Annotated in this window: 44 protein-coding genes and 1 pseudogene (1 of these 45 running past the window's edge); 21 read left to right on the top strand and 24 right to left on the bottom strand. The window is 70.9% G+C overall.

The genetic code is table 11. The features are described 5' to 3' along the window. Positions 1-1,269, bottom strand: the 5' portion of a protein-coding gene (locus tag P3T35_RS24110; RefSeq protein ID WP_101384246.1) for an MMPL family transporter. The gene continues 924 nt to the left of window position 1, outside the view; 1,269 of the gene's 2,193 nt are visible here — the first part of the coding sequence; its start codon is at positions 1,267-1,269; the stop codon falls past the left edge of the window. 202 nt (positions 1,270-1,471) lie between these two features. Between P3T35_RS24110 and P3T35_RS24105 the strand changes: the two genes are divergently transcribed. The 3 genes from P3T35_RS24105 (at position 1,472) to P3T35_RS24095 (ending at position 5,625) form a co-directional block, all read left to right on the top strand. After that, positions 1,472-1,855, top strand: a complete 384-nt coding sequence (locus P3T35_RS24105; RefSeq protein ID WP_101385539.1) for an MmcQ/YjbR family DNA-binding protein — start codon at positions 1,472-1,474, stop codon at positions 1,853-1,855. A 107-nt stretch (positions 1,856-1,962) separates the two neighbouring features. Next, positions 1,963-2,922 (top strand): LysR family transcriptional regulator, encoded by a 960-nt coding sequence (locus P3T35_RS24100; protein WP_101384247.1) that lies wholly within the window; start codon positions 1,963-1,965, stop codon positions 2,920-2,922. 153 nt (positions 2,923-3,075) lie between these two features. After that, positions 3,076-5,625 carry a collagenase gene (locus tag P3T35_RS24095; protein WP_101384248.1) on the top strand — a complete coding sequence of 850 codons (2,550 nt, stop codon included), beginning with the start codon at positions 3,076-3,078 and terminating at the stop codon, positions 5,623-5,625. A 232-nt stretch (positions 5,626-5,857) separates the two neighbouring features. Here P3T35_RS24095 and P3T35_RS24090 read toward each other — a convergent pair whose 3' ends face one another. Beyond that, positions 5,858-7,501: a multicopper oxidase family protein gene (locus tag P3T35_RS24090; RefSeq protein ID WP_218976746.1), complete on the bottom strand. Its 1,644-nt coding sequence runs from the start codon at positions 7,499-7,501 to the stop codon at positions 5,858-5,860. A 236-nt stretch (positions 7,502-7,737) separates the two neighbouring features. Between P3T35_RS24090 and P3T35_RS24085 the strand changes: the two genes are divergently transcribed. Continuing rightward, complete coding sequence (locus tag P3T35_RS24085) at positions 7,738-9,357, top strand: PQQ-binding-like beta-propeller repeat protein (RefSeq protein ID WP_180356794.1); 1,620 nt, start codon at positions 7,738-7,740, stop codon at positions 9,355-9,357. Positions 9,358-9,419: 62 nt separating this feature from the next. Here P3T35_RS24085 and pqqE read toward each other — a convergent pair whose 3' ends face one another. From pqqE to pqqA, 3 genes are read right to left on the bottom strand one after another with little or no spacing between them, the layout of a single operon-like run. Next, a complete protein-coding gene (gene pqqE / locus P3T35_RS24080) occupies positions 9,420-10,811 on the bottom strand; it encodes a pyrroloquinoline quinone biosynthesis protein PqqE (protein WP_101384250.1) in 1,392 nt (463 codons plus the stop codon). Beyond that, positions 10,808-11,497: a pyrroloquinoline-quinone synthase PqqC gene (pqqC, locus tag P3T35_RS24075; protein WP_101384251.1), complete on the bottom strand. Its 690-nt coding sequence runs from the start codon at positions 11,495-11,497 to the stop codon at positions 10,808-10,810. Before pqqC ends, pqqE begins: the two co-directional genes overlap by 4 nt. Further along, entirely contained in the window at positions 11,482-11,643 is a 162-nt protein-coding gene (pqqA, locus tag P3T35_RS24070; RefSeq protein WP_101384252.1) for a pyrroloquinoline quinone precursor peptide PqqA, read from the bottom strand. Before pqqA ends, pqqC begins: the two co-directional genes overlap by 16 nt. A gap of 331 nt (positions 11,644-11,974) precedes the next feature. Here pqqA and P3T35_RS24065 point away from each other — a divergent pair, with 331 nt between their 5' ends. Next, positions 11,975-14,143, top strand: a complete 2,169-nt coding sequence (locus tag P3T35_RS24065; RefSeq protein ID WP_180356795.1) for an FAD/NAD(P)-binding protein — start codon at positions 11,975-11,977, stop codon at positions 14,141-14,143. Positions 14,144-14,189: 46 nt separating this feature from the next. Here the strand turns inward: P3T35_RS24065 and P3T35_RS24060 are convergent, their stop codons facing one another. From P3T35_RS24060 to P3T35_RS24050, 3 genes are all read right to left on the bottom strand, one after another. Beyond that, positions 14,190-15,341: a hypothetical protein gene (locus P3T35_RS24060; protein WP_101384254.1), complete on the bottom strand. Its 1,152-nt coding sequence runs from the start codon at positions 15,339-15,341 to the stop codon at positions 14,190-14,192. After that, complete coding sequence (locus P3T35_RS24055; RefSeq protein WP_101384255.1) at positions 15,338-16,768, bottom strand: hypothetical protein; 1,431 nt, start codon at positions 16,766-16,768, stop codon at positions 15,338-15,340. Before P3T35_RS24055 ends, P3T35_RS24060 begins: the two co-directional genes overlap by 4 nt. A gap of 200 nt (positions 16,769-16,968) precedes the next feature. Next, the gene (locus P3T35_RS24050; protein ID WP_101384256.1) at positions 16,969-18,120 is read right to left on the bottom strand and encodes a serine hydrolase domain-containing protein; all 1,152 of its coding nucleotides are present in this window, start codon (positions 18,118-18,120) and stop codon (positions 16,969-16,971) included. Between the two features lie 347 nt (positions 18,121-18,467). Between P3T35_RS24050 and P3T35_RS24045 the strand changes: the two genes are divergently transcribed. Continuing rightward, a complete protein-coding gene (locus P3T35_RS24045) occupies positions 18,468-19,763 on the top strand; it encodes a hypothetical protein (RefSeq protein ID WP_101384257.1) in 1,296 nt (431 codons plus the stop codon). Positions 19,764-19,852: 89 nt separating this feature from the next. On the opposite strand, the gene P3T35_RS24040 is transcribed toward P3T35_RS24045, so the two are convergent. Beyond that, entirely contained in the window at positions 19,853-20,824 is a 972-nt protein-coding gene (locus P3T35_RS24040; protein ID WP_101384258.1) for a helix-turn-helix domain-containing protein, read from the bottom strand. A gap of 200 nt (positions 20,825-21,024) precedes the next feature. Between P3T35_RS24040 and P3T35_RS24035 the strand changes: the two genes are divergently transcribed. The 3 genes from P3T35_RS24035 (at position 21,025) to P3T35_RS24025 (ending at position 23,952) form a co-directional block, all read left to right on the top strand. Next, positions 21,025-22,035 (top strand): NADP-dependent oxidoreductase, encoded by a 1,011-nt coding sequence (locus P3T35_RS24035; RefSeq protein ID WP_180356796.1) that lies wholly within the window; start codon positions 21,025-21,027, stop codon positions 22,033-22,035. A 204-nt stretch (positions 22,036-22,239) separates the two neighbouring features. Further along, positions 22,240-22,842, top strand: coding sequence for an ATP-dependent Clp protease proteolytic subunit (locus tag P3T35_RS24030; RefSeq protein WP_101384259.1), 603 nt, complete (start codon positions 22,240-22,242; stop codon positions 22,840-22,842). Between the two features lie 192 nt (positions 22,843-23,034). Next, positions 23,035-23,952, top strand: a complete 918-nt coding sequence (locus P3T35_RS24025) for a slipin family protein (RefSeq protein ID WP_101384260.1) — start codon at positions 23,035-23,037, stop codon at positions 23,950-23,952. A 16-nt stretch (positions 23,953-23,968) separates the two neighbouring features. Here P3T35_RS24025 and P3T35_RS24020 read toward each other — a convergent pair whose 3' ends face one another. Next, a complete protein-coding gene (locus P3T35_RS24020) occupies positions 23,969-24,634 on the bottom strand; it encodes a macro domain-containing protein (RefSeq protein WP_101384261.1) in 666 nt (221 codons plus the stop codon). A 185-nt stretch (positions 24,635-24,819) separates the two neighbouring features. On the opposite strand from P3T35_RS24020, the gene P3T35_RS24015 reads away from it, so the two are divergent. The 6 genes from P3T35_RS24015 (at position 24,820) to P3T35_RS23990 (ending at position 33,702) form a co-directional block, all read left to right on the top strand. After that, on the top strand, positions 24,820-26,439 hold the full coding sequence (locus tag P3T35_RS24015) for an ADP-ribosyltransferase domain-containing protein (protein WP_101384262.1): 1,620 nt from the start codon (positions 24,820-24,822) through the stop codon (positions 26,437-26,439). 53 nt (positions 26,440-26,492) lie between these two features. Next, the gene (locus tag P3T35_RS24010; RefSeq protein ID WP_180356797.1) at positions 26,493-27,608 is read left to right on the top strand and encodes an RNA ligase family protein; all 1,116 of its coding nucleotides are present in this window, start codon (positions 26,493-26,495) and stop codon (positions 27,606-27,608) included. A gap of 50 nt (positions 27,609-27,658) precedes the next feature. Continuing rightward, the gene (locus tag P3T35_RS24005) at positions 27,659-28,873 is read left to right on the top strand and encodes an FAD-dependent oxidoreductase (RefSeq protein WP_101384264.1); all 1,215 of its coding nucleotides are present in this window, start codon (positions 27,659-27,661) and stop codon (positions 28,871-28,873) included. Between the two features lie 45 nt (positions 28,874-28,918). Next, positions 28,919-29,644: a ribonuclease H gene (locus tag P3T35_RS24000; protein WP_101384265.1), complete on the top strand. Its 726-nt coding sequence runs from the start codon at positions 28,919-28,921 to the stop codon at positions 29,642-29,644. A 62-nt stretch (positions 29,645-29,706) separates the two neighbouring features. Next, positions 29,707-31,557 (top strand): serine/threonine protein kinase, encoded by a 1,851-nt coding sequence (locus tag P3T35_RS23995; protein WP_101384266.1) that lies wholly within the window; start codon positions 29,707-29,709, stop codon positions 31,555-31,557. A 186-nt stretch (positions 31,558-31,743) separates the two neighbouring features. Further along, positions 31,744-33,702 (top strand): APC family permease, encoded by a 1,959-nt coding sequence (locus P3T35_RS23990; RefSeq protein WP_180356798.1) that lies wholly within the window; start codon positions 31,744-31,746, stop codon positions 33,700-33,702. Positions 33,703-33,742: 40 nt separating this feature from the next. On the opposite strand, the gene P3T35_RS23985 is transcribed toward P3T35_RS23990, so the two are convergent. The 6 genes from P3T35_RS23985 to P3T35_RS23960 form a co-directional block, all read right to left on the bottom strand. Then, on the bottom strand, positions 33,743-34,483 hold the full coding sequence (locus P3T35_RS23985) for a VOC family protein (RefSeq protein ID WP_101384268.1): 741 nt from the start codon (positions 34,481-34,483) through the stop codon (positions 33,743-33,745). A gap of 51 nt (positions 34,484-34,534) precedes the next feature. Further along, on the bottom strand, positions 34,535-34,984 hold the full coding sequence (locus tag P3T35_RS23980; RefSeq protein ID WP_280707667.1) for a DUF3237 domain-containing protein: 450 nt from the start codon (positions 34,982-34,984) through the stop codon (positions 34,535-34,537). Further along, a complete protein-coding gene (locus P3T35_RS23975; protein WP_101384270.1) occupies positions 34,981-36,147 on the bottom strand; it encodes a flavin-dependent oxidoreductase in 1,167 nt (388 codons plus the stop codon). The genes P3T35_RS23980 and P3T35_RS23975 overlap by 4 nt, the downstream gene beginning before the upstream one ends. Positions 36,148-36,159: 12 nt before the next feature. Then, positions 36,160-36,510: a cupin domain-containing protein gene (locus P3T35_RS23970; RefSeq protein ID WP_101384271.1), complete on the bottom strand. Its 351-nt coding sequence runs from the start codon at positions 36,508-36,510 to the stop codon at positions 36,160-36,162. A 32-nt stretch (positions 36,511-36,542) separates the two neighbouring features. Beyond that, complete coding sequence (locus P3T35_RS23965; protein ID WP_101384272.1) at positions 36,543-37,940, bottom strand: FAD-dependent oxidoreductase; 1,398 nt, start codon at positions 37,938-37,940, stop codon at positions 36,543-36,545. A 93-nt stretch (positions 37,941-38,033) separates the two neighbouring features. Continuing rightward, a complete protein-coding gene (locus P3T35_RS23960; protein WP_101384273.1) occupies positions 38,034-38,762 on the bottom strand; it encodes a TetR/AcrR family transcriptional regulator in 729 nt (242 codons plus the stop codon). A 238-nt stretch (positions 38,763-39,000) separates the two neighbouring features. Between P3T35_RS23960 and P3T35_RS23955 the strand changes: the two genes are divergently transcribed. Both P3T35_RS23955 and P3T35_RS23950 read left to right on the top strand, forming a co-directional pair. Beyond that, a complete protein-coding gene (locus P3T35_RS23955; protein ID WP_101384275.1) occupies positions 39,001-40,449 on the top strand; it encodes an APC family permease in 1,449 nt (482 codons plus the stop codon). Between the two features lie 76 nt (positions 40,450-40,525). Further along, complete coding sequence (locus tag P3T35_RS23950) at positions 40,526-42,163, top strand: amidohydrolase (RefSeq protein ID WP_101384276.1); 1,638 nt, start codon at positions 40,526-40,528, stop codon at positions 42,161-42,163. An 892-nt stretch (positions 42,164-43,055) separates the two neighbouring features. Here the strand turns inward: P3T35_RS23950 and P3T35_RS23945 are convergent. Then, positions 43,056-44,144 carry a serine/threonine-protein kinase gene (locus tag P3T35_RS23945; RefSeq protein WP_143677022.1) on the bottom strand — a complete coding sequence of 363 codons (1,089 nt, stop codon included), beginning with the start codon at positions 44,142-44,144 and terminating at the stop codon, positions 43,056-43,058. A gap of 1,070 nt (positions 44,145-45,214) precedes the next feature. After that, entirely contained in the window at positions 45,215-45,799 is a 585-nt protein-coding gene (locus P3T35_RS23940; protein WP_101384278.1) for a TetR/AcrR family transcriptional regulator, read from the bottom strand. 126 nt (positions 45,800-45,925) lie between these two features. On the opposite strand from P3T35_RS23940, the gene P3T35_RS23935 reads away from it, so the two are divergent. Beyond that, entirely contained in the window at positions 45,926-46,876 is a 951-nt protein-coding gene (locus P3T35_RS23935; protein ID WP_101384279.1) for an NADP-dependent oxidoreductase, read from the top strand. A 445-nt stretch (positions 46,877-47,321) separates the two neighbouring features. Here the strand turns inward: P3T35_RS23935 and P3T35_RS23930 are convergent, their stop codons facing one another. The 6 genes from P3T35_RS23930 to P3T35_RS23905 all read right to left on the bottom strand — a co-directional run bounded on the left by P3T35_RS23930 (position 47,322) and on the right by P3T35_RS23905 (position 52,443). Beyond that, positions 47,322-48,887, bottom strand: a complete 1,566-nt coding sequence (locus tag P3T35_RS23930; RefSeq protein ID WP_101384280.1) for a serine/threonine-protein kinase — start codon at positions 48,885-48,887, stop codon at positions 47,322-47,324. 265 nt (positions 48,888-49,152) lie between these two features. After that, entirely contained in the window at positions 49,153-50,022 is an 870-nt protein-coding gene (locus tag P3T35_RS23925; protein ID WP_101384281.1) for an NRDE family protein, read from the bottom strand. A 2-nt stretch (positions 50,023-50,024) separates the two neighbouring features. Continuing rightward, positions 50,025-50,576, bottom strand: a complete 552-nt coding sequence (locus tag P3T35_RS23920; RefSeq protein WP_101384282.1) for an NUDIX hydrolase — start codon at positions 50,574-50,576, stop codon at positions 50,025-50,027. Further along, complete coding sequence (locus P3T35_RS23915; RefSeq protein WP_101384283.1) at positions 50,573-51,088, bottom strand: NUDIX hydrolase; 516 nt, start codon at positions 51,086-51,088, stop codon at positions 50,573-50,575. Before P3T35_RS23915 ends, P3T35_RS23920 begins: the two co-directional genes overlap by 4 nt. 15 nt (positions 51,089-51,103) lie before the next feature. Further along, positions 51,104-51,844: an aldo/keto reductase gene (locus P3T35_RS23910; RefSeq protein WP_101384284.1), complete on the bottom strand. Its 741-nt coding sequence runs from the start codon at positions 51,842-51,844 to the stop codon at positions 51,104-51,106. Next, positions 51,841-52,443: an AAA family ATPase gene (locus P3T35_RS23905; RefSeq protein ID WP_101385542.1), complete on the bottom strand. Its 603-nt coding sequence runs from the start codon at positions 52,441-52,443 to the stop codon at positions 51,841-51,843. The genes P3T35_RS23910 and P3T35_RS23905 overlap by 4 nt, the downstream gene beginning before the upstream one ends. Positions 52,444-53,192: 749 nt before the next feature. Here P3T35_RS23905 and P3T35_RS23900 point away from each other — a divergent pair. The 3 genes and pseudogenes from P3T35_RS23900 to P3T35_RS23890 all read left to right on the top strand — a co-directional run bounded on the left by P3T35_RS23900 (position 53,193) and on the right by P3T35_RS23890 (position 57,361). Then, positions 53,193-53,801, top strand: coding sequence for a S1 RNA-binding domain-containing protein (locus tag P3T35_RS23900; protein WP_348533432.1), 609 nt, complete (start codon positions 53,193-53,195; stop codon positions 53,799-53,801). A gap of 718 nt (positions 53,802-54,519) precedes the next feature. Continuing rightward, positions 54,520-55,523: pseudogene (locus tag P3T35_RS23895) on the top strand (IS5 family transposase). Between the two features lie 281 nt (positions 55,524-55,804). Beyond that, positions 55,805-57,361: a serine/threonine-protein kinase gene (locus tag P3T35_RS23890; protein WP_180356799.1), complete on the top strand. Its 1,557-nt coding sequence runs from the start codon at positions 55,805-55,807 to the stop codon at positions 57,359-57,361. Positions 57,362-57,671: the final 310 nt, after the last annotated feature.

Here is a 57,671-nt window from a genome sequence, read left to right as displayed (position 1 = left end):
CAGCAGCAGCGGCCCGTTGGAGCCCGGCCCGAAGCCCTGCGCCATCAGGTCGTAGGCCTGCCGGGTGGTGCTGGTCTTCGGGTTGTTGCCCGCGTCCGAGCTGCCCAGCCGCAGTGACAGGACCGGCAGCGCCACCGCCACCAGCAGCACCAGGGCGACCAGGGCCTTGCCCAGCGGCCGCGCCTCCACCTTCGCGGCCCAGCGGCCGAACGCCCCGGTGGCGGCCTGGTCCTGCCGCACCCCGTCCGCCAGCTGACGGCGCTGACGGCGGCTCAGCACCCGCAGCTTCAGCAGGCCGAGCAGTGCGGGCAGCAACGTGATGGCGGCCAGCACGGTCAGCGCCACGGTGACCGCGGCCCCGATCGCCATGCCGTTCAGGAAGCTGATGCCCAGCACCAGCATGCCGAGCAGCGCAACCATCACGGTGGCACCGGCGAACACCACGGCGCGGCCGGAGGTGTTCAGCGCCCGGACCACCGACTCCTCCACGCTGAGGCCCGACATCAGGCCCTTGCGGTGCCGGTTGACCACGAAGAGCGCGTAGTCGATCCCGACGCCGAGACCGACCAGCGAGGCCAGCGTGGGCGCGGTGTCGGCCAGCGAGAGGCTGTGGCTCAGCAGCCCGATGCCGAGCACTCCGGCGCCGACCCCGGCCGCCCCGGTGAGCACCGGCAGCACGGCAGCCCAGGCGGACCGGAAGATCAGCAGCAGGATGGCCAACGCGGCCAGGATGCCGACCAGTTCAGTGGTGCCGCCGATGTTCTGCTCGGTCTTGGCGATCGCCCCGCCGCCCGACTGCACGTCCAGCGATGAGCTGCGGGCCTGCTCGGCGAGCTTGACCACCTGCTCGGCGTCGCCCTTGGCCACGTGCATGGCGTCCTGGTCGAAGAGCACCTGGGCGTAGGCGGTGCGGCCGTCCGGGCTCACCTGCGCTGCGCCGTGCGGCGTGTACGGGCTGGAGACCGAGGCGACCCCGGGGCTGTGGGCGATCGCGTCCAGCGTCTGCGTCATCCGGTCCTTGACCGCCGGATCGGTCACCGACCCGTCGTTGACGTGCCAGACCACGGTGTCCTGGTCACCCGCAGCCGCCGGCATGTTCGCCTTCAGCAGGTCCATCGCCTTGCTGGATTCGGTGGACGGCAGCGACAGGCTGTTGCTGTACGCGGTGCCCACCTTGCCGGACACCACACCCAGGCCCACCAGAAGCCCCAGCCAGAGCAGTACGGTGACGAGCCGGTGCCGATGGCACCAGCGGGCAAGGACGGACATCGAACCTCCTGGATCTTGGAACGATTCCAGACTCCGCGATCCGGGCCGTTCCGTCGTCCGGCACGCGCAGACACCTGGCCTGCTGCGTTCGCGGTACGCGGGCACCGGTCTACTGCGAACGCGGGCCCAGGGAGGTGTCCGGGCCAGGGCCGGGGCGGCCGCGCCCGGTGTCGGCGGTGATCGGCAGACTGTGACCATGGTGATGAAGCCCGAGGAACTCAAAGCAGCCTGCCTGGCCTTCAAGGGTGCCGAGGAGACCTTCCCGTTCGGCCCGGAGACGTCGGTCTTCAAGGTCGGCGGGAAGATGTTCGCGATCAGCGCGCTGGACGGGGAACCGCCGTTGCGGGTGAGCCTCAAGTGCGATCCCGAGTTGGCGGTCCGGCTGCGCGCCGAGTACCCCGCGATCACCGGTGGCTGGCACCTCAACAAGCGGCACTGGAACACCGTGGTGCTGGACGGCTCGGTGCCGCGGCGGCTGGTCGACGAGATGATCGAGGACTCCTACGACCTGATCGTCGCCCAGCTGCCGCGCCGTCAGCGGCTGGCCCTCGACTGGCCGGGGGAGTGCCGCCCCGAGGCGCAGTGACGGGTCCTGCCGAGGGCTTGACGCGGCATGTCAGGGGCGGGATGGTGAGTACTTGGATCATCTGACATGTAACGTGTGCAATTGCACAACTGGAGAGGGGCGCCCCGGTGGAGCTTGAGCTTCGGCATCTGCGGGTGCTGTGCGCCATCGCCGACACCGGCAGCGTGGGCCGGGCTGCCGCGCAGCTTGGCTCCTCGCAGCCCGCCACCAGCACCCAACTGCGCCGGATCGAGCGGCACCTGGGCGCGCCGCTCTTCGAGCGCACCACCTCCGGGGTGGCGCCGACCGGATTCGGGGCCGAGGTGCTGGCGGCCGCCCGCGAGGTGCTGGCCCGGGCCGACTGCCTGGGGCGCCGTTCGATCGACGAGACCGCGGCCGGCCGCCGGGAGCTGCGGCTGGCCGCCACCAACTCGCCGGTGCTGCCCGGGATGCTGTCCCGGCTCCGCAGCCAGCTGCCGGAGCTCCAGGTGACGGTCAGCAGTGTCTACCGCTCCTCCGACATCGTCGACCTGCTGGAGCAGGGGGTGCTGGACGCGGCGATCGCCGTCGACTACCCGGGCATGGAGCTGAGGCATTCCGACGCGGTGGCGTACCGGGGCATCGTCACCGAGCCGACCTTCGTGGCGCTGGCCGCCGGGCACCGGCTGCGGCACCGCACCGAGGTGGCGCTCGCCGACCTCGCCGAGGAGCCCTGGTTCGTCACCCCCGATGACGGCGCCGGCTGGCCCGGGGTCTTCTTCTCCGCCTGCGGCGCCGCCGGATTCAGCCCCGCGGCGGTGCACGAGTTCCTCGGCGACCGGCTGGAGCTCCAGGACATGATCGCGGCCGGGCTCGGCGTCTCCACCGTGCAAGCGACCACCAAGCCGCAGTCCGCCGTGGTGATCAAGGCGCTGGCCGGCACCCCGCTGTGGACCCGGTACCTGCTGGCCTGGCGGTCCGCGACGGTCGGTGGCGAGCTGGTCGAGACGCTGTTCGGCGCCGCGACCGCCGCCTACCGCGAACTGATCGCCGGCTCACCGCACTTCCAGGCCTGGGCCGCCCGCACCTACCGCGGCGCCCGCCTGTAAGTCGCCCCGCTGTTATGGCGGCCGGCCGCAAGATCATATGACCTGTCACATTGCACAGTACTTCGTCGACTGACAAGCTTCACGTCAATTCCCCCCAGGCCCCGCCTGATTGCTCAGCAGTGAGTCGACCCCCACTCAGGAGAAGGACCAGCAGTGCGACTGCGCATACCCCTCCCCACCCTCATGTCCGGCCTCGTCGCCGGCTGTGCCACCGCGGCCTGTCTGCTGCCGGCGCCGGCGGCCTTCGCCGCCCCCGGCCCGGCCACCGCCAAGCAGGCCGCCAACACCTCGCCCGCTGCCCCCAAGCCGCTCGGTGCCACCCTCCCCGCAGCCGGCGCCAGCGCCTCGGAGGAGTTCGCCCCCGCGGCACTTCCGCTGTCGCGGGACCAACTGGCCCAGCCGCAGCAGACCCTGGCGACCGGCGCCGTGGCGGCGCAGTCCGCCCAGCCGCCGGCCCCGAAGCCGAACGCCGGCCGTGCCACGGCGAATTGCTCCCCGTCCGACTTCGGCAGCCGCAGCGGCAGCGCACTGGTCTCCTTCATCGAGGGCTCGACCTCCGACTGCGTCAACACGCTGTTCAACACCACCGGTACCGACGCGGGCAACATCTTCAAGGAATCGCAGATGATGACCGTCGCCAACGCCTACCAGGCGCTGGCGGCCCACTACACCGGTGACGACTCCACCGGCATCTGGCAGTTGGAGATCTTCCTCCGCGCCGGCTGGTACGTGCAGTCCAACAACGCGGCCGCCGTGGGCGGTTACGACGCGGCGCTGACGGCCGCCAACAAGGCGGCGCTGGACGCCTTCTTCGGCAGCGCGCACTGGAAGGACGTCACCGCGGCCAACGCGCCGGTGCTCTACGACGCGCTGGTGATGACCGACAGCGCCAACCTGCAGGCGTCCTACCTGAACACCTACAAGCAGGTGCTGAGCGGCTACAACAGCTCCTACGACGCCGTCGCCGGCATGGACAAGGCCGTCAACTCGGTGCTGTTCGCGCCGCTGTGGCGCGGCAACTGGAACCCGGACTTCGTCAACGCCGTCGCCGCGGACCCGAGCGTCTTCAGCGCCATGTCGAGCTTCGCGACCACCAACAAGGGCATGGCCGGCGGTCCGAACGGCAATCTCGTGGTGAACGCCGGCAACGACCTCGGCCGGGCCGCCGGTGACGGCGGCGCCGCCGGGGCGGCCGCCGGGCAGCAGGTGAAGGCGGTGCTCGACGCCACCCCGATCACCGGCGCGACCGGCCCGCTCTACGTGCACACGGCCTACGACGCCAACCTGTACGACGCGTCGCACTGCTCGGCCTACGGCACCTGCGACCTGCCGGCCAAGCTGACCGCCGCGGTGCTGCCGAACCAGTTGGTCTGCGACAACCGCACCCTGCAGACCGAGAACCTCACCGCCGACGAGCTCAACACGGTCTGCACCAGTCTGCGGGGCGAGGACGGCTTCTTCCACAACCTGGTCAAGGACAGCGGCCCGGTCAACCCGTACGGCAAGACCATCACCTTCGGGATCTTCGCCAACCAGGCCGACTACCTGACCTACTCCTGGGCGATCTTCGGGAACTCCACCGACAACGGCGGCCAGACCGTCATGGACCCGACCGACCCGAACAACCAGGCCGTCACGGTGATGTACCGCAAGTCGTGGAACGACGGCTTCCCCGCCAACGTGTGGAACCTCAACCACGAGTACACCCACTACCTCGACAACATCTACGACACCAAGGGCAACTTCGGCAGCTTCACCTCCGTGCCGGACATCTGGTGGATCGAGGGCGTCGCCGAGTACGAGTCCTACAGCTACCGCGGCACCACGGACACCCAGGCGATGGCCGAGGCGGCCAAGCACACCTACAAGCTCAGCACGATCTTCCAGAACACCTACGCCAACTCGGACTCGGTGCGCACCTACCCCTGGGGCTACCTGGCCGTCCGCTACATGTTCGAGAAGCACCCCGCCGACGTCGCGAACATGCTGGGCCACTTCCGCACCGGCGACTACCAGGGCGCCTACGCGGTCTACAACAACCTGGGCACCTCCTACGACGCCGACTTCGACAGCTGGCTGACCAACTGCGCCGCCGGCGCCTGCTACGCCAACGGCCCGACGGCCCTGTTCGGCTCGGCCGTCAGCGGCGCCACGGTCAGCCTGACCGACAAGTCCGTGCAGACCGGCGGCGGCACCATCACCGCCTGGCACTGGACCTTCGGTGACGGCAGCACCTCGGACCAGCAGAACCCGGTCCACACCTACACGGCGGCCGGCACCTACACCGTCGCCCTCACCGTCACCGACAACACCGGCCGGACCGCCAGCACCCCGGCCTCGGTGACCGTGACCACCGCCGGCCCGGCCACCCTGCCGAGCTGCACCGACCCGCGCACCGACGCGATGGGCCAGAACTGCTCCCGGTCCAACCGCGCCGAGGCCGCCGGCGGCAACGACTACCTGTACGTCTACCTGCCGGCCGGCACCACCAGCCTGAAGGTCTCCACCTCCGGCGGCACCGGCACCGCGGCCCTCTACTACAACGACAGCACCTGGGCCACCCCGGCCGCCTTCACGGCCTCCTCCACCAACCCCGGCACCACCCAGACCCTCACCGTCACCAACCCGACGGCCGGCTACCACTACCTCACCCTGCACGCCGTCACCGACTTCAGCGGAGTCACCGTCAGCACCCAGTTCTGACGCTCTCGCCAGGACGCCCGGCCGGGCCCCGCCGACCGCGGGCCCGACCGGGCGCCTTGGTGCCTGCTCTGCAGCGGCAGCCGGCCTAAGAGGGTCCGCCAGTAGGCCGGCGGCGTCGCGACGGCCGGACTCTCTCCCCCAGCCTTCGGCCGGGAGGTGCCCCCATCGTCGGCGCCGCCCAGACTCGGCCCGGACGCCGCTCCTCTACCCACCCTCCTACTGGCGGACCCACTCAGCGGACCACCGGGATGAAGCTCATCATGCCCTTGTCCTCGTGGGCTGCGATGTGGCAGTGGAACAGCCAGTCGCCCGGATAGTCGGTGAAGGCGATCCGGATCACCACCTGGCCGTTCTCGCCGCCCACCGCGCGGTCGACGACCACCGTGTCCTGGCGATGGCTGTACGGCTGCGCGGTGCCGTTGACGGACATCACCTGGAAGGTGCCGGTGTGCAGATGGAACGGGTGGTTGATCTCGGTGTAGTTGACGATGGTCCACTCCTCGACGGTGCCCAGCTTGGCGGGCGTGTCGAAGACGGACGAGCCCATCGCGTACTGCTTGGCGTTGAGGTAGTAGGCGCTGCCGTCCGCGGCCTGGGACAGGTTCACGGTCCGGCGCTGGGCGATCGGGGCGGTCGACAGGTCGGCTGGGGCGGTGCGGATGCCTCCGGTGACCGCGGGCAGCTTGGCCGCCGGGGTGCCGGCGATTTTGACGGTGGCCAGCGCGGTGTCCGGGTACTGGTCGCCCGCCGGGCCGGTGCTGTAGGCGGTGGTGCGCAGCGTCGCCGCGCCCGCCTTGGCACCCGCGGTGACCAGCACGTCGTAGCGCTTGCCGGGCGGTAGCAGCAGGGTGTCGGGGGTGCTCACCCGGGCGACCGGGGTGCCGTCCTCGCCGATCACGGTGAACCGGTACCCGTCCAGCCGCAGTTGGTAGAAGATGTCGGCTCCGGCGTTGACCAGCCGCCACAGCTGGGTCTCGTCGGGCCGCATGGTCAGCACCGGCCGCAGCTGGCCGTTGACCAGGCGGACCGTCGGATTGTTGGAGACGATGCCGCCCTGCGCGATGTGGTTGTCGGCGTCGAGTTGGACGTCCTTCAGCACCATGGTGTGCGCGGTGACGGACTGGAGGCCCTTGGGCAGCAGGGTGCGGTCGTCGCCGACGATCAGGGCGCCCGACAGGCCCGCGAAGATCTGGTTCTCCACGTCGCCGGGGACGAAGCCGGCACCGTCCGCCGCCGTGTCCGCCATGTCCGCCATCTTCGTCATGTCCGCCGTGCTCCCCGGGTCCGCCAGGTCGGCCGACTTGCTGGGACAGGCGGTGCCCATCGCATGGCTGTGGTACCAGAAGGTGCCGAGCGGATGGTCGGCCGGGATCGCCAGCTTGTAGTCGGTCGTGCCGCCCGGCGCCACGCAGCTGGCCGGGTTGTCCGAGTCGCCGGCGGGGGAGATGTGCAGGCCGTGGAAGTGCAGGCTGGTCGCCACCGGCAGGTGGTTGACCAGCCGGACGGTGACGGTGGAGCCCGGCTTCACCAGCAGGGTCGGGGCCACGAAGGTGCCGGCGTAGGACTCGCCGTAGACCGACTTGCCGCCCACCTGGAAGTTGGTGCGGGCCGCGCCCAGCGTGATGGTCAGGGCCCGCTTGGTGTCGGCGGTGACCGGGTCGGCCAGCGGCAGCCCGCTGGTCATCCCCTTCTCCTGGTCCGCGGTGGACGGCGGCGGGGAGTCCGCCACGCTGTCCGTCGGGCTGTCGGCCATCGCCGCCGTCCCGACCGCCGCCGACAGCGCCAGCGCCAGCGCGGTGAGGGCGTGCAGCATGCGCTGGGTGCGTCGTGCGGACCGTCGGCGGGCGGCTGCCGAGCGGGTGGTGTCCTCGGCCATCGGGCCTCCGGTGTGTGAGGGTTGCTACATCGGTCTGTACTCAAACCTCATCGATCGATCGGTGGCGGACAACAGGTGACGGCGAGTCGGGCCGCCATTTGAGTGGCACGCCGCCGTGTCCGACCGCATTGAGCGGATAACCTGACTTTCGGTCAGCACACTGGCGATCGGCCGGACCTCAGCGTCCACGGACATCGAACACCAGGGCGGATCACATGGCGGAACTCATGTCAGCAATGCACCGACAAGTCGGCGAAGCGAGCGGCCGACCAGGGCTGCTGCGACTGAGAACGGGGGCGGCGGCAGCAGCGAGCCTGCTGCTGTTAGGGCTCCCTAACCCGGCGCACGCCGTCGAGACCACCATCTCGGGGAACAACCTGCGGACCGGCTGGGACGCGGCGGAGCCCAACCTGTCGCCGAGTCAGGTGGCCGCGTCGACCTTCGGCCAGCGCTTCTCCACCGCGGTCAACGGCGCGGTGCTGGCGCAGCCGCTGGTCACGGCCAAGAACGTGATCGTCGCCACCGAGAACAACTACGTCTACGGCCTCGATCCCGCCAGCGGCAAGGTCAACTGGACCCGCCAGCTCGGCCCGGCCTGGCCCACCTCCGCGGTCAACTGCAACGACCCCGCCAAGCAGACCGGCATCACCAGCACGCCCGTCTACGACCCGGCGTCCAACACCGTCTACGCGGTCGACAAGGCCAACGACGGTTCGGACGTGCAGCATCCGCACTGGTACATGCACGCGATGGACGCCGGAACCGGCGCCGAGCGCGCGGGCTGGCCGGTGACCATCCAGGGCACGCCGACCAACAGTCCCGGCCAGCCGTTCGAACCGTTCCGCTCGGCGCAGCGGCCCGGGCTGCTGCTGATGGGCGGCGCGGTCTACGCCGGGTTCGCCTCGTACTGCGACAACGGTCCGTTCGTCGGCTCGGTGGCCGGGGTGAACACCACCAGCCGCAAGCTCACCCTGTGGTCGACCGAGGTGGGGTCCAGCACCCAGGAGGCCGGGGTCTGGCAGAGCGGTGGCGGGCTGGTCTCGGACGGCGCCGGCCGGATCATCCTCACCACCGGCAATGGCGCAGGCACCGGTGCTTCGCCCACCAAGGGCCCGGGCAACCAGCCGTCGGGGCACCTCGGCGAGTCGGTGGTGCGGCTCGCGGTGAACGCCGACGGCAGCTTGACCGCCAAGGACTTCTTCAGCCCGGTCGACAACCGGTCGCTGGACAGCCACGACTCCGACTTCGACTCGGGCGGTCCGGTCGCCCTGCCGGCGGGCTTCGGCACCAAGACGCACCCGAACCTGCTGGTCCAGGTCGGCAAGGACGGCCGGGTCTTCGTGCTGGACCGGAACAACCTGGGCGGCATGGGGCAGGGCCCGAACGGCGGCGACAACCCGGTCAGCATGGCCGGGCCGTTCGAGGGCATCTGGGGCCACCCCGGCGTCTGGGGCGGTGACGGCGGCTACATCTACACCGTGGCCACCGACACCGGGAACGGCCACGCGCCGCTGCGGGCGCTGAAGTACTCGGTGAACGGCGCCGGCGTGCCGGTCTTCAGTAGCGCGGCGACCAGCAGCGAGGGCTTCGGCTACGGCTCCGGCTCGCCCGTGGTCACCTCCAACGGCAGCAACTCCGGCTCCGCGCTGGTCTGGGCCGTCTGGTCGGGCTCCGGCGTCGGCGGGGTCGGCGGCGAGCTGCGGGTCTACAACGCGCTGCCGGTCAACGGGAGCATGCACCTGATCCGGTCGTTCCCGATCGGCACGGCCGCCAAGTTCGTCTCTCCCGCCACCGACGGCGGCCGGGTCTACGTCGGGACCAGGGACGGCCACCTGGTGGCGTTCGGCAGCCAGTGACCCGACCCGCCTCGGTGCCCGGCCCGCTCGACGAGCAGGCCGGGCACCGCTGTCGGCGGACCTCAGCGGAAGCGCCGGGGCACCGGGCCCGAACTCTCCGCCGGGGCCGGTGCGGTGACCAGGTGGTGGTGCGGCGAGAGCCGGCAGGCCGGGTCGGTGGCGGCCGGATCGCCGGTGAACTGGAAGGCCTGGCAGCGGCAGCCGCCGTGGTCCAGCTCGCGCAACTCGCAGCTGCGGCACGGCTCCGGCATCCAGTCGGTACCCCGGAACCGGTTGAACGCGGGCGAGTCGTGCCAGATCGCCGCCAGCGGCTCGGCGGCCGCGCTGGGTACCGGCAGGCCGGGCAACTGGGCGGCGGCCAGGCAGGGCAGCACGGCGCCATCGGGGTTGACCACCAGTTGGCGCTCGCCCCAGCCGTCCATGCAGGGCTTGACGGTGCCGCTGTGGTGGTCCGCGGCGACCAGGGTGATCTCGATCCGGTCGGCGTGCCGCTCCCGGGCCGCGGCGACGTCCGACTCCGCCTGCCGGACCTGCTCCTCGGTGGGGGCGAGGTGGGCGCGGTTGTGCCAGGCCCAGCCGTAGTACTGGGTGTGCGCGAGCTCGACCCGGTCCGCGCCCAGCGCCACCGCCTGGTCGGCGAGGGCGCCGAGCCGGGCCAGATTGCCCCGGTGCAGCACGGCGTTGACGGTCAGAGGCAGGCCGGCCTCGGTGAACTGCCGTGCCGCGGCCAGCTTCCGGTCATGGGCGGCCAACCCGGCCACGGCATCGGCGCTGCGCGCGTCGGCGTCCTGCAGCGAGAGCTGCACATGGTCCAGGCCCGCGTCGGCGAGCGCCGCGGCCCGCCCGGCGGTCAGGGGGATGCCGCTGGTCACCAGGTTGGTGTACAAGCCCAGTTGACGGGCATGGGCGACCAGGTCGACCAGGTCGCGGCGCAACAGCGGTTCGCCGCCGGTGAGATGGATTTGGAGCACGCCCAGCTCGCGGGCCTGGTCGAGGATCCGGAGCCACTGCTCGGTTTGCAACTCCTCGCGGTACTTGGCGAGTTCGAGCGGATTGGCGCAGTAGGTGCACTGCAGGGGGCAGCGGTAGGTGAGCTCGGCGATCAGCCCGAGCGGGGCCGGCCGGCGAAGGGGGCCGCCGCCCGGTCCGGCCGCGGTGTGCGGCCGGACAGGCGCGCCGGTGCCGTCCAGGGTGAGCAGGCGGCGCTCGGCGAGGTCGGCGAGCAGGGCGACCACCTCGGCGCCGTCCACCCCGTCGTACTCCTCGCCGAGCCGGGTGGTCAGCCGGGCCGCGTCCTGCCGCCCGTCGCAGTGCCGGAGCACGGCGGCGGCGGTGTCGTTGAGCAGCAGCACGCCCTCGGGGTAGAGCAGCGCGGACTGCTCGCGGAGCGGGTCGTGCACCAGCCGAACGCCCGTGCGCAGCCCGGGAAGTACGGCAGCCGGCGCGGCGGTCACCGATCGGCCCCGTACTCGACCGCGTCCAGCATGGCGCGCAGCACCTCGCACTTGAAGGCCAGGGCCTCGATCGCGGCCTGCTGGTCGGCGGCGGTGGTGCAGTGGTCCAGGACGAGTTCCAGGGTCTGGGCACTGTCCTTGCGGGCGACCGGGATCCGGTGCTCGAAGTAGGCGTATCCGCCCTCGTCGATCCACGGGTAGTGCACGCGCCAGGCGGTGACCCGCTCGGCCATGTGGTCGGGCGAGAACATCTCGGTGAGCGCCGCCGCGACGCCGTCGGTCCACGGCCGGGTCTGGCAGAAGTGCAGGTAGGCGTTGACGGCGAACCGGGTGCCCCGGGCGACGTGCCGCTCGTCGAGCACCTCGGCGCGGTCGAGGCCGACCGCCTCGGCGAGCACCAGCCAGTCGGCCAGACCGCCTTCGTCCCCGCTCGGCCCGTCCTGGTAGGCGAGGCGCTGGGACCAGATCCGACGGACCTCAGGCAGCGGGCAGTTGGCGATGATCGCGGCGTTCTTGCGGGTCAGGACGAGCTGGTAGTACCACCGGTTCGCCACCCAGCGCCGCAACTCCGGTGGCGTGCAGCCACCGGAGTGCAGGCGCAGATGGAACGGGTGGGTGTCCCAGTACCGTTCGCGCAGGTCGAACAGCTTCGCCGCGAACCGCTCGCGGGTCAGCGGTTGCGCCACGGGGTGACCCGGCCGGCGTAGGCGGTGACCTCGGCGCCGGTGCGGTGGCACTCCACCGCCGGGGCCGACCAGCTGGGCTTGGCGCCGGCCGGCTGGGCCGGGGGCGCGGCGGGGGCGGCGGTTTGCGGGGTACGGGTGGCATGCATGGGTGCCTCCTCGATCAGAGTGGTGTTCAAGAGCCTACGAGCCCTCTGGAACAGGACGCTACGATTCGCGGAAGCCCGCCGCCGGTCCAACCCGCGTGGCGCGATCAGAAACGCCCTCGAACGGGTGATGAGCGGCCCCGGATTTGACGGATGGGCAGGGGCATGGCAAGGCGGGCGCCCCCGCCGGCAACCCCCGCCGGCCTCCGGAAACGAGTGGCTCCGCACCTGCCCGAGTGCCGCCCGACGTGTACGAAGCCATTGACGCGAGCCGACGCCGTCGGGAAGGGTTGTTCGATGTGGTGCGGCGGTGGCAGTTTTGATGGAGGGTCAGATGTCCGACGATTCCCAGGAGTTCAGTCTCGCCCTGGTGGGCGGTGGGCCCCGGGCGACCTATGCGCTGGAACGGCTCGCCGCCACCATCGACCGGCTGGACGGCCGCCGACTCGCCGTCCACGTGTACGAGCTCGGTGGTGAGTTCGGCGCCGGACAGGTGCACAGCACCGAGCAGCCGCACACCAGCTACCTCAACCGGTCCGGCTCCCAGATCGCCTTCGCCGCCGACCACACGGTGGCCGGCGCCGCCCCGGTCCGGCCCCCCGAGGAGCGCCCGACCCTGCACGAGTGGTGCCGGCAGCGCTTCCAGGCCAACGGTGACGCGGCCTTCGACCTGGAGCCCGGCGAGTTCCCGAGGCGGCGTCAACACGGCCAGGCGCTCCGGGAGATGTTCGACCGCTATGTCGCCGAGCTGGCCAGGGTGCCCGGGGTCACGGTGACCCTGCACGCCGAGGAGGTCACCGACCTGCCCGCCACCGATGACGGGCGGCTGGACGTGGTCTCCACCTCCGGAGTGCACTGCACCGCCGACCGGGTGCTGCTGGTCACCGGACACTCCAGCAACGACTGCGCGGGCGAGCCCGGCCCGGAGGCCTACCGCGCCTTCGCGCAGCGCACCGGCGCCGGCTATGTGCCGAGCGCCTACCCGCTGCAGCCGCAGCTGTCCGCGGAGAGCCTCGCGGCCGGCAGCACGGTCGGCTGCGCGGGCCTCGGACTGACCGCGATCGACCAGATCCTCTATCTGACCGAGGGCCGCGGCGGGCGCTTCGAAAGCGAGGGCGGCCGGCTCCGCTACCAGGCCGGCGGCTCCGAGCCGGCCACGGTGTACGCATTCAGCTGGACCGGCTTCCTCCCGCACACCCGTCCGCTGAACCGCAAGGAGCAGCCGCACCCGGGGCGGTTCCTGACCACCGAGGCGATCGACCGGCTGCGCGCGGCCGGCGGCCGGCCGGCCGAGGACGGCGGGCGCCCGCAACTCGACTTCGAGTCGCAGGTGATGCCGCTGATCGTGCTGGAGATGGCCGTCGTGCACTACGGCACGCTCTTCGGGCCGGCAGCCGTCGACCTGATCGCCGCCGAAGTCGACGACGCCTACCGGCAGTTCCTCGACGGGACGGCCGGTGCCGGCCAGGTCACCCGGCTGCTGCCCGGCGTGGAGCGGGTGGCCGCCCTGCTCGGCGGCAAACTGCGGGACGTGCTGGCCGGCCGCCTGTCGCTCACCGAGGCGGCCAAGGCCGTGCCCGGCTGGGATCCGGCCGAGTCACTGACCCGCTGGCTGACCGTGGTGTTCGGCGCGGACCTGGCCGACACCGTCGAGGTGGACCCCGAGCAGCGGGCCAGGGTGCCGCTGCCGTCCACCTCCCCGTGGCGGCTGTCCACCGAGCCGAGCGCCAACCGGTTCGACTGGGCGACGCTGCTGCACCCGGTCCGGCTGCGGCCCGGCTCCACCCAGCACGAGTTCAAGGCCGCCTACCTGGACTTCCTGGACCGCGACCTGCTCTGGGCCAACCAGGGCAACGCCGACAACCCGTACAAGGCGAGCATCGACAGCGTGTGGCGCGACCTGCGGTCCGTCATCAGCCACGCGGTGGACGGGGGCGGGCTGACCGCCGACTCGCACCGGCAGTTCCAGGACCAGCACCGGCGCCTGCAGAACAAGCTCTCCGGCGGCACCGCGCCCGAGGTGATGGCCAAGATCCGTGCGCTCATCGAGCACGGCGTGCTGGACGTCTCGGCCGGGCCGCGCGCCGTCGTCCTGTTCGACGAGGAGAACGGGCGCTTCACGCTGCACGGCGACGAGACCGCGCTGCGGGCGCCGCTGGACGTACTGCTCGACAGCAGGGTGCACTCGTTCGACGCCACCCGCGACATCCGGCCGCTCTACCGCAACCTCATCGACCGCGGGCTGGTCCGGCTCTGGCAGCACCGCACGCCCGGCCAGCAGACCTTCACACCCGGCTACATCGACCTCGACGAGCGGTCCCGGCCGATCGGGCTGGACGGCCGGCCCGTCGACGCCGTCACCGTGCTCGGCCCGCCCGCCGCCGCCCGCCGCACCTACCACTTCGCGGCGCTGCGACCGAACCTCGACGACGTGCTGATGCGCGAGATCGTCGAGTGGCTGGACGGGGTCTGGGCCGCGCTCGACGCCGCGGAGCGGCCCTGAGAGTCACCGTTCCTCAGCGGGTCAACCGTCCGAGGAGTTCGGACCGCTACCCCTGGCGGGCGGCCTTGCGGTAGCCGTCCAGGATGTCCTGGCGGAGCAGCAGGCCGAAGCCCGCCGACTCCAGGCGCAGGCCCAGTTGGGCCGGCGTCAGGCCGAGGTCGGCGGCGGTGCGCTCCAGGTGCCAGTCGTGCGCGGCCAGGCGGCTGAGCAGATGAGCGCGGCGGACCAGCTTCTCGGAGAGGCGGAAGGTCTTCAGGTAGGCGAGCCGGCCATCGCCGTCGGTGATGGTCTCGCCGATGTGGTTCTCCTGCTTGGGCAGCAGGGGCGGGAGCAGGCGGCTGAGGGTGAACGGGCCCATCCGGTAGACCCGGTGGGCGGTGTACTCGGCATCCAGCAGGCCGGCGGCGAGCAGGGCGTCGTGTGCGGTGCGCCAGTGCTGCGCCTGCTGCTCGGCGGCGGCCCGCAGATCGGCCAGGCCGGTGATGCCCGGGCCCGGGATGCGGGCCCGGAACTCCGTGACCGGGGGCATCAAAGTGGCGTAGTGGTGGACGAGTTCGCCGTAGAGGTCCTGCAGCAGGCTGGGGTGCAGAGCACGGTAGTCGGCCGGGTGCGGCACGACGAAGGCGGCGGCGAGCGCGTCGGCCAGGTAGAGCAGCATTCCGCACTGGCCCGGGTGGATCTCGAAGACCCGCAGGGCGTCGGCCAGTCCGCGGACCTCGCTGCCCAGGTAGGCCTCCTCGGCGCGGGGCGACAGGCCGCCCCGCATCGCCCGCTGGGACCACTCGGTCCAGGCGATCGTGGGGCCGCCGAAGTGCAGCGCCAAGTAGCCCTCCAGCGCGAGGTGCTGGGGCAGGAACCGCAGGCGGCCCGGGCCCTCGCGCCGGGCGAGCCGGCGGTGCATCCGCAGCCGCATGGCCGCCAGGGACGGCAAGTCGGGCTTGGGTGGGGTCAGTTGGGTGCCGTAGGCGGCGGCTGAACTGCCGTCGTTGGTCCAGTCGGCGACGAAGGCGTGCGGCACGTAGGAGAAGTACTCGGACCGGCCGCCCAGTTGGGCCACGCCGAGCTCCTGGCCGGGGAAGAGGCGGCGGTGCAGTCGCAGATCGGTGATGGGCTGCTCGCGCAGCAGCGGGACCAGGCGTACCGCGCCCCAGACCTGGGCGGGGCCGGGGGTGAGGCCGGTGAGGGTGAGGCGGGTCATGCGGGGTTCCCGTCGGTGAGGAAGGCCGCGACCCGGTCGGCCAGGTGGGCGCGCAGTTCGGGCAGGCCGGTGCGGCCCTCGGCGAAGCGGGCCAGCTCGACCAGGGCGGGCAGGTCCTCGGCGTCGCGCAGGCCGGCGGTGGGGACGCCGGGGGCCAGCCGGCGGACCTCGAAGTCCTCGGCGTCGTACACCGGGTTGAGGTGGACCACGGCGGTGCGGCCGTGCGGGTCCAGGCGGGTGCGCCAGATCCGCAGGACCTCGGCGGCCAGGCCGGGCGGGGCGTTGTCCCACCCGTCCGAGACGATCAGCAGCCGGTCCGGGGCGGCGTCCAGCGCGTCCAGGATCCGCAGGCCGAGCGGGGTCGGGCCGCTCGGGTGCAGCAGCAGCGCGTCGGTGCGGCCGGAGGTCCAGTGTGCGCGGTACTCGGTGGCCAGCGCCGCGAGCAGGTGGTGGCAGGCCAGCGCGGCGGCCAGCGGGCGGCGGCGCTTCCGGCCGGATCCGTAGCTGGAGAAGCTGTCGTCCAGCACCGCCGCCACCCGCCCCCAACTGCCGCGCAGCGGACCGGCCGTACGCTCGGCGGCGGCGGTCAGCGCGGCGGTGAGCTCGGCGCGGCGGGCGGTGCGCTCCTCCAGCGGCAGGCCGAGCACATAGGAGGCGAGCCGGGTCAGGGGCATCCGGTCCAGCTCGGCCGACACCGCACCGGCGCCCAGCGCGCGGGCCGACTCCTGGAGCCGCAGCCGCTCCAGCCGGGTGAGGTTCGGTGCGATCCGCTCCAGGAACGCGCCGCGCGCGATGCCGTGCTTGGCGGCGAAGCCCTCCGCCACGGTGAAGGGCAGCTCGTAGATCGCCGCCTGCTCGAAGTGGGCGCGGCGCCAGGCGTCGAGCAGCGGCTCCCGGTAGCTCGCCGGCTGCTTGGCGCGGAACAGAAAGGGGCCCAACTCCTGGTGCGGGGGCGGCAGATGGGCGTGCTTCAAGGCGCCCTTCAAGCCGCTGCGGTACTTGACGGCGTCCAGCGCCGGGTCGGGGCGGGCGGCCAGCCAGTCGCGCGTGATGGCGCGGGTGCGGCGGTTGTTGACCCGGGCCCGGCGGAGGGCGGCGAACAGGCGGTAGACCCGCTGCGGGGGCAGCAGGGCGAGGCGCCGGGCGATCAGCCTGCCCTCGGTGCGGCGCTGCTCGGCGGTGGCCTCGGCGGCGGTGGTCAGCAGATTGCGGACGATCAGCGCCGCGTTGTGATCGTTGATGTCCAGGGCAAGGGTGGCCGCGTACAGCTCGCGGTAGTTGCCGAGCAGATAGGCGTGCAGGAACTCCAGCGAGAGGCGCTGCTCGGCGTCACCGGAGTGGAACTCGCGCTGTCCGGTGGCGGTGATCGCGGCGTTGACGAAGAGCAGCACGTCGTCGGCGGCGATCAGATCCTCGTGAGTCTCCATCACTGTTTCCTGTGCACGGTCTTGGCGTGTTCCGTTCCCGGGGTGGCCGGCCGGGGTGGTGGAGGCACGAACTGCGAATCATTGCGGTAAGGGCAGGTTCCGGAAGTCGCACCGGAGTCCCGCGGCCGGCCGCCTCGACCGTAACAGAGCGATTGGTCAGTCCGCCGCCGGGTTTCGGCTCCCGCCGCCCGGTCAGCGGTTCACCGGCACAGTGCGGTGTCCACCGCGGTGTCCACGTGCTGGACGGTCGCGGCATCCGGGATGGTGGTGACGGTGACACTGACGGCCTGGCCGTCGTCGGTGACTCCGCCGCGCGTGTGGTAGCCGGGGATGTCGCCGCCGTGGCCCCAGAAGACGCCGCCGCAGGACAGCGGCTGGCTCATCAGGCCGAGCCCGTAGCGGGTGCCGGGGCCGAGCTTGTCGGCGGGGACGGTCGTGCGCATCTGGGCGAGTTCGGCCGGGGCCAGGAGCTTCCCCGAGAGGAGCGCGGTGAAGAAGTGGTTGATGTCGCTGTTGGTGGAGACGAGCTCGCCCGCGGCCCAGGCGACGGACGGGTCGAGCTCGGTGACGTCACGCCAGGGGCCGTCGCTCGCCTCCCGCTGGTAGCCCTCGGGGTGGGGCCCACGCAGCGTCAGCTCCCCGGGGGCGGGCACGTAGGTGTGGCGCAGGCCGAGGCGGTCGATGATCCGCGTGGTGATCTCCTCGCCCAGCGGCCGGCCGGTGACCTTCTCGATGAGCAGGCCCGCGACGATGTAGTTGGTGTTGGAGTACTCCCACTTCGTGCCCGGGGCGAAGTCGGCCTTCCGTGTGAGGGCGAGGTCAAGGAGGTCACGGGGTTCGTAGAAGCGGTGCGGGTCGGCGAGGATGTTGCCGATGGCCGTCAGGTACTCGGGCAATCCGCTGGTGTGCTGGAGGAGTTGGCGGACCGTGATGCGGCGGCCGTCGATCCCGTCGCCGCGGAGCAGGCCCGGCAGGTAGGTGTCGACCGGCTGGTCGAGGCCGACCTTCCCCTCGCCCACGAGCTGGAGCATCACGGTGGCGGTGAACGCCTTGGTGGTGCTGCCGATCCGCACCTGGCCGTCGCGCGGCACCCGTGCCCCGGTGGCCAGATCGCCGACGCCGGCGGTGTAGTCGCGGCTGCGGCCGTCGCGGCCGGTGACGGCCGCCAGCGCGGCGGGCACGCCGTCGTCGCGGACCAGCCCGTTGACGCTCCGCTGGACGGGGTCGGGGGCGGCCGCCAGTGCCGCGGGAGCTTGCAGCCCGGCGGCGGCCAGGGCGATGCCGGCCAGGACCGTCGCGCGTCGACGGGCGGCACGGGGCTTCTGGTTCGACAGCTTCGACACCTCGAACATGAACAACGACTCCTCCTGGTACTCGGGTTGTCGATGTCCACCTCACCACCGCAGGCGGCGCGGATCGTCGGAGCGAGGAACGAGAACGGGCCTGGGAGCAGGGGAGCAGAATGGCGGCCGACCAGGACCGTGCTCCCAGAGCCGGCCCGGCGACGCCAGGACCCGCCGCGCCCGGGTGGCACGAACGGTAACGGATCTGCCGTCTTCGGAGCTTCCTCGCCGCCGCGCCCGACCCGTAGCTTCCTTCAGGGCCGCAGCACGCGGCCTCCAGGGCCCAGAAGCCCGGCGACCCCCGCCGGACCGCAGCCGACGGGACGTCAACTCACCGAAGAACAAAGGAGATCGGTATGCCCAAGAAGAGGGCCGCCTTCGCCGTCACGCTCTGCGCGGCGTTAGGCCTGCTCGCCGCCGCGCCCGGGTCGGCCGAGGCGGCGGGCACGGTGACGTCGCATCACAACCCGCACCAGCTCAAGCCGAAGACGCAGAACGCGGCTCCGGCCGTCATCACCGGCGCGATGTCCAACCACGGCGGCCCGGTGCAGTCCGCGCCGAAGATCTACGTGGACTACTGGGGCTGGGGAGCCGACCCGAGCGGTGAGCAGGCCTATCTGAACCGGTTCCTGTCGTCGATCGGCGGCAACCCGTGGCTGGCCACCGTCAACCAGTACGGCGGCGGCTCGTCGCCGGTGCTGGCCGGCACCTGGTCGGACCCGGCCGCGATCCCGGCCAGCCCGAGCGACGCCCAGATCCAGGCCGAGGCGGGGGCCGCGGCTCTCCACTTCGCCACCGGCAACTCGGTGAACGTCGAGATCGTGGTGGCCACCCCGACCGGCCACTCGACCCCTGGCTTCGGCACCCAGTACTGCGCGTACCACGGCGCCATCGCCGGGCTGCCGAACGTGACCTACACCGACCTGCCGTACATGTCCGACGCCGGCTCGAACTGCGGCGCGGGCTCGGTCACCGGCTCGGCCCTGGACGGCGTCAGCATCGTCGAGGGCCACGAGATGGCCGAGACCATCACCGACCCGCTGCTCAACGCCTGGTACGACGCGGGCAACAACGAGATCGGCGACAAGTGCGCCTGGACCGGCCTCGGCACCGTCACCACCTCGGCGGGAACCTTCGCGATGCAGCCGCTGTGGAGCAACAGCGCCAACAACTGCGTGATGAGCGCGCCCAACATGCTGACCGCAGGGTCGTTCGAGCAGAACACCACCGGCTGGCAGCGACTGGTGCCGCCCGGCGGGATCGTGAACTGGGCCAACTACAACACGGCCGCCGGCGCTCCGGCACCCGCCCATGACGGCACCGGCTACCTGGCGTTCAACACCAACATCGGTGGCGGCTCGGTCTACCAGGACATCCCGGTCAACGTCGGGGCCGGCGCGTCGTACACGGCGTCGGTGTGGCTGTCCTCGCAGTCCGGGGGCGCGAGCGGGTCGTTCTGCCTCTGGGGACTGGGTGCCACCAACACCAACACCTGCGTCCCCTACAACGTGAACTCCGCCTCCGGCTACCAGTACTTCCAGATCTCGTACACCGCGCCGCAGCCGGTCTCCACGCTGCGCTTCCAGGTCTACCCGGCCGTCAACGGCGGGACCACGGACATGGACACCGCCGGCGTGGTCCGGATCGGGTGACCTCAGGGGTGAGGTGACACCGATCGGTGAGGAGGGTGGTCGCGGGATGCCGCGGCCACCCTCGACCGGTGCGGCCGCCGCGGGTCGGCTCAGCCGGCGTGCCGCCGGCCGCGGAGCTGACCCGCCGTCCGGCCGGTGCGGGTGCGCAGCAGCATCCGCAGGGTGCTGGCGGTCTCGTAGCCGACCCGGCGGGCGATGACGTCGATGGGCTCGTCGGTGCTGCGGAGCAGGTGGGTGGCCTGCTCGATCCGCAGGTCCTGGATGAAGCGCACCGGTGAGATGCCGAGGACGGACCGGGTGCGGCGCTGCAGGGTCCGCTTGCTGACACCGATGGCGTGGGCGGCGTCCGTGAGGGTCACCGGCCGGTTGAGGTGGCAGCGGACCCAGGCCTCGAACGCGGCGGTGGTGGCGTCCCGGTCCGCGAGGGCGGTGGGCATGGAGTGGGTGGCCTGGGTGGGGCGCTCCTCGATGATGAGCCGCCCGGCGACGAGGTCACTCAGGCTCGGGCTGCTGCGGCGGACCAGGGAGAGGGCGAGGTCCACGGCGCTGAAGGCCGCGCCGGCCGTCGTGATGCCGTCGCTGTGGGTGACCATGCGCTGTTCGTCGAGTGCCACCTTCGGGTAGCGCTCGCGGAACAGGGGGGCCAACTGCCAGGCGGTGGTGGCCCGCAGGCCGTCCAGGACGCCGCTGTCGGCGAGCAGGAAGGTACTGGTGCAGGCGCCGGCGAGCTGGGCGCCACGGACCCGGGTCCGAGCCACCAGCTCACGCGCCCGGGCGGTGCCCTCGCTCTCCAGCCACGGCGCCAGACCGTGCGGGAAAGGCGTGGAGACGGCCGGGACCAGCAGCAGGTCGCAGTCGGCCGCCCGGGCGACCGGCTCCGTGCCGACCAGGAGTCCGCAGGAGGTGCGCACCGTGCTGGTGAAGCCGACCCTGGTGAGATCCCAGGGCGGCGGGGGCTGGGGAATGCAGCCGCGGAGATTGTTGGCGGTCTTGAACACGTCCAGGACGGCCGTCAGTCCGGAGTCAAACACATCGTCAAGAACGAGCACGGCGATCCGCATGCGCGAACGGTATCGGAATCGCCGCTCCCCGTAACCGTTCCGTCTCGGACAGTTGAACACCGGCGCCCGCCGCCGACGGCCGGGCTGGTGGGTCGCGACGGTTCCGCGGGTGGCCCGTGGCGCACTGACTAAGCGCTTGCTTAGAATCGGGCCCGCAGGGACCCGCCGAGGTCCCACCGCCCAGTCGCCCAGGAGGCGCCATGTCGTCCACCGTGAACCGCCAGATCCGCCTCGCCCGCCGCCCCGTGGGCGACGTCGGCCCCGAGGACTGGGAGCACGCCACCGAGGCGGCCGCGGCCCCCGGCGCAGGTCAGTTCGCCGGCCGCACCCGCTACATCTCCCTGGACCCGGCGATGCGCGGCTGGCTCGACGACCGTCCCTCCTACCTGCCGCCCGTCGGCATCGGCGAGGTGATGCGGGCGGCCTCGATCATCGAGGTCACCGAGTCCGAGCACCCGGACTTCCAGGTCGGCGACCTGGCCACCGGCGCCTTCGGCGTGCAGGAGCGGGTGGTCTCCGACGGTCGGGGCGCCCTGAAGATCGACCCGGCCGCCGCCTCGCCCTCGACCTACCTGGGTGCCCTCGGCATGCCGGGCCTGACGGCCTACTTCGGGCTGCTGGACGTCGGGGCGCTCAAGGACGGCGACACGGTGGTGGTCTCCGGGGCCGCCGGGGCGGTCGGCAGCATGGCCGGCCAGATCGCCAAGGCCAAGGGCTGCCGGGTGATCGGCATCGCCGGCGGCGCCGAGAAGTGCGCCCTGCTGACCGGCGAACTCGGCTTCGACGCCGCGATCGACTACCGCACGGAGAACGTCCGCAAGGCCCTGCGCACCCACGCGCCGGACGGCATCGACGTGTACTTCGACAACGTCGGCGGCGAGATCCTGGACGCGGCCCTGGCCAACCTGGCCAGGCACGCCCGGGTGGTGATCTGCGGCGCCATCAGCCAGTACAACACCACCACCGGCGTCCAGGGCCCTGCCAACTACCTCGCCCTGCTGGTCGCGCGCGCCAGGATGGAGGGCTTCGTGATCTTCGACTACGCGCCGCGCTTCACCGAGGCCGCCCGGGAGATCGGCGGCTGGATCGCCGCCGGTCGCATCAAGGTGCTGGAGCACGTGGTCAAGGGGACCGTGGACGACTTCCCGGCGACCCTGCAGATGCTGTTCCGGGGCGAGAACACCGGGAAGCTCGTCCTCGAACTCGACTGACGGGCCGTCCCGACCGCTGTCGGCGCCGGCCGCTGTGCTCAATGCTCACAGCGAACAGGCCTCGCCGACAGCGAATTCCCCCTGAGCCGGACGGAAACCGGAGCGGTCGGCGGCTACTGTCGGGCGAGTGGCGGGGCGGCTCCGGTGCGGACCGCACGGGCCGCCACCCCATCGACCAACTCGCCTTGACGAACAGGTGGATTCATGACGACCGCACATGACGGAGCCGGCGACCTCATCTTCAACCGCCTCCTCGGAGACCGCATCATCTTCCTCGGCCAGGAGGTCGACGACGACATCGCCAACCGCATCGTCGCCCAACTGCTGCTCCTGGCCGCGGAGTCGGACAAGGACATCTACCTGTACATCAACTCGCCGGGCGGCTCGGTCACCGCGGGCATGGCGGTCTACGACACCATGCAGTACATCAAGAACGACGTGGTGACGATCGTCAACGGCATGGCCGCGTCGATGGGCCAGTTCATACTCACGGCGGGTGCCAAGGGCAAGCGGTACGCGCTGCCCAACGCCGAGGTGCTGATGCACCAGCCGTCCGCCGGCCTGGGCGGCTCCGAGAGCGACATCCGGGTCCAGGCCGAGCGGCTGCTCCGCAACAAGCAGCTGCTGGCCGAGCTGATCGCCAGGCACAGCGGTCAGAGCGTGGCGCAGATCAACGCGGACTCCGATCGGGACCGCTGGTTCACCGCTGCTCAGGCGGTGGACTACGGCCTGGTCGACCGGGTCATCCACAGCCCCGCGGACGTCCTCGGCGACAGCAGCACCCACCGACAGGCGCCCGGGTTCTGACGCCCGCGGCCACGGCGGGAGTGCGGCCGCGACGAGAAACGATAACGATCCGTCAAGACCGCCTCCCCGGGCTGTCGGCGCCCGCTGCGCAGGCGCATACTGTCCGGCGCGGCCGCCCTCGTGCGGCCGGGCCACTCCGGGCCCGGCCGGGTGGCGAGCCGCCAACGGGCAAGAACGGGGAAGGTCGAGCACGTGGGCGCTGTCGTCATCATCGTGGTGTTGCTGGTTCTCTGGCTGGTCCTGGGCGTGCGGGTGGTCCAGCAGTACGAGCGCGGTGTGGTGTTCCGCCTCGGCCGGGTGCGCGGCAACGTGCGTCAGCCGGGCGTCGCCCTGCTGATTCCCATCCTGGACCGGATGCGCAAGGTCAACGTCCAGGTGGTCACCATGCCGGTGCCCGCCCAGGAGGGCATCACCAAGGACAACGTCTCGGTCCGCGTGGACGCCGTCCTGTACTTCCGGGTGGTCGAGCCGATCAGGGCCACCGTCGACGTGCAGAACTACACCTTCGCCATGCTCCAGGTCGCGCAGACCTCCTTGCGTTCCATCATCGGCAAGAGCGAGCTCGACGACCTGCTCTCCGGCCGGGAGAACCTGCACCGCGGCCTGGAGTTGATGCTGGAGTCCCCGGCGACCGGGTGGGGCGTGCACATCGACCGGGTGGAGATCAAGGACGTCACGCTGCCCGACTCGATGAAGCGCTCGATGGCCCGGCAGGCCGAGGCCGACCGGGAGCGCCGGGCCCGGATCATCACCGCCGACGGTGAGTTCCAGGCCGCCGCCAAGCTCGCCGAGGCCGCCGGCAAGATGGCCGAGACCCCGGCGGCGATGCAGCTGCGCCTGCTCCAGACCGTGGTCGAGGTCGCGGCCGAGAAGAACTCCACCCTGGTGCTCCCGTTCCCGGTGGAACTCCTCCGCTTCTTCGAGGCCGCCGCGGCCCGCAGCGCCGACCCGGCCGCTGCCCCGGTCACCCCAGCAGCTCCGGCCGCGCCAGCTGCCCCAGTTGCCCCAGTTGCTCCAGCTGTCCCGGCGGCCCCGGACGCTCCGGCTGTCCCGGCTGTCCCGGCTGTCCCGGCTGTCCCGGCACAGGACAGCGCGCCCGCCGCCGGCTGAGAGCCGAACGCGCGGCTCAGCGACGCGCGGGCGGTGCTATTCGGACCCGCTGCTCGACCGGCGCGCTCTCGATGTCGTTCAGCTGCGCGACGATGGTGCCGCGCAGCTCGTCGTAGTCCTCGAAGTCGAAGTCGTTGAAGAGCGTGTAGCCCGTCCACATCAGGTTGGCGCACACCCGCGCCGGCACCTTGCCGGTCTGGGCGCCCATGCCGACCAGCGCCACCGACCGGATGCTGCCGGGCTTCGCGCGGTTCTGCTGGTGGATCGCCTGGAACGCGGCGGCGCAGGCCAGCGCCACATTGAGGGTCTCACTGACGTTCTGTGAAGAAGTCGCCATGGTCGGCGCCGAGATCAGGAACTTCGGGTTGACGGCGCCGGACGGGACGCACACCGCGCTCCCCACCGGCAGCGTGCCCGCGAACCTGTCGCGGATCGCCTTCTGCACCCGCAGCTGGATGCCCGCGCCGAGGTGACGCTTGATCACCGCGTCGACCCCGCCGTCCATCCGGCCCTTGGAGTTGGTGGGGCTGACCCAGGCGTCGACCTCCTCGGTGAGGATCGAGCCGCTGCGGATCTCGATCCCGGGGGTGTCGGCGAACGCCGCCCGCCAGGCCTCCACCACCGCCGAGTTGAGGTCGGTCAGCACCACCTTGAGCGGCAACACCACGCGATCCACGGTCATACGTCACTCCTTGTCGGAATGTGGTTCCTCCACTGCCCACGAAACTACCGGTCCGCACTGACAACGCAGCTCAAGGGGCGGGGCCGGGCCCTCGATTGTCAGTCCCGGGCGATATGACTGTGAGGTCCCGTCAGCGAACTGACGGGGCCTCACGAGTCACCGTCCGACATTCCGGAGCCACCGCCATGAGCGACGACAACGCCGTCCCCGCCACGTCCGACCCGAACGACCCGCTGGCCCTGGCGGAGCTGTTCAAGGGCGGCGGTGAACCGTGGCTGCCGCTGCTGAAGCCGGTCCTCGAAGCGCAGCCGGGCGCGGCCGCGTTCATAGGCCCCGGCCGCGGCCCGGACGTCGTGCCGGTGCGCGAACTGACCTTCCAGGCGCTCAAGCCCCATGCGCCGCACAAGTGGAAGGTCGTCGTCTTCGGCCAGAACCCGTACCCGCGGCCGGAGAGCGCCACCGGCATCGCCATGTTCGACAACACCTTCCACGACTGGAAGGACAGCCAGTTCGGCCGGGTCGTCAGCATCCGCTGCATCATCAAGGCCGCGGCGATGTGGAAGTACGGCATCCCCAAGAAGACCCCGATCGCCGACATCCGTGCGCTGCTGAAGGAGCACGACACCGTCCAGCCGCCGGAGTGGTTCCAGGCGATGCTCACCCAGGGTGTGCTGCTGCTGAACGCGGCACTGACCGCCAGCGCTGACGGGGCGATGGGGCCCGACCAGCACACCGCGTTCTGGCGCCCGGTCATCGAGCGGATCGTGGAGGAGATCCTCGCGGCCAAGCAGAACGCCGCCGAGGAGGACCGCGGTGTGGTCTTCGGATGGTGGGGTGCGCACGCGCGCACCCTGAAGAAGGTGGTGCAGCGGCTGGAGAAGAAGTACCCCGAGGTCGAGGTCCGGCACATCGACCACCCCAACCCCGCGGCGCAGGGCGACATCTTCTGCGACGGCGAGCACTTCCAGGTGGTGAACGAGGCCCTCGCGTCGGTGGGCGCCGACGAGATCGACTGGCTGCCGAGCGTCGGGTGGAACACCCCGGCGGCGGGAGCCGGCGGCGCCGACAGCGAACTCGCCGACCGCATGGGCGCGTTCATCGCCAACACGATGGAGCTGCACCAGCTCTACCTGGACCGGCTCGCCGGCGTCAAGGACGAGGGGCTCGTCCTCCCCGCGATCACCGGCGTGTTCGACACCCCCCTGATGGAGTTCCGCGACGCGGTGGAGCCCGTCGCCAAGCTGCTGCGCGGCCTCGACCGGCACGTCGCGCTGTCGCACGAGTTCGGCAAGCGGCGCGCCGACGAGGCGGCCGGCATCCTGTCCGCCGACGCGATCGCCGCCCTCTACCTCTACACCTGCGAGTCCGCGTTCTACCGGGAGATCAACGCCATCCTGCGCTCCCCGGACCGCAGCCGGCTCGCCCCGTACCTCCCGTACCTGCGGCTGCTGTTCGCGGCGGTGTCACAACTCCCGGCCCGCTCCGAGCCGTTGTGGCGCGGGGTGGGGCTGGACCTGCGGTCGCAGTACCCAGTGGGCAAGACCGTGACCTGGTGGGGCGTCTCCTCGTGCACGCCCAAGCTCGGCGTGGCGCAGGCCTTCCTCGGCAGCCGCGGCAAGCGCACCCTCTTCCAGGTGCTGCCGCTGAGGGCCACCGGCATCCAGAACTTCTCGGCGTTCACGGGCGAGGAGGAGTACATCCTGCTGCCGGGCACCCAGCTCCAGGTGACGGATGTGAAGGCCGAGCGCGGCGGCCTGTGCACGGTGACCCTCAGCGAACTCCAGGAGCAGCCCTTGGTCTCCTGAGCCCGAAGGTAACTCCGTTGCCCGGCTGACGGCGTGCGGCGATGATTCCGGACATGCCCGAAGCCAGGCCCGGTGCCACCTCGGAAACCACGTCCGGCAGCGCCGAGTTGCTGCCCTACCCCAAGATCTCCGCGCGGGGGCGGCTCTCCGCGTCCGGGGTGCGGGAGTGGGTCGCGGTGGAGAAGGTGCACGGCGCGCACTTCGCGGTGGTCTGCGACGGCACCGGGGTCCGCCCGGCGAAGCGGCGCGAACTGCTGGGCGACGGCGCGCTGGACGACTTCTTCGGCGTCAGCCGGATCTGGCCGGCGCTCTCCGTGGCGGCGGCCCGGTTCGCCGCGGCCGTGCGGGCCGACCGGGGTGACGGCGCGGTGGTGACCGTCTACGGCGAACTGGCCGGCGGGCACTACCCGCACCCGGAGGTGCCTGCCGTGGCCGGAGTCCAGCCGGTGCAGACCGGCGTGTGGTACGCGCCGGGCCTGCACTGGCTGCCGTTCGACGCCTCGGTCGACCAGGTCGAGCGGATTGACCAGGTCGAGCGGGGCGAGCAGGTCGAGCAGGGCGGGACCTCGAACGGTGCGGCCGGCGCCAGGTGGTGGCTCTGCGACCGGACGCTGCGGCAGGCCGCCGCCACCGCCGGGCTCAGCTGTCCGCCGCTGTTGGGGCAAGGCACGCTGACCGTGCTGCAGGACCTGCCGAGTACCTTCCCCAGCAAGGTCCCTGCCCTGCTGGGCCTGCCCGAGCTGCCGGACAACCTCGCCGAGGGCTACGTCCTCAAACCCGCCGGCGCCTGGCAGGAGACCGGAGCCACGGGCGCCGGACCGCGTCCGCTGGGCAAGGTGAAGCAGCAGGCCTTCGCCGAGGACGAGCGCTTCCAGGGCGCCCGCCCCTACCTGCCACCGCCGCAGGGCGCCGCCGGGATCCCCGCCTGGCTGCTGTTCCAGGCCGCGATGCTGCTCACCCCCGCCCGCGCGGCCGCCGCCGTGAGCAAACTGGGCCCGCGCACCCCGGTGGCCGCCGTGGCCGGGGAGATCGCGGACGATGCCACCGACGAACTCGCCGAAGCGGTAGGCGGATTGTCCGACGCCACCAGGACCTCGCTGCGCCAAGCCCTGGCCCCCGGAGCCCGCGCCCTGGCCGGTTTCGACGCCGAGGACCGCCGGGCCCGCTGAGCGCGGGGCTGCCGTAGGGTGTCGGGGGAGCGACGGTGAGGGAGAGTGAGTTGACGCGGATTCTGGTCATCGGCGGTGGCATCGCCGGGACGGCGGCCGCCCTGGCGCTGCACAAGGCCGGCCTCGACGCCACGGTCTACGAGGCGCACCCCGACACGGGAGCGGACATCGGCGCCTTCCTCACCCTGGCCAGCAACGGCATGCGCGCGCTGGCCCAGTTCGACGCCGCCGAACCGGTCGCCCGCGCCGGCTTCCCGATCACCAGCATGAACGTCGTCGACGAGTCCGGCACCGAGCTGGCCGCCATGCCACTCGGCGAGCCCGACCACCCGCTGACCCGCTACCGCTGCCTGCGCCGTGCCGAGTTGGGCACCGTGCTGCGGGCCGAGGTGCAGGAGCGGGGGATCCCCATCCGGCACGCGGCTCGCCTGCGCACCGTCACCGAGACCGCGACCGACATCACCGCGCACTTCGCGGACGGCAGTTCGGCCACCGGCGACCTGCTGATCGGAGCCGACGGGCTGCGCTCCACGGTGCGGTCGTGGCTCGATCCGTCCGACGCCGGGCCGTCCTACGCCGGCCAGCGGGTCTTCTACGGCTACAGCACCGCGGCACCGCCGCCGTCCGCCGTGCCGGAGCGGATCACCATGGTGCGCGGCAGCGCCGCCGCCTTCGGGTACCTGGTCTCGCCGAGTGGTGAGACCTTCTGGTTCGCGCGAGTGGCCGGGCTGCCGGTGACCGCCGAGGAGGCCGCGGATCCGACACCCGGTCAGTGGCGCGACTGGCTGCTGCCGCTGCTCCGCCCCGACCGCACCGAGACGGCCGACATCGTCGCGGGGACGGGTGACGAGCTCATGGTGACCAACGCCCTGCACCTCACCCCGGGCCTGCGCTGGCACACCGGCCGTGCGGTGCTGATCGGCGACGCCGCCCACGCGGCCTCCCCGGCCACCGGCCAGGGCGCCTCGATGGCCCTGGAGGACGCCGTGGTGCTGGCCAAGGCACTACGCGACGCCCCCACCCGCGACGCCGCCCTGGCACGCTACGAGCTGCACCGCAGGCCCCGCACCGAACGCAACATGGCGGTCAGCGCCCAGCTCACCGCCAGCCGCACCCCCGCCGCGGCCGCTCCCCGGGACTCCGAGAACCCCGCCCCTCGGGACTCCGAGAACCCCGCCCCTCGGGACTCCGAGAACCCCGCCTCGCACGTCGACGAGGACCTGCTGCGCCTGCTCACCTGGGACACCCCGCTGCCGGAGGGCTGAGGCCGGCGGCGCGGTGCACCTGCCGCGGGCTGGCATGATCGGTACATGAGCGAACGAGTCATTGCCGCGTGTGACGGAGCAGCCAAGGGCAACCCGGGGCCGGCCGGTTGGGCCTACGTGGTGGCGAACGGCGCGGGAGTGCCGCAGCGCTGGGCGGCCGGGGCGCTCGGCCACAGCACCAACAACATCGGCGAGTTGACGGCGTTGCGGCAGCTGCTGAGCGCGACGGATCCCGCGCTGCCGCTGGAGGTGCGGCTCGACAGCACCTACACCCGTGACGCGGTGACCAAGTGGCTGGTGGGTTGGAAGCGCAACGGCTGGAAGACCGCCGCGGGCAAGCCGGTGGCCAACCAGGAGCTGATCCAGAGCATCGACGCGCTGCTGGAGGGACGGGACGTCACCTTCGTGTACGTTCCCGCCCACCAGGCGAACGGCGACCCGCTGAACGCCATCGCCGACAAGGCCGCCAGCGACGCCGCCCGCACCCAGGAGGACGCCGCCGGCACCGCGGAGAACCTCCCGGTGCCGGACCCGGTGTCGAGCATCGCCCCGCGCGCCGCCCGCTCCGCGTCGGGAAAGGCGTCCACGTCGAAGACGGCGCCCGCATCGGGAACGGCGGCCAAGCGCGCCTCCTCGGGCGGCTCGCGGACCCTGGCCGCCCGTTACCCCGGCACCTGCCCCTGCACCCGCTCCTACGCGAAGGGCGACACGATCACCAAGGTGGGCAGCAGCTGGGGCCACCCGGAGTGCGCGACACCGAGCGGCAGCTGACGGACCGGGCCCCGATAGAGTCTGCTCGGCAACGACCCTCGGGGGAGAGTTTGGTGGCAGGCATGCGGCCGTTGGTGGCAGGGGATCCGTCGGTCATCGGTTCGTACCGACTGCTCGGGCGGCTCGGCGAGGGCGGCATGGGCTGTGTGTACCTCGGCCGCACCGCCGGGGGCCGGACGGTCGCGGTCAAGGTGATCCGGCCGGACCTGGCCAGGGACCCGGAGTTCCTGGCGCGGTTTCGCCGTGAGGTGGCCGCGGCGCGCCGGGTCGGGGGCACCTGGACGGCGCCGGTGATCGACGCCGACACCGATTCGGCCGAGCCCTGGGTCGCCACCGGGTACGTCGCGGGGCCCGCGCTGTCACAGGCGGTGGCGGAGTTCGGCCCGCTGCCCGAGCACGGCGTGCGGGCGCTGGTGGCGGGGCTCGCAGAGGCGCTGGTCGCGGTGCACGGGCTCGGGCTGATCCACCGTGACATCAAGCCGTCCAATGTGATGCTGTCACCGCACGGCCCGGTGCTGATCGACTTCGGGATCGCGCGCGCGATCGACGGTTCCGCGACCTCGTCGCTCACCGGCAGCGGCGAGGTCATCGGTTCGCCCGGCTACATGTCGCCCGAGCAGGTGCTGGCCGGGCCGCTCACCCCGGCCTCCGACGTCTTCCAACTCGGCGCGGTGCTCGCCCACGCGGCCACCGGCCGGGGGCCGTTCCAGGCGAACAGCGCCGCCTCGCTGCTCTACCAAGTCGCCCACGGCGAGCCGGAGCTCGGCTCGCTGACGGGTGAGCTGCGGATGCTCGCGGAAGCCTGCCTGGCCAAGGACCCAGCGAACCGCCCGACCCCGCAGCAGATCGCCGCGCAGCTCGCACCGGGCGGCGCCGCCGGGCTGCTCACCGCCGACTGGCTCCCGGCGCCGGTGATGGCCCAGATCAGCCGCCGCACCGTCGAGTTGCTCAACCTGGACGCGGCGCCGGAGCCCGCCGCGCCGCCGCCGCACCCCGCCACCGTGCGGGAGGTGCCGCGGGCGGCCACGGCACGGGACGTGCCCGTGGCGCCGCCTGCTCCGGCCGTGCCGCCTGCTCCGGCCGTGCCGCCTGCCCGGGCCGTGCCGCCTGCCCCGGCCGCATCGGAACCCACCCCGGCCGGGTCGCCCCCGCCCGTCACGCCGACCCGCGTCATCGGCACCCCGCCCGCAGGCGCCCCGCCCATCGAAGCCCCTCCGGTAGGCACCCCGCCCGTGTGGACGCCCCCGGTGGCCGCACCGCCTAAGCGCCCGGGCAGGGGGCCGGGCCTGATGGCCGCGGCGGCCGTCGCGGTGGTCGTGGTGGTCGGTGCGGCGATCACCGCCGTGGTCCTCAACTCCCAAGACGGCAAGCCCCGGTCCGGACCGATCGACTACTCGACCGTGTCGCCGCCCGCCTCGGCGCCCAGCGCGAGCAACGGTCCCCAGGGCCAGTACAAGCCGGTGGCCGACCTGTGCCCGCACGTCGACACCGATACCCTCCAGCAGGCCCTCGGCCAGCTCGCCGCCTCGCCGTCACCGGGCACCGTCTCCAACCTGGGCCCGGAGGGGGACACGGCACTCTGCACGACCACGTACGGCGGCAGCGGCACCACCGTCCAGATCTCCGCGACCGTCGCCGCGGACCGCGCCACCGCCCGGGGGGCGTACAGCTCAGCCATCAAGGGCCGGTCCGACTCGGGAAGCCGGCCGGGCGTCCCGCTGGGCGAGCAGGCCGTGGAGTACGAGCACTCCCTCGAAGCCACGCACGGGTGCTGGAAGTACGAGGTGATCGTTCAGGACAGCAACCTGCAGATCACCATGTCGGCGACCATCTGCTCGGCCACGCAGGACGCCACGAAGGCGGTGGTCCTGGACGACGCCCTGAAGAACACGATGGACGCGCTGAAGGGGTAGCGGGCGTCAGCTTGCCGGTCTGCCGGATGCCGATGGCCGGCCCAAAAGACGGCCGGCCCAGAGGAGGGCTGGCCCAAAAGGGCGACACCGGCCGAACGGATACCGACGGTGGCGGGGCCGGTCGCATAGCCTTTCGGCCTGATACCGGTCGGTGCCGCCGACATGCGGACGTGGACAGGGGGCAGGGTGAGTTCGTCGGGTGCGGCTGCGTCGACGCGCGGGGTGAGGTTCCGGGCCTGGCTGCTGGAGGGCCTGTCCGACCAGGCCAAGCAGTACCAGGGCCCGCATGCGGAGGCGCCGGTCCAGGAGAAGGGCCAGCGCTGGTGGCGGGTCATGTGCCTGACCGGTCTGGACTACTTCTCCACGCTCGGCTACCAGCCCGGCATCGCGGCGCTCGCGGCCGGGCTGCTCTCGCCGGTCGCGACCATCGTGCTGGTGGCCGTGACGCTGTTCGGCGCGCTGCCGGTCTACCGGCGGGTGGCACAGGAGAGCCCGCACGGTGAGGGTTCGATCGCGATGCTGGAACGGCTGCTGTCGTTCTGGCAGGGGAAGCTGTTCGTGCTGGCGCTGCTGGGCTTCGCGGTCACGGACTTCATGATCACCATCACCCTGTCGGCGGCCGACGCGACCGCGCACCTGGTGGAGAACCCGCATCTGCACAGCAGCCTGTCCGGCAAGCAGGTGACGATCACTCTGCTGCTGGTCGCGCTGCTCGGCGCGGTCTTCCTCAAGGGGTTCAGCGAGGCGATCGGCCTGGCGGTGGTCCTGGTCGCGGTCTACCTCGCGCTCAACGTCGTCGTCGTGGTGAACGGGATCTGGCATGTGCTGAAGGCCCCGGCCCTGGTCACCGACTGGTCCAGCGCGCTCACCGCCGAGCACGGCAACGTGATCGCGATGATCGGCGTGTCGCTGCTCATCTTCCCGAAGCTGGCGCTCGGCCTGTCCGGCTTCGAGACCGGCGTCGCCGTGATGCCGCACATCGAGGGCGACCCCGAGGACACCGAGGAGCGACCCGTCGGCCGGATCCGGGGAGCGCGCAAGCTGCTCACCACCGCCGCGCTGATCATGAGCGCGTTCCTGATCACCACGAGCTTCATCACGACGGTGCTGATCCCCAAGGCCGCGTTCGAGCCGGGCGGGGAGGCCAACGGCCGTGCCCTGGCCTACCTCGCTCACCAGAATCTGGGCAGCACCTTCGGCAGCGTCTACGACCTGTCGACCATCGCGATCCTCTGGTTCGCGGGCGCCTCGGCGATGGCCGGCATGCTCAACCTGCTGCCGCGCTACCTGCCCCGGTACGGCATGGCGCCGCACTGGGCGCGGGCGGTACGGCCGATGGTGATCGTGCTGACGCTGATCGCGTTCCTGGTGACGTGGATCTTCAACGCGAGCGTGGACGCCCAGGGCGGCGCGTACGCGACCGGTGTGCTGGTGCTGATCTCCTCCGCCGCCATCGCCGTCACCATCGCCGCCCACAAGGCCGGGCAGCGCCGGGGGACCATCGGTTTCGCCGTCATCGCGGCGGTGTTCGTCTACACGACGGGTGTGAACATCTCCGAACGTCCGGACGGTGTGAAGATCGGTGCCTGCTTCATCGCCGGCATCATGCTGGTCTCCTTCCTGTCCCGGATCATGCGGGCCTTCGAACTGCGGGTCACCGACGTGGTGCTGGACGATACCGCCGAGCGGTTCGTCCGGGACTACATCCACCGGCCGATCCGGCTGATCGCCAACGAGCCGCACAACCGTGACCTGGCGGAGTACCAGGAGAAGAAACGGGAGATCCAGGCCCACCACGACATCCCGGCCGAGGCCGACCTGGTCTTCGTCGAGGTGATCGTCCGCGACCCGTCGGAGTTCGAGTCGGTGCTGACCGTGCACGGCGAGGTCCTGTACGGCCGCTACCGGCTGCTGTCGCTGGAGAGCGCCAGCGTCCCGAACGCGCTGGCGGCCCTGCTGCTGACCATCCGGGACCGCACCGGGCAGCTTCCGCACATCTACTTCGAGTGGACCGAGGGCAGCCCGTTCGCCCACCTGCTGGGCTTCTTCCTGTTCGGCCAGGGCGAGGTCGCCCCGGTCACCCGTGAGGTGCTGCGCGAGGCGGAGCCGGACCGCTCCCAGCGCCCGCGCGTCCACGTCGGGTAGGCCGGCGGAGGTGCTGGGACCGCGCTCCAGGGCAGGGCAGTCAGGGCAGGGCGAGGACGCAGAACTCGTGGCCCTCCGGGTCGGCCAGGCAGGTCCACGGGGCGTCACCCTGGCCGAGGTCGAGGTCGGTGGCGCCCAGGGCCCGCAGCCTGGCGACCTCCGCCGCCGCGTCGTCACCGGGGTACGGCAGCAGGTCGAGATGGACGCGGTCCGGCACGGTCTTCACGTCGGGCGTGCGGAGGAACTCGAGGTACGGGCCGACACCCCGGGCGGAGCGGAACACCGCACTGTCGTCGGTCACCTCGTGCAGGGTCCAGTCCACCGCCTCGCCCCAGAACCGGGCCATGGCCCGCGGATCCGCGCAGTCGACCACCACCGCGGCGATCGGCCCGGTGTCCCGGTAGACCTCCCGGGGCTCCAGCACGCAGAACTCGTTGCCCTCCGGGTCGGCGAGGACCGTCCACGGCACTTCGCCCTGGCCCACGTCGACGGGCGTCGCACCGAGAACCAGGAGGCGCGCGACCAACTCCGCCTGATGGGCCGCAGAGGTGGTGGCGAGATCGAGGTGCACTCGGTTCTTCGTCGATGTCTTGGGTTCCGGGACGGGAACGACGTCGATGCCGACGGCGACCGGGTCCGGCCAGACGAGGGCGGCCTCGGGGCTGACGTAGGTGGTCACGCCGGGGCTGTGAGCAGTCCAGCCGAGCGCCTGCGCCCAGAACCGGCCGACCGCCGAGTGATCGAGAGCCTTGATGTTCACCATCACAGGTCGCAGTGCCATGCCGACGATCCTATGCACCCCGCAACGGCGTCCAGTCGCATTGCGCGCCCCTCAGGTGATCGTGAACGCCGCGTAGCGGACGGCCTCGGCGGTGCGGGCGCCCGTGGCGACGGCGAGGGTCCGGTTGAGCCAGCGGTAGCGGTCGTCACCCGTCTCGAAGCGGCAGAAGAGCCTGAAGTAGTACTCGGCCGGATCCACCTCCTCACCCGCCGCGAGGCGCCGCAGGACCTCGGGCGGGCCGTGGCGGACGCCGCTGGTGGTGAGGTAGAGGTACGCGCCGTCGTGGGTGCGCAGCGTGTGGCGGGCGTCGATGCTGGCCGTGCCGTCGGGGTGCAGGACCTGCCAGTCCGCTCCGCCCGGCAGGACCACTCCGGCGAGGCGCGGTCCCTCGAAGGTGCCGCCGATGATGTTGATCACCCGGCGGCGGCCCCAGTGCGAGTCGCCGAGGTCGAGGATCGGGTCGAGTCGTACGTCGAACGTGGCCAGGCTCTCCAGGTTCACCGCACGCTCCAGGAGGCGCGCCCGTTGAGCAGGGCCGGGTCGAAGCCGGCGAGGCGCTTGTACGCGGCGGCGATCGCGGTGCGCTCCGCGAGGGGGACGACCTGCTCGATGTCGTCGAAGCCGCCGGGGGCCCGTTCATGGGCGAGCCGCATGACCACCTCGGGCCCCTGCTGCCGGTTGGCGAGTTGGAGTGCGGTGGTGGCGGGGCGGCGGATCTCCTCGTAGGCGGCGGTCCCGCCGGTCGTGGCGAGCGAGTGGGCGAGCACCCGGGCGTCGATGATCGCCTGGGAGGCACCGTTGGAGCCGACGGGGTACATGGCGTGTGCGGCGTCGCCGAGCAGGACGACGTCGTCCCTGGTCCAGTGCGGGAGGGGGTCGCGGTCCACCATCGGGTACTCGTAGGCGGCCTCGGCTGCTGCGATCATTCCCGGCACGTCCAGCCAGTCGAACGTCCAGTCGGCGAAGTGCCCGACGACGGCGGCCAGGTCGGCGGGACGGTTCCAGTTCCCGCGCTCCGGCGGTTCCCCGCCCAACGGTCGCTCGGCTATCCAGTTGATCTGCCGCCCGTCACCGATCGGGTAGGCGACGAACTTCTGGGTGCCGTCGCCGGCCATGATCATGGACCGGCCGGTCAGGAACGGCTCGCCGAAGGTCGTTCCCCGCCACAGGACGAGCCCGTTCCACGGCGGTGCCCCTTCACCGGGGAAGAGCGCGGCCCGGACGCTGGAGTGGATGCCGTCTGCGCCGATCAACAGGTCGGAGCCGTGGCGCAGGCCGGTGATCCGGCTGTCGGTCCGGACGGCGTGCGCACCGAGGCGTTCGCGGACGGCGTCCAGCAGCAGCATCTGCAGCGCACCCCGGTGGACCGAGTACTGCGGCCATCGGTAGCCGGCGCCGAGCCCGCGCGGCTCGGACCAGATCGCCTGCCCGTAGCGGTTGAAGTAGGCCAGCTCGGCGGTGGGGACGGCGATCGCGGCCAGTCGGCCGGCCAGGCCCAGCTCGGTCAACTCCCTCACGGCATGCGGGAGGAGGTTGATTCCGACGCCGAGCGGCCGGACCTGGCGGGAGGCCTCGTGCACGGTGATGTCCTCGAACCCGGCCGCGTGCAGGCTGAGTGCGGTGGCGAGTCCGCCGATGCCCGCGCCGGCAATGGTGATCCGCACAGCGTTCTCCTCTCAGTGGTGCAGCGTGATCGCGTAGGCCTTGCGCAGGGTCTCGTGCACGGTCCAGGTGGTCCGGTCGCCCTCGCGCAGGACGGCGAGGTCGCCGGGGCCGACCTGGAGGGTGGGACCGTTCTCGACCTCGATGGTGGCGCGGCCGCTGATCACCACGAAGAGCTCGTCCGCCTCGGTGTCCGTGACCACGCCCGGCGTGATCTGCCAGATCCCGCGCAGGCACCGGCCGTCGGGCGACTCCCAGAGGAGCCTGCCGGAGACCTCGGGGGTGCCGGAGAGGATCTGGTCCTGGGGGAGGGGTTCGGGCTCCAACTCGGCGTCGGGTATGTGCTGGACGAAGCCGTGGGTCATGTCCGGTGTCTCCAGGGCAGAGTGATGGTCCGTCAGCTGTCGAAGCCGAGGCCGAGCCGATCGAGGGTGCGCAGCCAGAGGTTCCGCCGGCCTTGTTGCTCGTCCGCGCGGGCGAGCGACCACTGGGTGATCCCGATGCCGGCGGAGCGGATCGGCTCCGGCGGGAAGGGAAGCGGCTTGCGCCGGACCATCTCCAGCGCCGTCCGCTCGGTGCGCTCACCGGCCAGCAGGTCGAGCATCACCTCGGCGCCGAAACGGGTCGCACCCACGCCCAGGCCGGTGTAGCCGGCGGCGTAGGCGACCCGGCCGCCGTGCGACAGGTCGAAGAAGGCGCTGAACCGGGTGCAGGTGTCGATCGCGCCGCCCCAACTGTGGCTGAACCGCACGTCCGCCAGCTGCGGGAAGGTCTCGAAGAAGTGCCGGGCGAGCGTCGCGAAGGTCTGCGGCCGCTGGTCGTGCTCGGCGCGCACCCGCGCGCCGTAGTGGTAGACGACGTCGTAGCCGCCCCACAGGATCCGGTTGTCGGCGGACAGCCGGACGTAGTGGAAGCGGTTGGTGCTGTCGGCGAAGCCCTGCCGGTTGCGCCAGCCGATCGAGGCCAGCTGCCGGTCCGTCAGCGGCTCGGTCATCAGCGCGTAGTCGTACACCGGGACGGTGTACGGGCGGTGGCGTCGCAGCAGCGACGGGAAGGCGTTGGTGGCGAGGGCGACGCGCCCGGCGAGGACCCGTCCGTACGGGGTTCGCACGGCGATCCCGGCGCCGGATCCGGCGAGGCCGGTGGCCCGGGTGTGCTCGTGGATGCGGACGCCGAGGTCCAGACAGGCCTGCTTGAGTCCCCACGCGAGGCGCGCCGGGTTGACCATCGCGACGCCGTCCTTGTCCCAGACACCGCCCAGGAAGGTCGGGGAGTCGATCTCGGCGCGCATGGCGTCCGCGTCCAGGACCGTCAGCTCGGCGCCGAAGCGGCCCGCGAGTTCGGCGAACTCCCGCAGTTCCTCGACCTGGTAGGGCTCGGTCGCCACGGTCACGGAGCCGGTGCGCTCCCAGTCGCAGTCGATGCCGTAGCGCTTGATGGCGTCCTCGATGGCCTGCAGGTTCCGGGAGCCGAGCCGCTCCAAGCGGGCGAGCTCGCCGGGCCAGCGCTGGTAGCCGTTGCCGAGGCCGTGCGTCAGGCTGGCCTCGCAGAAGCCGCCGTTGCGGCCCGAGGCGGCCCAGCCGATCTCCTGGGCCTCGATCAGGAGGACGTCGAGCGAGGGGTCCCGCTCCTTCGCGACCAGTGCGGTCCACAGCCCGCTGTAGCCGCCGCCGACCACCAGGAGGTCGCAGCGGGTCTGGGACACCAGGGCCGAGGCCGCCTGCGGCCGGCCCGGGTCGTCCAGCCAGAAGGGGAGCGGCTCGGCGTCCTGGAGCGAGCGGGCGGGATCAACCATGACGGGACTCCTACGGTGCAAGGAGGGGCTGGCCTGGGGGTTGCGCCATCTGACCGCCGTACCCGGTTCAACGTCAATGGTGTTGACATAAGCTCACGCCGAAGGCCGCCCCCGGTCCGCGTTCCGGTCGGGCAGTCGGGCGGCGATCGCGTCGAGCAGCAGAGTCAGCGCGAACGGATAGCCGCTGCGCCGCATGTCGGCGGTCAGCAGTTCGGCGGTGGCGGCGATGTTGGGGTGGCTGCCCGGGGCCAGGCGGGCGTAGCGGGACTGCCAGACGCCCAGGTCGGCCGCCTGGGCGGGAGCGGGCAGGGCCAGTGCGGCCGCGTCGAGGGCCGCGAAGGCGAGGCTCTGGTCCACGAGGGCGTGGTAGATCCGCACCGCCTCCGGGTCCGGGAAGCCGGCCGATCGCAGCACGCCGAGGATCGACTCGACGGCCAGGATCTCGTTGTCGCGCCCGGTTGTCCGGTGGGCCGCCAGCAGGGCTGCCTGGGGGTGCGCCAGGTAGGCGGAGTGGATGCGAAGTCCGATGGCGCGAAGGTCGGCCCGCCAGTCGCCGGTCGATCGCCAGCCGTGCTGGGCGCGGCCGATCAGCTCGTCGGCGATGGCGAGCAGGAGGTCGTCGGTACTGCGGAAGTACCGGTAGATCGCACTCGGATCGGCGCCTAGCGCGGCGCCGAGGCGCCGGACCGTGAGCGCCTGCGCGCCGTGCAGCCCGACCAGCCGCAAGGCGGTGTCGACGATGACGTGTTCGGAGAGGACCGTGCCCTGCTTGGTGGGTCTTCTGCGCCGCCGCTGCGGCTCGGGAGTCACTCGGTCAGCCATGGCCGGGACCTTACGACAACGGCATTGACGTGTGAAGGGCTTGCCTGTTGCATGGCCTGCCACCCGGCCCCTTCGGTCGAACTCCCCCCACACAGACGGCGGTGACCCGTTGGCAGCGACGCTCAACGACGCGGACCCTGACCCGAGATCCCGAACCACCCGCACCACCTCCACGACCGCCTCCACGACCGCCTCCACGACCGCCTCCACGACCGCCGCCACGACCGCCGAGCCCGCGATGCGCCGGTCGCTCGGCGTCGGCGGCGCCATGGCACTCGCCGCCTCCAGCACGGCGGCCACCAGCAGCATCGGCATCGGGCTCGGCCTGATGGCGGGCGTCGTCGGCCTGCACCTGCCGGCGATCATGCTGCTGGCCTTCCTGCCCGTGCTCGCCATCGCGGGCGGCTACGGACGGCTCAACCGGGTCGCGCCCGACGCCGGCAGCAGCTACCGGTGGGTGGGCGCCGCCCTCAACCCGTGGCTGGGCTTCCTGACCGGCTGGGTCAACATCCTCGGTACCGTCGTGTTCATGGCCTACACCACCACGGTGACCGGCTCGGCGGTGATCCAGTTGCTCGCCGCTGCCACCGTGCACCGGATCGCGGGACTGTCCCTCAGCCCGGACTCCACGCTGCAGTGCACCTGCATCGGCATGGTCGTGCTGATCGCCTCGGCGCTGGTCGCGGTGCGCGGGCTCGACCTCGCCGCCCGGCTGCAGAAGTACCTGCTGGTCTTCGAGTACGCCGTCCTGCTCGGCTTCTGCGGATACGGTCTGTTCGCCGGAACCCAGCCCTTCTCGCTCGACTGGTTCGATCCGTTCGGCATCCCCTCCTTCCACGCCCTCGCCCAGGGCATGGTGCTCGCGGTGTTCTGCTACTGGGGGTTCGAGTCGGTGTTCAGCGTGGGGGAGGAGGTCCACGACCCGCGTGACGCTTCTCGCGGCGGCTTCATCGCCCTCACGGTGATGATGCTGCTCTTCGTCCTCGCCGGCACCGCCTTCCAACGTGTGCTTCCCATCGATGAGTTGGTCGGCAACGGGGCACAGGGCCTGACCTACTTCGGCAACCGGCTCGCCCACCAGCCGCTCGCCGCACTGCCGTTGATCGCCCTGACCTTCTCGGCCGCCGCCTCGCTGCAGGCGTCCGTCGTACCCACCGCACGCGGCATGTTCGCGATGGGCCGCGACGGCACCCTCGGACCCGTCTGGACCCGTCTGCACCCGCGCCACCAGACCCCCGCCGCAGGCACCCTGCTGATCACGGCGGTCGCCGTCGGCCTCGCCCTGCTGTCGCTGGTCATCCCCACCGTCAGCTCGCTGATCTCCGCCGCCGTCAACGCGATCGGCATCGTGGTCGCCCTCTACTACGCCCTCACCGCCGTCGCCGCCGCCGTCCGCTTCCGGCACCTGCTGCGCACCTCACCCGTCGAGGCGCTGCGGGTGGTCGTCGCCCCGCTGCTCGGCGCGGTCACCCTGCTGGCCGTCGGCGGATACCTCGCCTGGAGCTTCTACGCCTCGGCCGACCACTTCGAACTCACCGCGGACAACGGGTGGTTCGAGCTGCTCGTGCCGGTGCTGATGGTCGGCTCCGGGCTGCTGGCCGCTGCCTGGGCCCGCTGGCACCGCCGCTCGCCGTACTTCACCGGCGGGATAGAACCGGTCGCCGAGGCCCCGGTCGGCGCCGCCTGATCCACGAATTGCTCGCCGTTGCGCCCCTTCCCACCGCGGTTCCCCAAGGGCCGCCGACCCCAGTTGGAGCACCTCCATGCACCAGGCCGACCTGGTATTCACCCACGGTCCCGTCCACACCGGGGACGGCGCCCGAACCCGGGCGAGCAGCCTCGCCGTGACCGGGGAGCGGATCACGGCCGTCGGCCACGACGAAGTACGGGAGTTGATCGGCCCGAAGACCCAAGTGATCGACCTGCGCGGCAAGTTGCTGCTGGCGGGCTTCCAGGACTCGCACATCCACGCCGTCTACGGCGGCGTGGAACTCGCCCAGTGCGACCTCACCGGTACCACCGGCGTCGACGAATACCTGCGGCGGATCCGCGAGTTCGCCGACGACCACCCCGAGCGGCCGTGGATCACCGGCGGTGGCTGGTCGATGGAGAGCTTCGACGGCGGTCTGCCGACCAGGCAGCTGCTCGACTCCGTGGTTCCGGACCGCCCGGTCTACCTGCTGAACCGCGACCACCACGGCGCCTGGGCCAACACCCGCGCGCTCGAACTCGCCGGCCTCACCCGGCAGAGCCCCGACCCGGCCGACGGCCGGATCGAGCGGGAGCCGGACGGCACGCCCAGCGGCGTCCTCCAGGAGGGCGCCACCGGCCTGGTCGCCCGGCTCGTTCCACCGACGAGCGCGGCCGAACGGCTGGCCGGGCTGCTGCGCGCCCAGGCGCTGCTGCACTCGCTCGGCATCACCGGCTGGCAGGACGCCCTGCTCGGCGAGTTCAACGGCCAGCCCGACCCCTCGGACGCCTACTTCGCCGCCGCCCGGGACGGTTCCCTCACGGCCAGGGTCAACGGCGCCCTCTGGTGGGACCGCGACCGGGGCGCGGAGCAGATCCCGGAGCTGGCCGACCGGCGGGCGGCACTGCGCAACGGCCGCTTCCGGGCGGACTCGGTCAAGATCATGCAGGACGGCATCGCGGAGAACTTCACCGCCGCGATGAGCAGCCCGTACCTGGACGCCTGCGGCTGCGCCACGGCCAACTCCGGCCTGAGCTTCGTGGATCCGGTGGCTCTGCGGTCCCACGTCACCGCGCTGGACGAGCTCGATTTCCAGGTGCACTTCCACGCCCTGGGCGACCGCGCGGTGCGCGAAGCACTGGACGCCGTCGAGGCCGCCCGGGCCGCCAACGGCCGCCGGGCGACCCGGCACCACCTCGCCCACCTCCAGGTGGTCCACCCCGACGACGTGCCACGCTTCGCCCGGCTCGGTGCGATCGCCAACATCCAGCCGCTGTGGGCCGCCCACGAGCCGCAGATGGACGAACTGACCATCCCGTTCCTCGGTCCCGAACGCGCCGCCTGGCAGTACCCGTTCGGCTCGCTGCTGCGGGCCGGCGCCACGCTCGCAGCCGGCAGCGACTGGCCCGTCAGCAGCCCCGACCCGATCGCCGGCCTGCACGTCGCGGTCAACCGGACGGAACCGGGAGCCACCGACGGCCGGGTCTTCCTGCCCGAGCAGCGTCTCGACCTGGCCAGCGCGGTCGCCGCCTACACGGCGGGCTCGGCGCACGTCAACGGGCTGGACGACACCGGCAGTCTGCGAGTCGGCCAACTGGCGGACCTGGTGGTGCTCGACCGCGACCTCTTCGCCGCGCCGGCGGAGGAGATCTGCGCGGCCCGAGTCCTGCGGACCTATGTGGGTGGGGCGCTGGTGTACTCGGCCGAGTAGGGCTGAGCCATGATCGGAGGGGGGATCCGCCGGGGGCGGAGGGGGTCCTCCCGCTGGGGGGACACGGACCGTCAGCCCACGGCGGTCGGGGGTGGTGGGGGTCCTGGAACTATCGTGACTGTGGGGTATCGGTGCTGCCGGCCTCGACGGCAGCACCGACAGCCCTGCGCCGAGCGTGCCCGCCACGGAGCGATGGAACTGTCCGGGGCGGGCCACCTGCGAGTAGACCGCGGGCCTGCGCTGATCGACGGTGTTGTGCGCTCACGCCTCCTTCGTCGACGAGGGAGGGGAGGCGATGGCATGGACGTGCTGGGTCTCGGAACCCGGCCACTGGACCTGCCCCCACTGCCGAGCCTTGGGCTGAACTGGGCCGGGGCGAAGATGCCCGCGTACAAGCTCGGGTCCGCAATGTTCGGGACGTGGGCCAGTGCGAGACCCCGGTAGCGCGACAGGGGGAGCTGAGGCCCCCTCGTTCCGCGTTTGGGGAACCACCCCGCGTGGGCCGGGAGCAGGGCGTGGCGTCCAACGGGGGACCATTCCCGCCGCCCTCCTCCACGGTCTGGAAGGCCAACACCACTACCCGGCCCTGAGCGCCGAGCACCCGCAGGCTCTTCTGGGCGTTCATCTGCTGCGCGGTGGGGACGGTCGAGCCGAGCGGGCTGCTGTGGCTGGTGCCCGCCGAATCCAGCCACGACAGGGTCTGCAGGTCCGCCGACGGCGCGTACAGCAGGCCGCCTGCCTCCTCGACAGCCTGGAAGTCCGGTGCCGAGGACCAGAGTTGGCGTCCCGTCGACGTGTCGTAGCCGAAGGCGCCCTGTCCCTCCGCCCACCAGGCCACAGTGGGGCCGAGCAGTGAGATTTGCGCCTCCATCAAGCCCGACAGCGTCTGGGTTCACACCGGGGCCGGCCCGCCCGGCAGCGGGCTCGGCTGCTTGGCGGCGGCACCCCAGGGGTTCGAGGCCTGCCCCACCGTCGCGCTGTTGCTCGCCGCCTGCGTGCGCCGTTCGAGCAGCAGCGGGACACCGACCGAGCAGGCCGCCACCGCGCCGACCCCGACCCCGAGACCGAGCAGGCCGCGGCGGGTGAGCGACTGCCACGTCCGCACCGGCAGCGCGGGCGGATCGGCCTGCGGCGCGCCCCGGTCGGCCTCGGCCTGCCGCTCCCGGGCGTCGAGGTCGGCGAGCAGCCACGGGCTCAGCAGTGCCGCAGGATCGGCTGGGGCCAGTGCGCCCAGCACGGCCGTCACGGCGGGCCGCTGGGCGGGGTCCTTGGCCAGGCAGGAGGCCACCAGGGGGAGCAGCGAGGCGGGCACTCCGGAGAGGTCTGGCTCCTCGTACACGACCCGGCGGTTGACGTGTGCGGGTTCACCGTCGCCGAACGGCGTTCGGCTGGTGAGTGCGTACACCAGTAGGCAGCCGAGCGAGAACACGTCGGCCGCGCCGGTGGTGGCGGAGTCGGCGACGATGCGTTCGGGGGCAACGTAGCCGGGTGTGCCGCACACCATGCCGGTCCGGGTCAGGTGTGCGGCGTCGAAGGCGCGGCTGATCCCGAAGTCGATGACGCGCGGACCGTCCCGCGCGATGAGCACATTGCCCGGTTTAAGGTCACGGTGCACCAACCCGGCCGCGTGGATCGCGGCCAATGCCTCGGCGAGGGCCGCTCCCAGGGCCCGTGTTCCCGTCTCGCCGAGGGTGCCGAACCGCAGGACAACCTCGCCGAGGTCCGGCGCAGGTAAGTAGGACGTGGCCATCCACGGCCGGCGACCGCGCGGTTCCGCGTCCACCACGGGTGGCGTGTGAAAGCCGGTCACCCGCCGCGCGGCCTCGACCTCCTGCCGGAAGCGTCGCTGGAACTGCGGGTCCTCGGCGTACTCAGCCCTGATCACGTTCACCGCGAGCAGTCTCAGCCCGGGTGAGCGGGCCAGGTACACCTCCCCCATCCCACCCTCGCCCAACGGCCGCAGCAACTGGTGCGGGCCCACGAACACAGCTTGCTGCGTCCGTATGCCGTCGGTTTTCCTATAGGCAGCCACCAAGCCTCCCCCGAACGTGTTGCCGTCGTCACAGACAGACACAGTGACACGCACGACTCATCCTGCGACACCGCTTCGCACAATGGCTTGCTATCCCACCGACAGCCGGGCACGCTGCGGGAGCTCACCCGGGCCGCAAACCGGGTTGGCGCGAGCTGGATGGCATCGTCTGCGGGGTTCGGGGGCAGTGCCTCCCTACTGCGTTGCCGAAGGACCGCAGTGCCGCGTCGCGGTCCTCACTGATGTCCGCGGCGACCGCAGCCACGAACCCATCGAGGTGGTCAGCCTATGACGGTGGCTGGCGACAGTCCGGCCGAGTTGCCCAAGAACTGTTCCAACGCGGGCACGAAGACGCCGACGACGTCGGCGGCGTGTGAGTAGCCGGAGGCGAGTCTGAGCCTGCCTTGGGCCAGGAAGACATGCGGCGGCTACGAGAGCTGGTGTCTCGTGTGGAAGAGGGACGCTCTGTAATGCTGGCTACCCTCCTGGACCGGATGGAAGACCTGCAGGACTGACTCTGTGTAAATCCGGTTTCTCGGACATAGGCCGACCACGGTAAACGGCAAGGTCAGGGCGAGATAGAAGATGCCCGCCGTCAGCATCAGGTGCGCTGCACCGGGGAGATCCACCGCTCGACTCACGTTGCACCTACAGTAATGAGCGGTATTGCATCGGATGCAACATGCGGCGCCGCGCATGAATGGCCGTGATCAGGGATTTCATCGGCGCGGCCCGTGGGCTGGTGCCCGGACGGGTGGTCTGCGGCGCGGCTTCCGCGACTGGTGCAACGATGTTGCGTCAGATGCAACATGACGCGGGCGGTAGATCTCCCAGGGGCATCGGTCACGTAGTTGCAGAACAGCCGCAGGGCGTTCTTGTAGCTCCGCCCGACGGAGGCCGCGGACCGCTCCCGCCGCTTGGTTGAGCTCTCTGCGGCCTGTCCAGCCTCGCCTCCCTGTGTGCATTGTTCGTCGAAGCAGATGAGTTCACGTTCTCTCGGTGGGGAACTGTCAGCAGCCTCAGCGCGGACCGAGGCCGTCCATGAGGAGGTCGAGCAGGCGCTGGGCCTGGGCGGGGTCTGCGGACTTGGCGGCGACGGCGAGCATGCCGAGGATGCCGGCGGAGACGTCGTCGGCGCGGGCGTCGGCGCGAATGTCCCCGGTGGCGACGCCGGCATCCAGGATCGTGGTGATGGCCGACAGGAGCTCCTGCCGGGTGTGGGCGAGGGAGATTTCGCCGGAATCGATCATGGCCAGCAGGGTGTCGGTCATGCCGTGCTTGGTGGCCTGCCATTGTGCGAACAGGTCCATCCACAGGCGCAGTGCCTGCGCGGGCGGATGGTTGGCGAGCAACTCGCTTGCCCCGGCTGTCAGTCGGACGACCTGGTCCTGGTAGACGGCGTCGACGAGCGCTTCCCGGGTCGGGAAGTGGCGGTAGACGGTGGCCACGCCGACGCCCGCCTGTCGGGCGATCGCGCGCATTGACGGCTCGGTGTCGGAGGTGGCGAAGGCTCGGGTCGCCGCCGCGAGCACGGTCTCGCGGTTGCGCGCGGCATCGGCGCGCAGCATCTGCTGGTGGGCCGCCGGGGTCGGTTCGGTGGTCATGTCTAATCGGATCGCGTTCCATTTGAGCGGGTCGTGGGGGTTAGTCTAGACCCCGAGCAAAACGGAACGCGTTCCGATTAGCCCTTGGAGGAGATCATGTCCGTACCCGCTTCCGCGCCGGGCACCATGCGCACGGTGTGCTTCCACGAGAACGGCGAGCCCGCCGACGTCCTGCGCCTGGAGACCGCTCCCGTGCCCGAGCCGGGACCCGGCCGGATCCGTGTCGCCGTGCACGCGTGCGGACTGGCCCCGGCCGATTGGGCGCTGTGCCGCGGGCTCTTCCCCGGGAGCCTGCCGCGCGGCATCGGCTGCGACGTCTCGGGCATCGTCGACGCAGTTGGCCCAGGCGTCACGGACGTGGCCGTCGGCGACCGCGTGTTCGGCACCGCCGACTTCGCCGGCCAGCCGAGCGCCGGCGCGGCGGAGCGCGCCGTGCTGGATCACTGGTTCGCGGTGCCCGAGGGCTTGGACCTCATCCGGGCGGCCGCGCTCCCGATGGCGCTGAGCACCGCATCCTGGCACCTCGCGCGACTCGGCTTGGCCGTGAACAGCACAGTCCTGATCAACGGTGCCGGAACCACCATCGGCTACGCGGCCGTGCAGATCGCGATCATCCGCGGAGCGCGGGTGATCGCGACCGCCGGGCAGACGTACGCCGAGCAGTTGCGCGACCTCGGAGCCACGGTGGTCGGCTACGGCGAAGGCCTGGCCGAGCGGGTCAAGGCCCTTGGTGTCGGCCAGGTCGACCTCGCCTTCGACACCGCGCCGCCCAACGGCGCCCTGCCCGCACTCGTCGAGATCGTCGGCGGCGATCCCAAGCGTGTGCTGACCTGCTCCGACCTGGCTGCAGCAGCAGAGCTCGGGGTGCGCGACACCTTTCACGAAGACCCCGCGAAGCGGACTGACGGCGAACTCTTCGGCGTCTTCCCCGAATTCGCACAGCTGGCCGCCGAAGGCAGGTTCACCGTGCCGGTCGCCGCAACCTTCCCCCTCGCGGACTGGCGCAAGGCCCTTGAGATCAGCTTGACCGGGCGCGCCCGCGGGAAGCTCCTGCTCCTGCCCGCCTGCGCCGGTTGATCGAAGCGATCACCTGGGCGTGAGACGTCCAATGGGCGGATCGTCGCCCGAGAATACGTCGCCTCCGGAATAAGTGATCTCCGCCGGTGTAGCGGGTCGAATTGCCAACGACGTGCTGATCCGCGAGGTTCCTGACTACAGTAAGGGCGCTCACAGCCGGACCGCCGCACACCATGCCGGACCGCTGGGCCGAAGCCCGGCAGTTGTCACCGGTCCCGTCTCAGTTGATCTGGTCTCAATCAAGGGCTGTGACCTGCGACGACCAGATCATCTGAGACGGTGGGTCGCTGGAAGTCTCAGTTGACCTGGTCCCTGGGGGCACGAATGGCGTGCGTCGTCTCGGGTGATCTGGTCCGATGCCACCTCGAGGTTCAGTCCGGCGTGGGACGTTGAGCGTCGTCTGAAACTCCATATCTCCGGTTCCCCCGCTGTCCGCTGCCCAGGGTCAGCGCCGTGGCAGCCGCGCCGTCGCGGCGATCACCGCGGCGATCGCCGTGAGGAAAGAGAAGATCAAGGCCAGCCCGATCGCGACCCCGTTGCTCCTGTGGAAACCGAGCACGAAGTGGAGATGGGCGTCGAAGCTCGTGCCCGGCTGCGGGAGGAAGAGCCCCACCACGCACAGCAGGGACAGTCCGAACAGCGTCCACGCTGCCCATACGTGCCGCTTGAGCAGGAAGGCGGCCGGCACGAGCAGTGCCAGCGTCGCGAGCAGGCCCGACACGACGTTCATCCACACCGAGGACCGCCATTCTGTGACTGAGCCGCCGATCAGTACGTTCGCGAGGACGAACCACACCAGCGCGATCGCGGTGCAGCCCGCGAGGGCGGCCGCGAACGCGTCTGCTGGGACGGGCGCCCGGCGTCGGACCGGCGCGGGGTACGACGGTGGAACACCCTGTGGCACGGACATCCGGGGCTCCTGATTCGCTCCGCCTCCAGGACCGGCCGCGCCCAGGTGATAGGCGGCAGCGCCCTGAAGCGGCGGAGCCCACGCGCCGGGCGGCGGCTGGTTCGGTCGGTCGAGCGCGGTGGCGGTGAGCGCGCCAGGCCCCGCAGGCCCGACACCCGGTGTCGACGCGGGCGGGGTGTCGACGCGCGTCGGTACGTAGGCGGCCCCGCCCGTCCGCGCCACCTCCTCCAGTGCCGCCAGCGCCTGCGCCGCCCCGGCGCGCTGCACCGGATCCTTCGTCAGCAGCGCCGCGAGGACCACCCCCAGACCCTCCGCACGCAGCGCGGGGCGCGGCATCCCGGTGACCACGGCGATGCACAGCGCGGTGAACGTCTCGGCGCTGAACGGGGGTTCGCCCTCCACCGCGCAGTACAGCGTCGCCCCGAGCGACCACAGGTCCGTTGCGGGCGCGGGAGTCTGGCCGGAGAGCTGCTCAGGGGCCATGTAGGCGGGTGTGCCGATGAGCGTGCCGGTGTGGGTGAGCGCGATCGTGGAATCCACCATGTGCGCGATGCCGAAGTCAGTGATGATCACCCGGTCGTCCATCAGCAGGATGTTGTCCGGCTTGAGGTCACGGTGGATGATCCCGGCCGCGTGGGCGCGGCTGAGCGCGCGCAGCATCGCGGCACCGATCTCCGCGACCCTTCGGACCGGCAGCCCACCGCTCTGCTCGATCGCCGCGGCCAGGGACATTCCGGCCACATACTCCATGACGATCACGGGCGCGCCCGCGTGCTCGACCACGTCGTGCACGGTGATGATCCCGGGATGGTTCAACTGCGCGGCCGCACGCGCCTCGCGCAGGACGCGCTGGAGAAGGACCTCCCGCTGATCGGCGATTATTCCCTGTGGGAACATCACCTCCTTCACGGCGACATCCCGCTCGAGCGTCTCGTCCCGGCCCCGCCACACACGGCCCATGCCGCCTCGCCCGATCAGCTCCACGAGCCGGTACCGGCCGCCGATCAACTCTCCGCTTGACCCGCCGCCACCCCCTGAACCCCACGGCGACGAATCCGGGTCCCACATCCCGTCCGGCCCCGGTACCTCGATCTCTGCCACAGCTGGCCCCCTTCAGTTGCGCAACCTACGCAGAACCTACCTCTCCGCCCACCGCCCAAAGACAGACCACCTGAGACAGGTGAGACACCACCAGATCCGGTGAGACCGGACACCGACCGCCTCAGACGGACCAGATCAACTGAGACGGCGAGCGAATCGGACCAGATCATCTGAGACAGGGACCAGATCGACTGAGACGGGACATCACCGAACGCGGCAACGGCTCGGGCGAAGCCGGAAGATGAGGCGCGGTAGTTGGCACCGTCTACGCGCGGTAGTTGTCACCTGCATTCGTGATCACGGTCTGCAGGTCGGCAGTGATCAGCATCGGCTCCAGGACGATCCGGGCCGAGGAGCCGGGGCTGGAGTCGACGACGGCGCCGAAGTCGTAGCGCACTCGCGTGGGTGCGAGCGCGACCATGGAGAGTGACACGGAGCCCCAGACACGTCCGCTCGGTGACTCCAGGCGCCGTATCAGGGCTGCCGGGTCGTCCGGTGGTAGGCCGTCACCGCGAGCGATCGGCAGCCACTCGCCCCACGCGTCATCGTGCCGGCCGGCTGCGGGCTCAGGGCGGGCAGCGTATTGCAGTCGCGTCCGGAAGTGCGCCGCGCGGGCCGCCGCCGTCGTGCGGATGTGCGGTGGACCGGTGGGGCTGCCCGTCTGGCCGTCCAGGCCGTCGTTGAGCACGACGCTCAGACCAGCGGGTAGCTGGTGGTCCTCCGCGATGCTCCCGTTCCAGCTGATCACGCGTACGCCGCTGGGCCGGGCCAGGACCAAGTGGAATGGGTCGTACCGCTCGATCTGCCAGTTGGTGAGCTCCTTGCCGGCAGCTGCCAGGAGCGGGATCGCTCCTTGGGAAAGCCGCTGCTGCTGGGGCGCCTTCTGGCCGAAGCCGTTGAGCAGGCAGGCGGCCACCGGCTCGGCCGACCCTGCCATGGTGTCCGGGGCGACCGCGAGCCACGTTCCGCCCGCCGCCAGGTCCAGGCCGCCGGTGATGGCGGGGCTTGACGGCCAGTGGCGGCCGGGTGGCAGCCACTTCCGGTCGGTGCACTCGTCTCGGACGGCGAGCAGGACGACCGGCACCGCCGAGTCCGGGGCGAAGCTGATGAACGCCGTGCACACAACGCCTCGCATTCCTACGATGATCGGCTGTCCGCGTCGGAGCGCTCCAGGTAGCGGGAGGCCATGAGGATGCCCAACGACGCGCCGGACAAGGTGAGTCGTCCGTCGTACGCGGCATCGACTGCGTCCCGCTGCTCCCACCACTCCAGAGTCATCCCGGTCTCCGATCCGGTCAGCTGCTGCTGCCCGACGGTCAAGCCAGTCGCCAGGAAGAAGTGCAGCCGGGCGGTGTTGTGGGTCAGCAGGGCGACGTTCCCCAGCGGCGTCCACTCCCGGGCGATGAGCCCCGCTTCTTCACGTAGTTCCCGCTGCCCGGCCTCCAACGGGCTTTCTCCCGGCTCGACATGGCCACCCGGAGAGGTGACGACCTCCCCGTGGACGTAAGTGACGGAGCGGACCATGCCGATCCGTCTGTCGTCGTCCACGGGGACGATCAGGGCGCCGTCCGGCTGCTCGGTGATCCACACCTCGCTGCGCTGCCCGTCCGGCCGGGTGACCTGATCCCGGTGGATGGACAGCCGGGGAGCGGTGAAGACCGTCGCGCGGCCGTGCTGCTCCCAGATCACATCGGCCTGCCGCAGTGCAGGACGATCTGGCTCTCGTACGCGAAGGCGGTGACCAGCGCGGTCAGCCGCGCCTGCATCGTGGCCGACACCTTGCCCTCCCAGTCAGCGAGTTGATGGAACTGGTGGTCGTCATGCTCCTCCGACAGCGTGATCGACTCGACCTGCTCCCAGGTCAGCGGTCCGGTGGAAAAGAAGTAGCTGCTGACGGGAGGCCAGCCCTCGGCCGGCGACAGGAAGTCCACACCCACCGGGAACAGCTCGCCGTCGAGCCGCAGGCCGGTCTCCTCCAGGGTCTCCAGCCGGGCCCCGTCCACGGGGGCTTCGCCATCTTGGAGAATGCCGCCCGGCGCCCACCAGCGCTGCGGCCAGCCCCGGGCGGCCCTGCCCTCGCTGTAGGAGTCGTGCAGGAGCAGCAGCCGCCCTTCGGGGTCGAAGAGCAGCACGCTGGAGCTGTGCAGCGCGCGAGGTAGCGTATTGACGAACTCCTCGCGGGGCATCCAGATCTTCGCCATCGGGGTGCCTCCCGCTCAGCTCGCGGACGCGTCGAGTCCGAGCAGGTGCTCGGGGTCGGCGGTGCCAGGGATCGGCGCCACGTGCGGCCCGAGGTCCAGCAACCACCGCAGCGCCTTCGCTGGATCGAGCTGCCCGGCGTGCAGTGGCCGGTACGGGACGTACGGGATGCCGTGGTCCTGGCAGTACGCCACCGCCGCGTCGTCCGGCTCGGCGAGGTTCAGGCAGTTCTGCACCGCGGCGACCGGCACCACCTTGCAGGCCTCCTGGATCTGCTCGGGTGTCACCTTGGACAGGCCGACTTCGGCGATCTTTCCCTCCTGCCGGAGAGCCGCGAGTTCACCGACCTGGTCCACGAGCGGCACCGTCGGGTCCACCCGGTGCAGATAGCACAGGTCGATCCGCTCGGTGCCCAGGCGCCGCAGGGACGCCTCGACGGCGGCGCGCAAGTACTCGCGGCGGCCCAGCGGGCGCCACACGTTCGGCGCCGGCCGGACCATGCCGACCTTCGTGGCGAGCAGCAGAGGCTGCGGGTAGGGGTGCAGCGCGGCGCGGATCAGCTCCTCGACGGTGCGCGGACCGTAGGCGTCGGCCGTGTCGACGTGCAGGATGCCGAGGTCGTGAACGGCCGTGCGCAGCAGCGCGAGGGTGTCGGCCGGGTCGGCCGGGCCGCCCCATGCGCCCGCGCCGGTCAGGTGCATGGTGCCCAGACCCAGGCGGGGAACCGGCTTGCCCGCGATGGTGATCATCGTGTTCATGCCGTCGCCTCCCAGACGGCGGTGATCTCCTCGACCGCCATCTCGACGGTCTCAGCGTGCCCGTCGCTGGGCACCGTGATGTGCGGGACGCTGTACGCCTTCAAGGCCCGGTGCAGTTGCTGGTCCACGGCCTCGCGGAACGCGGCGTCGGTCCAGTCGGGGTCCTTGCCCGGGTGGACGGCCAGCGGCAGCGCCGGGTCCAGGAGGGTCGCCAGGAACACCGCCGGCCGGGGGCTGGCCAGCTGCGCCAGTCCGGTCAGGCGGGACAGCTCCTCGGGGTCCGGTTGCTCGTCACGGTGCTGGAGCGCGGCCAGGTAGTAGGCGAGGGCGTCGAACGTGGGGCGGTCCACGATCACTACGTCGGCGGCGAGTTCGGCTTCCAGCGCGGCGGCGCGGGTGGAACTGATGATCCAGGCGGTGGACTGGGCGGTATGGCGTGTCATCTTCGGGAAGCCGAGTTCTGCGGCGCGCTTGGCGAAGCCGCCGGTTCGGGCGACCTTGATGCCGGTGGAGCGCAGCTCCATCTCGATGCGCCGGGCAAGGGTGGTCTTGCCGGTCGAGTGGGTCCCGGCGATGTAGAGGCGAACGGGTGTCACCACAGGGTTGGCTCCTCTGGTTCGGGGGTGGGCAGGGGGGGGAGCCGGGCATACCGGGCGGGACAGCGGCGGTGATCAGCGCGTCCCAGGTGTCGTAGTGTCCGGCGAGGTCGAGCAGCAGCAGTGCGGTTGCGTAGGCGTCGTAGGCGGCGCGGCGGCGCTGGCCGGGGACGGCGGCGAGGTCGATGCCGGTCATGGTGATCAGCGCGTCGAGGCTGTAGCCGCCGGCCTTCGGGTAGGTCGCGCGAGCCAGCCGCAGGGTGTCCAGCACTCCGGCCGGCTTCCACTCGGGCATGTGCCGCAGCAGCACGCCGTAGTCCACGTGGGCGTTGTGTGCACAGATCCACGCGCCCTCCAGGTCGGCGTGCACGCGCGGTCCGATCTCCTCCCAGGTCGGCGCCGCCGTTTATCCGAACTAGAACGGGCGGGCGTACGGCTGGGCCTTCACACGGTCGTAGATCCCGCGTAGCCATGGTTGACGAATGGTGCCGGGCCGGCGAACTGCCACTCATGAGAGGCTGGATGGCATGGGCGGAGCATCGGACGATCAGGATTCCCGGGACTTTCTGGCAGCACTCAACGTCGGTGACGTCTGCCACGGAACCGCATCAGCGGTCACTCGATCTCACGGGGTCGCCGTGACTCTGGACGGATTCCCCGCGCTCCCGCTGGGGACGGTCGGACCCTTGGACGTGTCCTGGCGTCAGAGTCCTTCTGCAGCCGTGCAAGCCGGGCAGAGGATCACTGCTGAGGTGGTCGCCGTCGACCAAGAGGAAGGCCGGGCCCGGATGTCGATGGCTGCCACCGAGAATCCGGAACTCTGGGGGTTTCTGGCGTCACTTCAACGCGGCGAGATCCTTTCCGGGACGGTCGCAGCGATCGAGCGGTTCGGCGTGTTCGTGAAGCTGGACGACGGCCCCGACCACCCGGTCTATCCCGGCGTCGGATTTATCACGATCCCCGAACTGTCCTGGCGGCGCTTCGAAGCAGCCTCGGACGTCGTTCAGGTCGGCCAGCGCGTCTCGTGTGAGTTCCTCCAGTTCGACACCTGGAACGGCGAGGCAAGACTGTCCCTGCGAGCGACGCAGCCGGACCCCTCCCAGGCCATCGCAGACGGCATTGCGGTGGGCCAAACCCTGCATGGGCAGGTCACCAAGCTGGTCCCATTCGGCGCCTTCGTTCAGGTTGCCGACGGGATCGAGGGACTGATCCACCTTCGAGAGCTCACAACGACACCCGTGGAAGCCCCAGAGGAGGTCGTCCAGGTCGGCGACGAGGTCTCGGTTGTCGTCATCGAGTTTGACCGAGAACGACGCAAGCTGGCCCTCTCCAGGCGACAGGTCTCCCCAGACGTCCGGTGACTCCCAACCCGGCATCGTCACGGACCTGGGGGCTGAACCCACGGAGCGAACCGCTGGTCGGGGGCCGAATCCGCTCGCCAGTACCTCAGCACAGGCGGCCTTCCGCCAAGCTGCCGTGTGACCCTGAGCGACTCCTCGGGCGTGGGCGCGCGGAAGACTGGATCGTGAAAGGCCGCCGGGCAGCTGACGAAGAGCGGGGCGGTGAAGGCCAGTTCCAGCCCGTGGTGGTAGCTGAGGTCGTAATCGGCTGCGAGCCGGAACTGACCACTGTCCCAGGCGAGGACATCCCAGTCCCACCAGGACCCTTCAGGGAGCTCGATCGCGGCATGCGGTCGTTTGACGTCCACCTTCGGACCCTCAATCTGTTCCAACAGACCGACAGGTTACACGGAGGCGTGGAGCGCCCGGCTTGACGAGTTAGACCCCTGAGGTGTCGATGCGTGTTAGACGGAGAGCTCGGCGTCCGGTGCCAGCCGTAGGTCGGCCAGGGCAAGGAAGTCGGCGAGTTCGATGCAGCCGCCGTTGGTCCCGTCGTCCCACTCCATCCAGAGCCTGGACTCCTCGCCGTCCCACGTGTCGGGATCCTCGCTCGGATGCTGCTCGACGCTCCCCTCGCCGTGCCGGTACCGCAGATACAGGTACTAGGGCCTGTGTGATGTCGTGATCAATATTGCGGTTTCGTGCTCACCCGAAAGCGGAATCCGGTAGGACGCTGTGTGTGACGCGTAGGCAACTCACCGACGAGCAGTGGACGTTCATCGAGCCGTACTTGCCGATCGGCGAGTACGGCCCGTATCCCGAGAGACTGCGGGACCAGTTCGAGGGAGTGATCTGGCGGTTCCGCTCCGGCGCCCAGTGGCGGGAGATGCCCTCCGAGTTCGGTCCCTGGTCGACCGTCTACGGTCGCTTCCGGGTCTGGAGGGACGCCGGGGTCTTCGAGGCCCTGCCGGAGGGGATGATCGCGGAGGCCGCGAAGCGGGGTGAGGTGGACTTGTCCCTGGTCAGCGTGGACTCCACCACTGTCCGCGCCCATCACGACGCCGCCGGGATGCACCTGGACTCCGACGCTCTGGCCGCCCTGGAGAAAGCCGCCGACGAGGCGGAGAAGGCCCGCCAAAAGGGGGCGGCTCGCAAGAACAAGATGGGCAGAACGCCGGAAACGACCCGGAACGGGAAGAACGGCGACGCATCCGACGCCGACACAAGCTCCGACTGAAAGCCGCCCTGCTCGGACGCTCCAGGGGCGGACAGACCAGCAAGATCCATTGCGCCGGCGACCGCAAGTGTCGCCCGCTGGCGTTCGTCTTGACCGAGGGACAGGCCGCCGACAGCCCACAGTTCATCCCCGTGCTCAAGAAGGTACGGGTCCGGGTGCCCGTCGGTCGTCCACGCACCCGGCCCGACGCGGTCGCCGGGGACAAGGCCTACTCGTCCCGCGGCAACCGCGCCTACCTGCGCAAACGGCGTATCAAGGCGGTCATCCCGGAGAAGAAGGACCAGGCCGCCAACCGGAAGAGGAAGGGCAGCAGGGGCGGCAGACCCGTCGGCCACGACGCCGAGCTCTACAAGGAGCGGAACACCGTCGAGCGCCTGATCAACAAGCTGAAGGCCTGGCGAGGCATCGCCACACGGTTCGACAAGACCCCCGAGAGCTACCTCGCCGGCCTCCACCTTCGCGCCTCGATGATCTGGATCGATGATCTCCTGCCGACCACTGGCTGATCACAACATCACGCCCTAGGACCGAGAACTCACAATGGCTCCGTCGGCATCGGGAGCTGGTGTTGGGCCGTTCGTGGTGGCCACGGTGCACTCGGGCGGCCTCGGCATCCTCGGCACGGGTCTGACGTTGCTGCACCTGCCCGACGGCTCAAGTGCACTTCCTACGCCGCCGATGCGTATCCCACCCGTCATTGGGAACGGTTCGTGCAGGCGTGGAATCTTCTTGTCCAGCCCGTCTCTGGCGGGAACATGGCTCCTGGCGATGTCGGAGGGGACGAACGGTGAGCGTGGGGAACGGGCAGGTGATCGGCGGGCGTTACGAGTTGGTCAGCAAGCTGGGCTCGGGAGGCTTCGGGCGGGTCTGGCGAGCCCGGGACACCCGGCTCGGCGTCGATGTTGCGGTCAAGGAAATGCATCTGCCCAAAAGCTTGTCCGACGAAGAGCGCGCCGAGTTCCTCGCACGCGCGGAGCGAGAGGCAGCCAACGCCGCGCGGCTGCGAGGCCACCCCAACATCGTCACTGTGTACGACGTGATCGAGGTCGACGGAGCCCCGTGGATTGTCATGCAACTGGCGGACGGAAACTCGCTGGCTGACGAACTGAGCAGCGGTCCTCTGCCGGAAGCCAGGGTGATCTCCCTGGGGCGTGGGCTTTTGAAAGCGCTCAAGGCCGCCCATGGCATCGGGCTCGCCCACCGAGACATCAAGCCAGCCAACGTGCTGCTCACCACCGAAGGCCAGATCCTTCTCACGGACTTCGGGATCGCGGTACATGAGACGGACTCAAAGATCACCGCGACCCACATGGTGCTCGCAACACCCGGCTACGCCGCACCGGAGCGCTGGCAGGGAATTCGCGGGGACGTTCGGTCTGACATCTACTCACTCGGAGTCACACTTTACGAAGCCGCAGAGGGTGAGCTGCCCTTCCCTAAAGACGACCTTCTCGCAGCGCAGCATCAGGCTCCACGCGCCACGGGGCGGGCCGAACCTTTGGCAGGTCTCCTCCGGGAGATGCTGGCTGGTGCCCCCGAGGATCGCCCCACCGCCGACGAGGCCCTGAAACGACTCGCGCAGCCCGAAGAGGCGAAGCCCCACCCGCCGACCCAGGTGAACGAACCTGGGTCCATTCAGATCTCGTGGACTGGAAATGAGCCTCTTTCATCATATACGAATTCCAAGATGAAACGATCGCTTATCCAGCAATGGCTGCTGGCATTGCTGCTCTGCATCGTCGATAGCCTGTGCTTGTTTTACTTCGCGAGTATCGTCGATGTAGATCCGTCGTCTATGAATGGTATCCAAAAAGCGATGGCCGTCGTCATCCCTCTGGTTGGCTTCTTTGTCGGCCTGGTCGTGCCCGTGCAGCTGTGCTTCTTGCTGAATGCAACGGTCAGGCGAGTGAAGGATGACCGAGCTCGCATAGTTGGGTCTCGCTGGAGCCTGATCATCGGATCCGGGGGCATTACAACAGCCACGGCGGCCGGCAGTGATAGCTTCGCTTGGAAGGACATTCAACGCGTCGTCATCCAGCGCATCCAGAGTTCGTCGCTTCATGAATTCACAGGAGTGCATCTCGATCTTGAGCCCACCGCACCGCCCTTCACCTTGCTGCGCCCGGCAGGCTGGCCATACCAGCGTCTGCGAATCGTCACAATGGACCCTGCGATGCGGCCCCCCGTGTGTGTTCTCGGCCCTCTGAGCGAGACGCAGCGAAAGCAGCTCATCGAGGCGATCGCCGTATACGGGCGCAAACGGTGGATCCCGGCGATGGACGGCACTCAAGACATGCTCTCCTTGCGCGGCGAATTCGAACCTTTGGAGACGACGTCCCGGTAGACCGGGTCCGCTGCCTCGCCCAGCGAACGCTTCGACGCGCCCCTCTAGGAACGCCTCCAGTGAGGCGGTCGCATAGACCCGGTGGGCGACCTTCCTGGGATAGGGCAACTACTCAAGTGTTGTACGTGAGTTGTCTACGCGTCACACAGAGTCCTATCGGATTCCAGTTTCGAGTGAACATGGAACCGCAATATTGATCACAACATCACACGGGCCCTAGCTGTACTGACCACGGAGGTTGGTGACAGGGGTCACGGCGCGGTGATCTTGAAATGAGTGAGGGCCTTCTGGCTCGGTGTGGATTGCGACA

The organism is Kitasatospora sp. GP30 (genome assembly GCF_029892145.1).
GTDB lineage: Bacteria > Actinomycetota > Actinomycetes > Streptomycetales > Streptomycetaceae > Kitasatospora > Kitasatospora acidiphila.
Note: the sequence above shows the minus strand (reverse complement) of the source record. Positions and strands in the feature narration are given on the sequence as shown.

Bases quoted from the DNA above. Each gene is read 5' to 3' on its own strand.
- P3T35_RS24105 (WP_101385539.1), top strand. From the start codon at position 1,472: ATGAAGCCCGAGGAACTCAAAGCAGCCTGCCTGGCCTTCAAGGGTGCC.
- P3T35_RS24090 (WP_218976746.1), bottom strand. From the start codon at position 7,501: ATGGCCGAGGACACCACCCGCTCGGCAGCCGCCCGCCGACGGTCCGCA.
- P3T35_RS24085 (WP_180356794.1), top strand. From the start codon at position 7,738: ATGCACCGACAAGTCGGCGAAGCGAGCGGCCGACCAGGGCTGCTGCGA.
- pqqA (WP_101384252.1), bottom strand. From the start codon at position 11,643: ATGCATGCCACCCGTACCCCGCAAACCGCCGCCCCCGCCGCGCCCCCG.
- P3T35_RS24065 (WP_180356795.1), top strand. From the start codon at position 11,975: ATGTCCGACGATTCCCAGGAGTTCAGTCTCGCCCTGGTGGGCGGTGGG.
- P3T35_RS24060 (WP_101384254.1), bottom strand. From the start codon at position 15,341: ATGACCCGCCTCACCCTCACCGGCCTCACCCCCGGCCCCGCCCAGGTC.
- P3T35_RS24055 (WP_101384255.1), bottom strand. From the start codon at position 16,768: ATGGAGACTCACGAGGATCTGATCGCCGCCGACGACGTGCTGCTCTTC.
- P3T35_RS24050 (WP_101384256.1), bottom strand. From the start codon at position 18,120: ATGTTCGAGGTGTCGAAGCTGTCGAACCAGAAGCCCCGTGCCGCCCGT.
- P3T35_RS24045 (WP_101384257.1), top strand. From the start codon at position 18,468: ATGCCCAAGAAGAGGGCCGCCTTCGCCGTCACGCTCTGCGCGGCGTTA.
- P3T35_RS24040 (WP_101384258.1), bottom strand. From the start codon at position 20,824: ATGCGGATCGCCGTGCTCGTTCTTGACGATGTGTTTGACTCCGGACTG.
- P3T35_RS24035 (WP_180356796.1), top strand. From the start codon at position 21,025: ATGTCGTCCACCGTGAACCGCCAGATCCGCCTCGCCCGCCGCCCCGTG.
- P3T35_RS24030 (WP_101384259.1), top strand. From the start codon at position 22,240: ATGACGACCGCACATGACGGAGCCGGCGACCTCATCTTCAACCGCCTC.
- P3T35_RS24020 (WP_101384261.1), bottom strand. From the start codon at position 24,634: ATGACCGTGGATCGCGTGGTGTTGCCGCTCAAGGTGGTGCTGACCGAC.
- P3T35_RS24015 (WP_101384262.1), top strand. From the start codon at position 24,820: ATGAGCGACGACAACGCCGTCCCCGCCACGTCCGACCCGAACGACCCG.
- P3T35_RS24010 (WP_180356797.1), top strand. From the start codon at position 26,493: ATGCCCGAAGCCAGGCCCGGTGCCACCTCGGAAACCACGTCCGGCAGC.
- P3T35_RS24000 (WP_101384265.1), top strand. From the start codon at position 28,919: ATGAGCGAACGAGTCATTGCCGCGTGTGACGGAGCAGCCAAGGGCAAC.
- P3T35_RS23995 (WP_101384266.1), top strand. From the start codon at position 29,707: ATGCGGCCGTTGGTGGCAGGGGATCCGTCGGTCATCGGTTCGTACCGA.
- P3T35_RS23985 (WP_101384268.1), bottom strand. From the start codon at position 34,483: ATGGCACTGCGACCTGTGATGGTGAACATCAAGGCTCTCGATCACTCG.
- P3T35_RS23970 (WP_101384271.1), bottom strand. From the start codon at position 36,510: ATGACCCACGGCTTCGTCCAGCACATACCCGACGCCGAGTTGGAGCCC.
- P3T35_RS23965 (WP_101384272.1), bottom strand. From the start codon at position 37,940: ATGGTTGATCCCGCCCGCTCGCTCCAGGACGCCGAGCCGCTCCCCTTC.
- P3T35_RS23960 (WP_101384273.1), bottom strand. From the start codon at position 38,762: ATGGCTGACCGAGTGACTCCCGAGCCGCAGCGGCGGCGCAGAAGACCC.
- P3T35_RS23955 (WP_101384275.1), top strand. From the start codon at position 39,001: ATGCGCCGGTCGCTCGGCGTCGGCGGCGCCATGGCACTCGCCGCCTCC.
- P3T35_RS23950 (WP_101384276.1), top strand. From the start codon at position 40,526: ATGCACCAGGCCGACCTGGTATTCACCCACGGTCCCGTCCACACCGGG.
- P3T35_RS23940 (WP_101384278.1), bottom strand. From the start codon at position 45,799: ATGACCACCGAACCGACCCCGGCGGCCCACCAGCAGATGCTGCGCGCC.
- P3T35_RS23935 (WP_101384279.1), top strand. From the start codon at position 45,926: ATGCGCACGGTGTGCTTCCACGAGAACGGCGAGCCCGCCGACGTCCTG.
- P3T35_RS23925 (WP_101384281.1), bottom strand. From the start codon at position 50,022: ATGCGAGGCGTTGTGTGCACGGCGTTCATCAGCTTCGCCCCGGACTCG.
- P3T35_RS23915 (WP_101384283.1), bottom strand. From the start codon at position 51,088: ATGGCGAAGATCTGGATGCCCCGCGAGGAGTTCGTCAATACGCTACCT.
- P3T35_RS23910 (WP_101384284.1), bottom strand. From the start codon at position 51,844: ATGAACACGATGATCACCATCGCGGGCAAGCCGGTTCCCCGCCTGGGT.